Source organism: Nocardia sp. NBC_00565 (genome assembly GCF_036345915.1).
Taxonomy (GTDB): Bacteria; Actinomycetota; Actinomycetes; order Mycobacteriales; family Mycobacteriaceae; genus Nocardia.
The window spans coordinates 4412800-4469341 of the sequence record NZ_CP107785.1; the positions used below are offsets into that span (position 1 = coordinate 4412800).

Consider the following 56542-nt stretch of genomic DNA (forward strand, 5'->3'; position numbering starts at 1 on the left):
GGGTAGACCGAGGCCGACGCCGATGGGTTCGGTCTTCGGCGTGATGCCGCGTTCGTGGGCGTCGCCCGCGCGGGTACGGCGGTGGGTCTTGATCGCACCGTCGGCGATCAGATGGTGCGGCGCGGCATCGGTGATGTCGACGGTGATGACGTCGCCGGGGCGGATCTTCTCGGCCGCGCCTTCAGGACGGAAATGCACGAGCCGGCCGTCGCGGGCGCGACCGCTCATGCGGGCGGTCGCGGCGTTCTTCTTACCCGCGCCCTCGGCCACGAGCAGTTCGACCTCGGTGCCCACCAGCGCCTTGTTCGCATCGAGGGAGACCTCCTCCTGCAGCGCGATCAGCCGCTCATAGCGTTCCTGAACAACGGCTTTCGGCAGCTGATCGGGCATATCCGCGGCCGGTGTACCGGGGCGCTTGGAGTACTGGAAGGTGTAGGCACTGGTGAACCGGGCCTGGCGCACCACATCCAGGGTCTCCTGGAAATCCTCCTCGGTCTCGCCGGGGAACCCGACGATGATGTCGGTGGTGATCGCGGCATGCGGCATCGCGGCACGCACCTTCTCGATGATGCCGAGGTAGCGCGCCTTGCGGTAAGAGCGGCGCATGGCCTTGAGCACCCGGTCCGAACCGGACTGCAGCGGCATATGCAACTGCGGGCAGATATTCGGCGTCTCGGCCATCGCCTCGATCACGTCATCGGTGAACTCGGCCGGATGCGGCGAGGTGAAGCGCACCCGCTCCAGCCCGTCGATCCGGCCGGCCGCGCGCAGTAGTTTGGCGAACGCGCCACGGTCGCGCGCCTCGTCGGGATCGGCGAAGGACGCGCCGTAGGAGTTGACGTTCTGACCGAGCAACGTGACTTCCAGCACGCCCTGATCGACCAGCGCCTGCACCTCCGCGAGCACGTCACCCGGGCGGCGGTCGACCTCCTTGCCGCGCAGCGACGGCACGATGCAGAACGTGCAGGTGTTGTTGCAGCCCACCGAGATCGATACCCAACCGGCATAGGCGGATTCGCGCTTGGCGGGCAGACTCGACGGAAACGCCTCCAGCGATTCCAGAATCTCCACCTGTGCCTCGGCGTTGTGCCGCGCGCGTTCCAGCAGCACCGGCAGCGAACCGATGTTGTGCGTGCCGAATACCACATCCACCCAGGGCGCCTTGCGCACGACGGTGTCGCGGTCCTTCTGCGCCAGGCAGCCGCCGACGGCGATCTGCATACCGGGCCGGTCCGCCTTGATCGGCGCGAGGTGGCCGAGGGTGCCGTAGAGCTTGTTGTCGGCGTTCTCACGCACCGCGCAGGTATTGAATACGACGAGATCGGCCGTCGCACCCGGCGCGGCCTTCACATAACCCGCATCCTCGAGCAGCCCCGACAAGCGTTCGGAATCGTGCACGTTCATCTGGCAACCGAAGGTGCGGACCTCGTAACTGCGGGTGCCGTCCTCGGCCGAAGGTACGCGAGACAACACCTGTCCGATCGAATCCACCCATCCAGGGTACGGGGCTGGGCAACGCGCGTTTTCAGCGCATCGGCGCAGGCTCCAGGCCTCGCGGTGACTCGCGGCGGACGGTTACATCCCCGTGTCGATTCGGCGTGGCGTGGCGGTGTGTCGCCGAAACCCGGGCAAATCGCCGTTTTCCGCTTAAGGTTTTGGACCATGACCGACGATGCCGCCGCGCCCGACACAATCGGGTTGGCCAAAACCGGGGCAGACAGTTCCGACACGGGCACCACCGAGACCACCGGCACCGCCACGAGCGCGCCGATGATTTCGATGCGCAATGTGGACAAGCACTTCGGTGAACTCCATGTGCTGCGCGATATCAACCTCGAAGTCCCCAAGGGGCAGGTCGTCATCGTTCTGGGCCCCTCGGGGTCCGGAAAGTCGACGCTGTGCCGCACCATCAACCGACTGGAACCGATCGACTCCGGCGATATCGCCATCGACGGCGTACCGCTGCCCGCCGAGGGCCGCGCGCTCGCCGCGCTGCGCGCAGATGTCGGCATGGTGTTCCAATCGTTCAACCTCTTCGCGCACAAGACGATCGTCGAGAACGTGATGCTCGCGCCGCTGAAGGTCCGCAAGGTGAAGAAGGACGACGCCCGCAAGCGCGCCATGGAACTGCTCGAGCGGGTCGGCATCGCCAACCAGGCCGACAAGTATCCAGCGCAGCTCTCCGGCGGCCAGCAGCAGCGCGTGGCGATCGCCCGCGCGCTGGCGATGAGCCCGAAGGTGATGCTGTTCGACGAGCCGACCTCCGCACTGGATCCGGAGATGGTCAACGAGGTGCTCGACGTCATGGTGTCGCTGGCCAAGGAAGGGATGACGATGCTGGTCGTCACCCACGAGATGGGCTTCGCGCGCAAGGCGGGCAACCGAGTGCTGTTCATGGCAGACGGACTGATCGTCGAGGACGACACACCCGAAGTGTTCTTCACCGCGCCGAAGTCCGACCGCGCCAAGGATTTCCTCGGCAAGATTCTGAGCCACTGAACCCAGTGGTCACCGCAACCGTAAAGACTTCGGCCATCGAAACCACCAGAGGGAGAAGGAACTCGATGAGGATCAACCGTGCGCTTCGACTCGGCATCGGGGCGATAGCCCTGACGCTGGCCGCTACGACCGCCGCCTGTGGCGGTGGCGGCGACAAGTCCGCGCTCGACAACGCCAAGGACGGAAAGCTCACCGTCGGTATCAAATTCGACCAGCCGGGCCTGGGCATCCGCAACAAGGACGGCTCCTACAGCGGCTTCGACGTCGAGGTCGCCAAGTACGTCGCGGGCAAGCTCGGGGTGAAGCCGGAGAACATCACGTTCAAGGAGGCGCCGTCGGCCCAGCGCGAGACGCTGATCGAGAACGGTCAGGTCGACTACATCGTCGCCACCTACTCGATCAACGACAAGCGCAAGGAGAAGGTCGACTTCGCCGGGCCGTATTACGTTGCGGGCCAGTCGCTGTTGGTGAAGGCCGACAACACCAGCATCAAGGGCAAGGACGATCTCAAGGGCAAGAAGGTCTGCTCGGTGAAGGGCTCCACCCCGGCGCAGAACATCGAGAAGAACTTCCCCGACACCCAGCTGCAGACCAACGACACCTACTCGCTGTGCCTCGAGGGCCTGCAGGCCGGTTCGTATGACGCGGTGACCACCGACGACATCATTCTCGCCGGTTACGCCGCGCAGAGCGCCGGCGCCTTCAAGGTCGTCGGCACGCCGTTCACCACGGAGAACTACGGGATCGGCCTGAAGAAGGGCGATAAGGAACTCCGCGACAAGGTCAACGACGCGATCGAGGAAATGATCAAGGACGGGTCCTGGAAGAAGGCGTTCGACAGCACGGTCGGTGGCTCCGGCTACCAGGCACCGACGCCGCCGACGGTGAACCGGTACTGAGATTCCTGATCGGGTGGCCCGGACCGGGCCACCCGATCAATTTTCGCTACGAGCACTCCCTGTACATCGCGCGCGGAAGGACGATCTCCGGCCGCCGCATATCGACCCCGATCGGAGGGACGCGTCCGCCGTGTTCGACCTGATATCGAGGTATGACGTCCTCGGCGCCTTCTGGGTGACCATCAAACTGACCGCGTCGTCGGCGGTCCTGGCCCTGATCCTGGGCACCGTCGTGGCCGCGATGCGCGTCTCCCCCGTGCCGGTCGCCCGCTTCCTGGGCACCGCCTACGTCACCATCTTCCGCAACACCCCGCTGACACTGATCATCGTGTTCTGCTCGCTGGGCCTGTACTCCACCATGGGCTGGAAGCTGGCGCCGGAGGGCCCGAACTCGCTGGCGCAGAACAACTTCCGCTACGCCGTACTCGGACTCAGCATCTACACCGCGGCATTCGTCTGCGAATCGCTGCGCTCGGGCATCAACACCGTGCCGATGGGCCAGTCCGAGGCGGGCCGCTCGCTGGGCTTCACCTTCACGCAAAATCTGCGCATCGTGGTGCTGCCGCAGGCATTCCGCTCGGTCATCGCCCCGCTGGGCAGCGTGCTGATCGCACTCACCAAGAACTCCACGATCGCCTCGGCGATCGGCGTGGCCGAGGCCGCGACCCTGATGGCCAAGATGAACGAGAACGAGGCCGCGCTGATCACCATCGGCTTCATCTTCGCGCTCGGCTTCGTGATCCTGACCCTGCCGACCGGCCTGTTCTTCGGCTGGCTGGCCAAGCGATTCGAGGTGGCCCGATGAGCGCTGGTGCTTCGGTTCTTTTCGATGCGCCCGGCCCCAAGGCGCGCCTTCGGAACCAAATCTATTCCGTCATCGCGATTCTCGCGGTGCTGGGGCTGGGCTGGGTGTTCTACCGCGGCTTCGCCGATAAGGGGCAGTTCACCGCGGAGAAGTGGAAGCCGTTCATCGAGGCGGACGTCTGGACGACCTACCTGCTGCCCGGTCTGCGTGGCACCCTGGTCGCGGCAGTGTTGTCGATCGTGTTCGCGCTGGTGATCGGCATGGTCTTCGGCATCCTGCGGCTCTCGGACCACTGGGCGATGCGCTGGGTGGCGGGCGCGATCGTCGAGGTGTCCCGGGCGATTCCCGTGCTGATCCTGATGATCTTCCTGTTCTCGATCTTCTCCGATTACAAGGTGTTCAAGGTCGATCAGCTCGCGCTGTGGGCCGTGGTGATCGCGCTGACGGTCTACAACGGCTCGGTCATCGCCGAGATCGTGCGCGCCGGCATCAAATCGCTGCCGAAGGGGCAGACCGAGGCCGCAGTGGCACTCGGGCTGCGCAAGGGTCAGCTGATGCGGTTGATCCTGCTGCCGCAGGCGATTACCGCGATGCTGCCCGCGCTGATCTCGCAAATGGTTGTCGCGCTGAAGGACTCGGCGCTCGGCTACCAGATCACCTACCTCGAGATCGTGCGCCAGGGCTCGCAACTCGGTGCGGCCGAACGAAATACGGTGCCCGCGCTGATGGTGGTCGCGGTCGTGATGATTCTGCTCAACAGCACACTCACGTTCGTGGCCAATAAGCTCGAGCAGCGGTTGCGTTCACGTAAGCGGAAGAAGGGGGCCGCGGTCGTCGCGGCCGATTCGATTCTGACCGACGCCACTCCCGGTATGGATATCACCCAGAAGCCGTGAGTTCGGCTGCGGCATTCGAGGACCACCTGGCCACCAGGTAGACGGAGCTGCGGGCGCTCGATGCGGTGATCCGCTCGAGCGCACCGTCGTTCGCGCCAGCGCCCGGGTACGGGCTGATGCCGCACCGGACCAAGGCTATGCAGTCGTCGACCGGGTGGCCGGTGGTGGCGCTGGCCGCTCGCGGTGACGAGCATGGCTTCCGCGTCACGGACAGCCGACACAGGTTGCTGCAGCGCGTCGACCGGTGCTTGCGGGCCACGCGATTTGGGTGCGGAGGTCGTGCCGACCGGGCCACCAGCAGCGACAACCGCTGGCGCGGCCGGAGGGTTTGCAAGTATGCCGCGTCGAGCGGTAAACGGCTCACTGTTGGCAACAGCAGATCAGGACAGGTTCACGGCTTCGCTGTTGAACGTGGGCGTGGACATTGCGTCGGACGGGTAATTGGCGGCCGCGACGGATGTGGCGGCGCGGACGAACGCGGCGACGGCGGGTGAGTGGCAGTTCTGGGGCGTTGGGGATTGATGGGAGGCCGTCTCGATCAGCGGAACTTCCGTCGGGGAGCGTCCTGCCGCCGAGGTCGGGCAGGCTCAAGGTCGAGCGGGCGGCCAGCGGATCGGACGCCGCCAGCGCGACCAGGCGGGGTTCGGTCAGCAGCGACCGCAACGCCAGGCCACCCGGCACCGCGGAAGCTCAGTCGAGATCGGACGTGTCGAGCCGCGCCTGCGCGAGTTCGGCCTTCACTACGGTGAATGCCGTCGATTGGTTGTAGCCGCGGCGGGCGAGCATGCCGACCAAGCGGCGGATTGTTTTGTCGCGGTCCAGGTTCGGGGGGATGGTGCGGAGTTTGCGGCGGACCAGTTCGGCGGCGCGTTGTTGTTCGTCGTCGACGGTGATGGCTTCCAGGGCGGGGGCGGCGTCGGTTTGGGAGACGCCCTTGCGCCGGAGTTCTTGGGCGAGAGCTTGTTTGCCCTTGCCGGAGAAGGTGTGGCGGGAGTGAACCCACTGTTCGGCGAAGGCGGCGTCGTCGATCAGGCCGACCTCGGTGAAGCGGTCGAGGGCGCGTTCGGTGATGTCGGGGGTGAAGCCCTTGGCCGCGAGACGTTGGGCCAATTCGGCGCGGCTGCGGGCGCGGACGGCGAGCAGGCGAAGACACGCCTCCTTCGCCTGCTCGACCGTCCCGCCTTGGGAGGTGTGCTCCGGGCGGGACCGGCTCGCACCGGCGCCCGCCGAGAACTCATCCTCCTCGGATCCGGCCGCCACCGGGTCCGCCCATCGGCCATCGGAACTTTGGCAGTCAGCCGACTGGGAGTCGTTGCGCCGGAAATCCTTCCGCCGCCCGCGACCGCGCCGGGACCCAGTCGAACGCGCCCGCTGCGGATCGGGCGCGCTCGACCGAGTTCCCATGATGTCCGAATCGGCCGAACCACCTTCAGCCAACCGGACTCGTCTATTCCCCTGCTCTCCCGACCGGAACCCGGAAGCCACCGAATCGTTCTCGGACCACCGACCGCGCTCCCCCGACCGGAAATCGGCGGTCTCCAAATCCTTCTCGGACCACCGCCCTGGCTCGGACTGGCTCGATCGAGATCCGGTGTCCACCGAGTCGATCCCAGACCGCCGACCTCGTCCCGACTCGGAATTGCTCGACCGAGATCCGGTGTGCGCCGGGACAACTGGGCGACCCGAGGCGGAGAGCAGTTCGTTCAGTCGGCGCCGGACCTCGTTCACCGGGTCGGGCCGCGCCTCATCGGGCACGGGCCGACCGGTCTGTGGTGCTGGGCGCCGAGTGTTCATCGGATCAGAAATCGGCGGGGACCTCGGCGGCCGCTCCGTCCACGGTCACGTCGGCGCCGATTCCGAGCTTTTCCTTGATCTTCTTCTCGATCTCGTCGCGGACGTCGGTGTTCTCCAGCAGGAACTTGCGGGCGTTCTCCTTGCCCTGGCCGAGCTGGTCGCCCTCGTAGGTGTACCAGGAGCCGGACTTGCGGACGAAGCCCTGCTCGACACCCATATCGATGAGCGAGCCTTCCTTGGAAATGCCATGGCCGTACAGGATGTCGAATTCGGCCTGCTTGAACGGCGGCGAGACCTTGTTCTTCACGACCTTCACGCGGGTGCGGTTGCCGACCGCATCGCTGCCGTCCTTGAGCGTCTCGATGCGACGCACGTCCAAGCGGACCGAGGCGTAGAACTTCAGCGCCTTACCACCGGTCGTGGTCTCGGGCGAGCCGAACATCACGCCGATCTTCTCGCGCAGCTGGTTGATGAAGATGGCGGTGGTGCCGGAGTTGTTCAACGCACCGGTCATCTTGCGCAGCGCCTGGCTCATCAGGCGCGCCTGCAAGCCGACGTGGCTGTCGCCCATCTCGCCCTCGATCTCGGCGCGCGGCACCAGCGCCGCCACCGAGTCGATGACGATGATGTCGATCGCGCCCGAACGGACCAGCATGTCGGCGATTTCGAGGGCCTGCTCACCGGTGTCGGGCTGGGAGACGAGCAGCGCGTCGGTGTCGACGCCCAGCTTGCTGGCGTAGTCCGGATCGAGCGCGTGCTCGGCGTCGATGAATGCGGCGACACCGCCCGCGGCCTGAGCGTTGGCCACCGCGTGCAGCGCGACGGTCGTCTTACCCGAGGACTCCGGACCGTAGACCTCCACGATGCGGCCGCGTGGCAGACCGCCGATACCGAGCGCCACATCCAGCGCGATGGATCCGGTCGGGATCACCGAGATGGGCTGGCGGGCCTCCTCGCCGAGACGCATGACCGCGCCCTTGCCGAAGCTCTTCTCGACCTGAGCCAGCGCCAGCTCGAGCGCCTTATCGCGGTCGTACGCCTGTGGTGCCATATCCTGATCCCCTTTTCGACGGGTAAGTCTCGTTCTTGGTTGGCGCCCACATTAGAGGGCGGCACCGACAAGTTCTGGCGCCAAGCCTAGACGAACAAATGTTCGAGTCAAGCGACGCGCCAGACAACACGCGATCCAACTTCTCCGACCACGGCAACCGTCGCGCTACGACGAATTCGGACCGGCCCGACTCACCGCGCGAGCGATATCCGATCACTGTCCAGCAGCGTCTGCGCCTGCTTGAAGACCCGCAGGGCGGGCGTCACCTCGACATCGGCGATGCCGTCGAGCGCGCCGAGCCGCTGCGTGACATAGCGGTAGAGGTGGGCGGTATCGCGGCACATGATCGACACCATCAGATTGGTGGGCCCCGTGGTCGCGGCGACGAATACGGTCTCCGGATGCGTCGCGATCGCGGCGCCCACCGCCGCGAGATCGGCCGGACGGGTGCGCAGCCACAGCGCAGCGCGCACGGCATACCCCATGCGCTCGACCGCGAAATCGAGATCGAAGTAGAGCACCCGGGATTCGACGAGTTCGGCCATGCGGCGCGCCACTCTCGTTGGGGTCCAGTCGATTTCGGCGGCGATCTGCGCATAGGGCGCACGACCGTCACGACCGAGGATCGCCAGCATCGCCTCATCCTCGGCCGAAAGCCGCACCGGCGCTTCCGGTCCCGCATCGGCCGGTGTCGACCGCGACCCGAGTTCGCGCAACTGCGCCGCGGTGAACAGGTGGCTGAAATGCGGCCACTCCTCGTCGAGCGGAAATCGGTGGATCACCTCGTGCGCCGTCAACCCGATCACCTGACTGGCCTGCGGCAATGTCTGCAGCAGCAGCTTGTCGCGGCGTTCGACCGAGCGCGGGCGGCTCACGCAGGTCACCTCGGATCCGGTGGACAACAGAGTCACCCAGCTCAGATCAGGAAACCGGGCCAGCGATTCGGCCAGCCGCACCGCCTTGTCCGGCGTCGTCCGCAGCCGGATCGCCCAGCGCGCGTGCCCGAGCGGCACGGCGTTCACCTGACCCGACACATGCAAGATGCCGCGCTGGCGCAGCGATCGGTAGCGGCGCGCCACCGTCTGTTCCGAAACCCCGAGGATGGCGCCCAGCTTGGCGAACGCGATGCGGGCATCGCTCACGAGCGCGTGCACGATCTGCTTGTCGAGCACATCCAGGACGGAGGATTCCAACGCATCGGCGGAATGCATAGGAGGAATATAGCGCCAACTGGCGCACGACTATGTGGATATCGATGCCTAGCGCACGCTGAGCGTCGAAATCGTTCATTTTTCCCCGGAGGCTCCAGTGAAGAAATGGCTCCCCTTGTTCGCCGCGTGCCTCGGCACGCTGATGCTGCTCATCGACGTCACCATCGTCAATGTCGCGCTCCCCGATATCGCCGCCGATCTCGGTACCGGACTCTCCGGTCTGCAGTGGGTGGTGGACGGATACGCGCTCGCCTTGGCGGCGCTGCTGCTCGTACTCGGCTCGCTGGCCGATCGAGTCGGCGCCAAACGCGCCTATCTCGCCGGGCTCGCCGTATTCGCTATCGCATCGCTGATCTGCGGGATCGCTGATTCCTCGCCAAGTCTCATCGCGGCGCGGGCACTTCAGGGTGTCGGCGGGGCGGCGATGTTCGCGACCACGCTGTCGCTGTTGCACTCCACCTATACCGGTCGCGACCGCGGTGTGGCCTTCGGCGTCTGGGGTGCGGTCTCGGGTGCGGCGGCCGGAATCGGTGTGGTGCTGGGCGGCGTGCTCACCGAGGGGCTGTCGTGGCGGTGGATCTTCTTCGTCAACCTGCCGATCGCGGTGTTGGCAATCGTATTGACCGCCATCGTGTTCCGGCCGTCGCCGCGGCAGGCCGATCGGGCCGTGGATGTGCCGGGGATGCTCGCGTTCGCGACCGCGGCGACAGCGGTCACCTACGGTGTCATCCGCGGCGGTGAGCACGGTTGGACCGATGGCGTCACGGTGCTCGCACTGGCGCTCGGCGCGGCCGCGGTACTGGCCTTCGCATTCGTCGAATCCCGCAGTGCGGCACCGATGTTCCCGCTGTCGCTGCTCGGGAATCGTAACTTCGGAGCCACGCTGGTTTCGGCTTCCGGGCAGACGTTCGCGGCCTTCGCCGCCACTCCACTGATCTCGCTCTGGCTGCAGCAGCAACTGCATATGTCGCCGCTGCACGCGGGCTTGGCGATGTTGCCGATGGCGGCGACCGCCTTCGTGGTGGCGGGGGCGTTCGGCAAACTGCTGCACGATGTTTCGCCGAAGTGGACGATCGGAGCCGGTTTGGTGCTGGTCGGTGTCGGGACCGGGCTGATGACGATCGTCGGCACCGGATCATCGTGGGTCGCACTGGTTCCCGGGTTCGTGGTGATCGGTGCGGGCATCGGGATCAACTCGCCCGCACTGGTGGCGGTGGGGATGGCGGCGGTGCCGCCGCAGCAGGGCGGGATCGCCGCCGGTGCGGTGAATACCGCGCGACAGCTCGGGCTCGCGCTCGGAGTCGCGGTGCTCGGCACCATATTCAGCGGGGTTGCCGATGCCGATCGGCCGATGACGTTGGCGCGGTTCGTGGATGGGTTGGACGCGGCGTTCGCGGTGGCGGCCGGAGTGGGAATTGTGTTCGGGGTGATCTCGTTCGGATTGTTCCACCGGCGGGGTGCCGTGGTAGCGGATGATCGGGCCGAGCGCGAAGCCGTCGCCGCGTAGGCCGTGAGATATCGAGCGGTGCGTGCCGGAATCCCTGTTCCAGAAGGGATTCCGGCACATGCACGGCCACGAATGCCGAGCCCGGGACGCATCCTCCCCCGCCGCAGGTCCTGCCGCCGCAAATACCGGTGCGGGCGACCGCCTACCGCTGCGGTAGTTCGGCATCGTCCCCTTCTGGGCGCGGACCGAAGATACGGCGGTCGGCTGCATCGATGCGGACATCGTTGATGCTGGCCTCGCGCCGGGACATCAGCCCCTCCGGCGTGAACTCCCACTGCTCGTTACCGTAACTGCGCCACCATTGCCCGGATTCGTCGTGCCATTCGTATTGGAAGCGCACCGCGATGCGGTTGCCTTCGAAGGCCCAGAGATCCTTACGCAGGGCATAACTGTTCTCGATGGACCACTTTCGAGTGAGGAACTCGACGATGGCATCGCGGCCGGTGAAGAACTCGTCACGGTTGCGCCACACCGAATCCTCGGTGTACGCGGCCGCGACCCGCTCGGGATCCCGGGTGTTCCAAGCATTTTCGGCGGCAAGCACCTTGGCCTTGGCGGATTCCAGGTCGAACGGTGGCAGTGGTGGTCGCATGCGTGCTCCTTCGCTCGGAGGTTCAGGGGTTTACGGGAGAAAGTTCGGGCGGGCCCCAACGGAGCGGGCTCGCACCGGGGGTCTCGATCACTTCGGTGATCGTGAAATCGATCGAGCATTGGGCACCGACGGTGAAAGTTTCGGGGGTCCAGCTCAATTCGGTGGTTCCGGTGAGCTGGAGCGTTCCGCCGGTGGTCCAGTCCGGGATCAGAATGCCGCAGTGCGGGTTCACCGCGATGTTCCCGAGCGTCATGAACATCGAGTTGCCCTGGTAGTCGGGCCATCTCAGTCTGGTGGGTGAAAGCACCTGCAGGAACCCGGGATTCCCGCCGCGGTGGGATGCGTCGGCGTTACCGTCCGTATCGGAGGTGGCGACGAAGAAAGCGTCGGCCGCGGTGATCAGCTCTCGTTGTCGCGCATCGAGTTCCGTGCCGTGCTGCGGTGCCGGGGTATCGGCACCAGGGTGATAGGACTCGATCTGCCTGCGCGAGATGTATTTCGGGCAATTCGAATACACCTGATCGACGGTGATCCGCAGCCCCGCAACGTCGCCGGATCGGTGCGGAATCGCTGATCCGTTGACTCGCATCCGCCTGCGACGTTCGGGCTGCAGCGCGATCATGCCGATACGAGCGGGACGGGTCAGCGCATCGTGCAGTGGATCCCCAGCGCCAGGGAACGCATCCACCGCGATCGTCTCGGCGTCGACGGCGTGCACGAATCCCAGCGGTCCGACCAATTCGCCGGCCCACAAGCGACCCGCGCCGTCCGCGGCGGCAATCACGACCATCGGCTGCTCGGCCAGGAACGACGCCGCGACCGCCGGAATGTCGCCGCGAATCATCCGCCCCACCCGATCGGCGACATGCGCCTGGCCCATTCGTTGCTGCACGGCGATCTCGCCAGCATGGAAGTGGGACATCATGCCTCCTACGATGTGCTCACGCTTGGTCGACGGCGACCGCTCAGGGCAACAAGCTTCGGGCTCAGAAGAATCCACACGTCGGCGCGGCGCCACTGGGTGCGGGGGCGGACTCCGCGCCATTCGGAGCGTAGACCTCGAGTCGGATGCCATCGGGGTCGGTGAAGAAGATGCCGCCGGAGGCGACGCCCTCGCCGTGCGCGACCACACCGTCGTGGGCGAAGGTCACCGAGAGTTCGCGCAGCAACGCTTCGATCGAGCGCACCTGCTCGATAGTGTCCACCTGGAATGAAAGGTGATGCAGGCCAGGGGTATCGATGGAGAACGTGCCGTCGGACTGCTGCCAGAGGGTCACCATGAGCTTGCCGTTCGCGCCGAGGAAGGCCCAGCGCTTGTCGTCGTCGGCGCTGGCCGCGAGCTGTTCGAAACCGAAGGCGCGTCGATAGAAGTCCACCGATCGGTCCAGGTCGGAGACGTTCAGGCCGATGTGCCCGGTGACCAGCTGGGGTGTGACGGCTGGCGTCATCGCAATCCTCCTTGTAACCGCTTCAAACTACTTTACTAGTTAGAATTTAATAGGCCGCAACGAGAGCGTCAACCTCTAAAATGAAGCTAACTGGTTAGAACGGCGGTGATTGTCCTGACGACGAAAGGAAGATCGTTACCCTCAGGTATGCCCGATCCACGCCCCCACCTCGGTGAACCGCTGGCGCTCGACTTGCTGAACACCCGGTGGATCGAGGACGGGCCGCAGGATCTGCTCACCGATGTGGCGGGTCTCGGCATCTGGCTGGCCTCGGCCGGGCTGGCCGACCGCGCGAACGCCGACGAACGGACCCTGCAGGCGGTGCGCACCGCGCGCACCGCCATCTACGACGCCGTGCAGCACACCGCGCACACCGCGCTCAATGAGGTGCTCGACCACGGCCGAGTTCGGCGCACGCTGACCGACACCGGGCCCGCCGATATCGTCGACGTACCCGAAACTGCCTGGCTTCCAGGGTGGCTCGCAGCCGACAACCTATTGCGACTGTTGGCCGACGTGCCCGATCGGATCCGGCAGTGCGCCCATCCCGAGTGTGTGCTGTTCTTCTACGACACCTCGAAAAACGGCACCCGCCGGTGGCATTCGATGGCGACCTGCGGAAACCGCACCAAAGCCGCGCGCCATTACGCGAAAAAGGCCTGAGCTCAGAAGAGTTCGTCGAGCAGGCGGTAGTAGTCCAGTCGACGCCGGTCCGGCTCGGTGACACCGTAGGCGGTGTAGAACGCGCGCAGTTCTTCGGGGCCGAAGTCCTCGAGCAGATCGCGCTCGGCCAAGGCCAGGTCTCGGTATCGGTCCGCGATACCCAAGGCGCCGACGTCGATCAGCAGGCCGCCGTCGAGCACATTCGACGGAGTGAAATCACCATGTGTGACAACGAGATCCTCGTCCGGTGGACGTTCGGCCAGCAGCCGCCGCAGCAAATCCTCAGGTGCTGATCCTTGATTGGCGGCGTCGAAATCGTCGACATCGACCAAGCCCTCGAGCACATGCCGTCGCGCCTGGGCGAGCACGACATCCAGCCTGCCGTCGAACGGGCACTCCGCCACCGGAATGTCGTGCAGGCGCCGCAGCAGCGCACCCATGACCGCGCCCACCGAAACCTCGAGCGCGGCCAGACTCGGCACACCCGCGTCGGCGAGCAGCAGCACGTCCTGTTCGAACACCGCAATGTCCGGTAGCCGAATCCCGCGGCCCCGCAACCAATTCAGGCGTGCATGCTCCGCGACGGCCTTCGGGCCACGCTTCACCCAGTACGTGCCGTCGACGAGCGCGACGCCGCCGCTCTTTCCTTCGTGCTCGTCCGACCACGTGTGGTCCTCACCCAGTAGCGCGACGACCTTCGGCGGCAGCGTCGTCGGCAGGTCATCGAGGGCGTCCAGCGTGGTGCGCGTGGATTCGATCAGCTCGGCGTCGCCCTCGGCGACTCGCAGTCTCAGCGCCTCGGTCAGCAGAGCCCTGGCCTCGGGCAGCCGCCCCTGTTCGGCCAGCGCCTTGCCCAGGTGCTGCAGCGCGAACGAGAGCGCCTCCGGCGCGGAGTCGCGGGCGTGGTCGACGGTTCGCCGATACAGCGTTTCGGCCGACACCGTATCGCCGCGATACCGGTAGACATCGCCGAGGTTGATCCAGACCGAAATCCGACGGCGATCGCTGTCCGCGAGTTCGAGCGCGCGATCGAGGTGATCGAGGGCCTCGTCATAGCGGCCGAGCAGCATCAGCTCGATGCCGATCTTGCGGAAGTCGGCGAAGTCGACCGGCCGGGCCGCCGCCACCCGGGCGGCCAGCTGTGCATGATCGGTGGGGACCATCCGCAGCCGCTCATCGAAGCGGTACCCGTGCTCGGTCACCAGCGTGATCTGGGTACGTCGAAATCCGCGCAGAGCGCGCGCCACACATCCCGGGGATCAACACCCGCATCGATGGCGGCGGCGCCCGTCCGCCCACCCAATGTCGGGATGGTGTGATCGTTGAGCAGCGCATCGCCACGGTGCACACCGAACTCGGTGTGCAACAGCTCCTGGAACTCGGTCAATCGCACCGTATTCAAGATACTCGCGCCCCCGCCCCTTTCACCCACCCCCACCCTCAGCGCACGTACCACAGGCCCTATGCGCCAGGTTGGCCGCGTCGGTCCGGCTGATCGGACAGCACGATCGGTGCTATGCCCGCCGTCGGCGCCACGTAGTTGCCGACGGCGGTGAACGCGGCGGCAGCCAGGGGCGAGCGTGCGCTCGCGGGCCTCGTCGGCGGTGACGATGATGCGGTCGACGACCCGCCGGTGCTCGACGTCCTCGGCCTGGGTGCTTCGGCGCGCGCCCCTGGTCCCCGGTAGTTTCCGCGCCTACTCCAACTTCATCCGTCCCACGCCCGGCACACACTCGGTGTACGTCCCCAACGTATGCGCGGGCGCCACCCCGTATGCGCCAGCTCTGCGTGGCGGTCCTGCTCGGCGAACGGCGCGATCGCCGGGCCGGTAGGCGTGATCACTGCCATCGGTTCGCTATTGGGTTCGGACGCTGAGGATGTCGTGGCAGATGCGGATGGGATCGGCGACTTCGGTGATGCCGGAGGCCGCCTTTCGGGCGGCGGCTGCGTAGTCGGGGGTGTTGAGCAGGTCGAGGACCGCCGCGCGGACCGCGTCTACGGTGAGCGGGCGGACCAGGATCGAACCGCCTTGGCGGGCAGCGCGATTGGCCAGTTCCCATTGGTCGCCGCCGCCGGGGACGGTGACGATCGGAACACCGGCGAGCAAGGATTTCGCGAGCAGGCCGTGGCCGCCGCCGCCCACCACGACCGAGGCGTGCGTGAGGAGCTCGTCCTGGCGGCCGAGTCCGGCGGTTGCCCAGGGCGGGAGGTCGGTGGGTGGGGTGTCGAGCATCGAAATGGCCACGCGGACGCCTGCCCCGTCCAGGGCGGACAGCACGGTCTCGACCATGCCGGTGACGCCGGTGTGCGCGGTCGACGGGGCGACCATGACCAGCGGGTCGGCACCGGGCGGCGGGTCGAGGATTTCCCGGGTCGGCTCCCACAGCAGCGGGCCGATGATGTGACTGTGCTCGGGCCAATCCGGGCGCGGCACCTCGAGCGCGGGCAGGGTAGCGATGAGGCGGGCCGCTGGGCCGGGATCGGTTGCCGGCAGGCCGACACTTTCCCTGGCCTGCTCGCGCTGGCGCTGACCGTTGCGGATGGCGCGGGCAGTCATGGTGCGCAACATGCCGTCGCGGAGTCGGCCGCGCACACCCTCCCCCGGCGCGAGGCCACTACCGATGGGCGGCAATGCTTTCGACGGCAGATACAGCGGATGCGGCGATAGCTCGACCCACGGCACCCCCAGTCGCTCGGCGGCCATCCCACCGCCCGCGGTGAGCACATCCGACACCACGAGTTCGGGCAGCATCACGCTCAAGTCCGGCAGGATCTCGGTCGAAATATATGCGGCGCGTTCATGAATGCGCTGGCCGGCGTCTCCGTCGTCGTCGACCGCACGCGGCGCGAGCCCCTTGAGTCTGCGCACCGCGATGCCCGCCTCCTTGGCGGCATCGAACCATCGTGGCCCCGTGAACAACACCGGATCGTCACCAACGGCCAGGAATCGCTCACACAGCGCCAACGCCGGAAACGCATGACCGGGATCCGGCCCGGCAACAACGGCAACACGCATGCGGCCAGCCTGCCACATCGACCCTCGAATTCGGGCAGCCGCGGATCGGATTTGCGCGAGCGCCGAGACAACACGGGTAACGGGCTCAGCGTTCATTGAAACGCCACGCACGTGCAACCCATCAGGTGGCGATCAACGGCACGATGGTCTAGACCATTTTATGCCCGCCGGACGGACTCCCCGTACGCGACCAGCGGTTGAGCCACCGATCGAGAGAGTGAGGGTGACAGTGTCCGTCTCCACCGTGGACGAATTGATGGATCTGCTGACCGGATGCGCCGATGTCTGGGACATGCCCGACCGCAGCGGCGACCCGGTGGACATCCTGGACCACGACCTGCAATGCGCACAACTGCTGCGCCGATCCCATCCCGACGATGAGGAACTACAACTGGCCGGACTACTGCACGACATCGGCCACACACTCGTCCCCGGCGACGACGCGGGCCACGGCAAACACGGTGCCGACGCGATCCGCGGCCTACTCGGCAACCGCGTCGCCCGACTGGTCGAACTGCACGTGGTCGCCAAGCGCTACCTGGCCGCCACCGACACCGCCCACACCGCGACCCTCTCCCCCGCCAGCCAACGCACCCTCATCGCCCAGGGCGGCCCCATGACCGACGCCGAAATCGCCGAATTCCGAGCCGATCCCGACTTCACCGCCGCCATCGCCCTGCGCCGAGCCGACGACGCGGGCAAGGTCGTCGGCCTACCAGCCGCCCCCGTCGAAGACTGGCTCCCGATCATCGAACGAGTCGCCGCCACAGCCTGAACCCCACCGATTTCAGCCCAACCCCACTCATCCGATACCCTTGCGCAGCAACACCGGTCCGGGTGGCGGAATGGCAGACGCGCTAGCTTGAGGTGCTAGTGCCCTTATTGGGCGTGGGGGTTCAAGTCCCCCTCCGGACACAGAATTGTGGCATTTATGCCCCAAAAACCGGGTCCGGGCATCACCTGGACACTCTGTCCTTGCCGCACACCGCCACCTGCGGGTTTGCTCCGTTCGGCGGTGGTCGATGTGACCGCTGACACATTATCTCCACTGATTCCTTCCTTCGCCTCCATCGGACTCGTCGGCGGCGATGCCTCCGGAATCGGTGCCGGTCTGCCGATGGCGACCGTGGAGCAACCACCGGCACACACCGCGGTGTACAGCGTGCGGCCGGTCGACACCAACGGGCGCGTGGTCGACAAAGCCGTTCTGCGAGTACTGGATTGGCACCCCGGTGACCTGCTGTCCTGGCGGATCGCTGCGGGGCTGATCGTGATCACCCGGCCCGGCTACGGCCGCCGCGGGATCACCAAACATGGGCATCTATCCCTGCCCGCCCATGCACGGCGCGCCGCGGGCATCCAGCATCACGACAGGGTCCTGTTGGCCGCCGATCCTGATCAACGCCTGCTGGTGGTTTTCCCACCGCATGTCCTCGACGAAATGGCCGCTCGCCGCTTCTGCGAGGGGGTGGGCCGATGAGCGCGCGCAGCGACGCCGACATCGCCGCGGTCCGGATGATGATGGACCGGCTCGATCTCACCGTCGCCGACATCAGCGACGATACCCCGCCGGCCACAAACGTCCCGACCTTCGGGGACTACATCCCAGTCGTCGCCGACAGCATGCCCGCGAGCCGGACTCGCGACCACTACCAGACATACTGGACGAAGATTCTTGCCCAGCCGGGGTGGGCCGAGCGGGCATTGAACGAGCCGACTCCCGTCCAGTTGCAGGGGCTGTGCGAGGTGATCAAAACCCAGCGACTGATCCGCCGCAACGGGCGAGACGGACGTGAAGTCGTCCGCCACGTCATCGACGCGTTACGCCGTATCTACAAGCACGCCGAAGACAACCGGATCATCGACCCACGCGACAACCCCGCCGCGAGGCTGACCAAACCCCGGCGCACTCGATCCAACCGGCGCGCGCTCCCGGAAGACATCCTCACCGAGATCAACCGCGTCGCCGCCACCACCGGCAACGACCCGCAACTCGACACCCTGCTGCTGCGCCTGCACACCGAAACCGCCTGCCGCCGTGGCGGTGCACTGGCCTTGCGTCCTCGAGATCTCGATCCCGTGCAGTCGGTGATTCTCTTACGGGAGAAGGGCGGCACCGAACTGTGGCAGCCGGTCTCCCCCACACTGATGCGCGCGCTGTGCCGCCACGCTGAACAGCGCGGAGCCGCACCGAACGAGCAACTGCTGCGTACACACAACGGCAAGCCCATCACTCGCCGTCGCTACAACTACCTGTTCGAGCGTCTCGGCCGATACCTGCCCTGGGTCATCACCCACGGCATCTCCATCCACTGGCTGCGCCACACCACAACCACCTGGGTCGAGCGCCGCTACGGCGGCGCGACCGCACGCGAGTTCGCCCGCCATGGCCTCGGCAGCGCCGGACCCACCGGTGTCTACACCACGGCAACAATCAACGAAGTCGCATCCGCGCTCGCCCACCTCACCGGGGAACCCCACCCCCTAGCCACAGCGGTCACGCAGGCAGAGAAGAACCATATGACGACATAAAGACGCAGTCAGGCAGATGGTCTGCCCCGAGGCCGGCGATGGCCACTGGGACGAACTCTTCGACATTGGTCCACAGCGAATGCCGGTCCTCGGGGCGACGCCGGATGTGAGCTGCCCGATCCGGGTTTCGAGCATCATCCACCGCGCCCACCGCGGGCAGTTCACCGACGCGACCTCGCCCATGGCAGACCCGTTTCGAGCGGCGCTTCCAGCCGCGCCCAACAATCGGCCCCCAGGGCTTCGTTTCACCGATCGAGCAGGACAAGACGCAGGCCATAAGCGCGACAACATTGCGGTCTGGGCCATGTGCAGCTGGATCGCCCGAATCCGCCTCAGCCCTCAGCCCTCAGCCCTCAGCCCTCAGCCCTCAGCCCTCAGCCAGGAAGGGACACCAATGCATCAGCACGCCAATACCTCTCGACAGCGGGTCGCTGAAGGTGTTGGATACCTGACAGAGCTTTCGTTGCAGGTACCAGCACCACAAACGCGCCGCTGCAGCGCGACGGCTTGGGAGGGGGTCCCCCGCATGGACATCGACCTCACGTGTCCACACTGCCGCCAGCTCGACTCGGTTCAGAGTGTGCCCGCGTTGAATGCGGATGGTGTGTCGACCAGTTCCGGAACGGACGTCTATTCCGGCGTTGGTGTGGCTTCAACCGAGGACCCCGCCCGGCCGTGTAATTTCGCGGCTATCGGCTACAAGCCGTAACGAGGGAGGTGGCGTGGCAACTGACCGAGCCCCACGCCCCTAGCTTTGCACTGCAAGAGAGGAATGACATGCTGCCGATCTTCACCGCCGCCGAGTTCGTCAAGGCGACCCGCAGCTCACCACAACAGAGTTGCGTACGTGTAGCACGTCGCGACGGCTGGACGGCGATCTGGGACGACAAGCTCGGAAACGAACAAACCACCGGCTCCACCGCCATACCAGACAGCCAAATGCTTATCTTCACCGACGAAGAATTCGACGCCTACCAGCACAGCATCCGTGCCGGAACTACCGAACCCTGCCCACTGAGAATCGAACAGCGTCACGGCATCTTCGTATTCACCGCCACCGATCCGACGACCCAGCCGGGTGGCGATGTGAAGCTTCACTTCGACCAGGGTGAGTTCGACGCATTCGTTGACGGGATCCGCAACCACGAGTTCGCCCGCGGACGTTTCGTCGCCACCTAGCCGCGGTGCGCCGGGCCCGCGACCGCAAAGCTCGCCGGCTGCGGTTGGACCTGGCTGCTGCCGACCGCGCCCGCCGCATCCGGTACGGGGCGGTGACCGCCCCGGAACCGGCGAAGCGGCTGGACACGATGACCGCGGCCGAAGCCGATCAGGTGCTGGCCGAGGACAAGCTGAAGATCTCAAGAACGGCGGCGTACGATTCTGCGGCACTCGATTTTTCAATCGTCCGTCACCGAAACCGCATTTTGCCTGGGACACGATCTGCGGCGCTCCCTTGGAGTATCGCGAACTCAACGACGTAGGTCTGCTACGAGTTCGGCCGCGTGTCGTGCTGTTGGTTCGAATGCTGGGGCGGAATCGAATTGGGGATCGTTGAGGTCTTTCGAGCAGCAGAACAGTGCCATGAGCTTGCCCGATCTGGTGTCCAAGTCGGCACACCTTGCCCGGAATACCTTGTCAGCTAGGGCGGGAACCAACAGCGAGGCAACCCAGAGCGTCGCAGCGTCGAGGCCGCGTGGGGCAAGGCCGAGGTCTTCCCAATCAAGTATCCAGCAGTCGGGCGCGGTGAGGTTGGACCAATTCAGGTCCGCGTGGGCGGGCACCCACCGCTGATCGGTGATCGTAGTGTCGACTTGATCGGGGAAGGCCTGCTCGATCGCCTCGGTAACCAACGCCTGGGTGATTGGCTCGGTGTCCGGCGTCGCTACTCGCGTAACGCGCTGACGGGCAAGGCTATCCAGAGACCTGTTGAGTGTGCGCCACCAGTCCGATGACAGTTCGGGTTCGGTGAGCGGGTATCCGATCGGCTTCGCGGTCGGGCCGGTGATCAATGCGCATTCGTCGGCCCGCCAGATCACCCCTGTCAATTCATCGAGCCAGGACACCGCTTGGTGCCACCGTGGCTTGGCGATGCCATCCAGGAGGCCCGAGGCTTCGATGCCGTTGTTGATCTGCCCTTGGCTGGCGGCCTTGTCTAGCGGCCGGGCCTCGATCCGCACCCACGTGCTCCGATCGCTGCGCACGCCGATCGTGCGTCGCTTCCGCACCATGGTGGATTCGTCGAAACCTGTTCCAAGGCGGGCTTGTACGTCGTTGATCAGCTGCTCGATCGGTAGTTTGCGCAGGTCGCCCATACTGGACACTCGCGCCTGACCTGTCAGAGCGTCTGCCACAACTCCAACTCCCCAGCGGTAGATGTATTGGCTGAACCCAAGGACGTTTATATCGTGGCCGGTCTTGTTGGCCGCCGTCGGGTATCGGCTCGAATGAGTCCGCGGTACTGGTTGATAGCGTCGGCCGCGAGTTCGACGTCGGTCGCATCGACCAGTTCCGTGAGATGTTCTGTGTTGCTCGTTCCGGCCGCGATCCGCGTGACGGACGGCAGTTCATACGCGAGCCGAAAAGCAGCTTGCTGTGTCGAACAGGGCCGCTGTGATGTCAGGAATGCAGACAGGTTCGCCGTTCTCCACACGGTTTCGGCTGTGCTACCCCCGAACGGGCTCATGCCCCACCGCTCAGCAGCCGCGATGCCGAAAGTCTCACTTATCGCTTCCGCCGCCGCCAACACCAAGTCGGGCACGGTGAGTCCGGCGCGGACGAGCAGGATGGTTGGAAGCTGATCAGGTTTGCAGGCCGCGAGCACGCTTCCCAACGGGCGGGGGTCCCACGACGAGATGCCCCACGCCCCAGCAAGACCCGACGCCACTGCGTCGGCGAGACAGGCGCAGGCTTCCGCCAAGCGGTCGCCGCCCTCGTCTGTGGACAGGTCGGCGAGGGTGCGCTCCGGGTTGTGCAAGAACACCACGTCCGGTGTCCGGCCGAGGTCCTGAATGGATTCCTCGACAGCGGCGCGTAGCCGGTCAGGCTCCAGGCAGTGAACGGTGTGCCCGTCTCGTCCCGGGAAGAATCCGACCTTGGTAGACACGATGAATTCTTCGAGCAGGTCCCCGGCGGTCTGGGCGAGCATCCGGTGTGAGGTGAAACCGCGGTAGTTGTATGCGGTGTCCACGCCACAGATGCCGAGTTTCAGGGCGTGTTCGAGCAGGTGCCGGTCGGGATCATGCCGGTATAGCCCCAGGACAACGCCTCGGTCAGTTCGGCGCACACGCCCTCCTTTATCAAGGTTTCTGCAAGAACGGCGGCATCAATGCCCGTCGTCGCGGTCACGGTGGCGAGGTCGATCGGATGCCCGGTCAGCAACAGCCGAAGCGCCGGTTCAGCCCGTGCGGCGAAGGTCATCTTCTTGCCGGCGGCCAGCACATCGACCTCCTGGCCCCAGACTTCGATGCCTGGGGAAAAGTCCGTCAGGCACACAACAGTTTGTGGCGGGCCGAATACTGCACCGGTCGCGACGTGGCGGGGTGGCTGTCGTTCGTGCTCACGGGCGGCGAGATACGCCGAGGTCGGGTAGTCCGCGAGCAGCTGCGCCATTCCGGCTACGAGCTCGTCCTCCTGCCTGGCGCGCTCGGCTGCTGTTCCCCATCGGTGCAGATCGCGTCGGAATGGCTCGCGCTGCCTACTTCGATCCGCCACCCACGACACCCAATCGACCCCGGTCCGCTTCACGAATCCGAACGTCACGTGCAGGCTGCAGCCGGCCCCGCTGTTGGTGCGAGTCGCCTGGTGCCAGAACCCGCGAGGAATATGCATCACGTCGCCGGTCCGCATTGTGCCCGACCACACGATCTCCTCTGGCGGAACCGTGTTCGGCTCCGCGTCCCGGTACATCGGCACCGGCCTGGATGCCGCGCGCACTTCCCACGACTTCTCGCCGCCGATCTGGACGATAACGACGTCGTGGTCATCCCAGTGGAGGGCAAACCCGGCGGCATCGTTGGTGGTCAGATACGTATTCACCTGGACTAATTCGCGCGACCACCATTGCAATGCCCGGCAGGCAATCTCCATGGTCGGATCGAATGAGTCCAAGGAATCCAGCACCAAGGAACAGCCGGACTGCATGAGCTGATCCAAACGGTCCATGTTGGGTACCGGAATAACCTGTGACCGGCGAGTCACAAGCTGTGTCAGGTATGCATCGGGGTGCAGCTCATTCCCGTTCTGAAAGCAACGGAATTGAGGAGGCGACACGGCACGTCGCATGATTACATCGAGCAGCTTCTGCGGAGTCAGCATTCTGGCGCACAGGTCCGCGTCGAGCACGGTGCCGCGCGCGAACGCGGCACCGAGCCCGTCGGACCCACTCCAACCCAGCGCCTTCTCGATTGCTTGGGTCAAGTAGTGGTCCATGGATCGCGTCTTACGACTCGGGGATGTTCAGGCCGTCGCCACCCGAGCTACCGTGCCCGTCGCTGTTGGTGTCCGAATGCTCGGCGTCCAGGCGCCCGCGAACGCTCTCCAACTGTTCGACCGCGATCAACAGGTCATTTTTCGGTTCCATGTGCCGCTCCCACTCTCAATAACGTGCGCAAAAATGCGCCCATTTGTAGTCGTCGTGTTCGCGTCCGCCCCTCTGGCAGTTGAGGTCGACGACATCCACTGAGAATGCGCCATCGCCCGGCAATTCACCCGGTCGAAAGTGAGGAAACTTCCCCCTGGCTGCCTACCAGCCGTGACCAGCAGAAACTGGCTCCGCGCCAGCGAAAGCCCTCAGGTTTGGGTACAACCATCGACTCGAGCCCGGCATCACGGTCGACCCTGCGGCGACCTCACCAAACACACACCCCCGCAATCGGATTCGCTGCGGCGCCACCGCGCCAAGGCCGTCACCTAACCCTCCACAGCGAGGCGTCCGGTGCGCGCCAAGACCGTCTACCCCGACGCCGTCTTCGGCTGGTTTCGCGTCCGGAATTCACTCAGTGGGACACACTCGGCATCGACTAGCCAACCGAGGTACGTCACGGAGGCATCCTTGGCTTCTCGGAACGACTCGATACCGTCGTAAACCAGCGATACCGCGTAGCCACGGTTGTAGGCGTCGACGGCGCTGAATCGCACGCACACGTCGGCGGAATACCCGATCAGGTAGATGTGATCGCAGTCGAGGCTGCGGAGAATATCATCGAGGTTGGTGTTGTAGAACGCACTGAAGCGCTTCTTCTCCACGACGAAATCGTCTGGCTCGATTGATAATTGGTCGACAACCTGGGCCAACTCGCCACCCCGAACCAGATTCGCGCACCAGCTGTCTCCGGTGCTCCACGCTGTCGGCCAGTCGACCCGGTCCTCCCGGTACAGCGTGACGACGTGGACAACCGGTACATCCGCCTGCCGAGCGATGTCGATGATCTCGTTGCAGCGCTTCCCCAAATCCAGGCGGTCGATGTTCGGGTTCTCCACGAAGAAGAACTCCTGCATGTCGACAACCACCAGTGCGCTCTTCTTCACTATGTGCCGTCCCTCAGTTGATGGTGCATCTGAATCGCTGTGCCTATGAGCCGCAACGCGGGCTCCAGGACATCGAGTATCGCGACCGATCGTTGCGGTTCGAGCGTGTCGCCGTCCCCGATGGGGTTTTCGAATCTGAAGTTGAGATTGAGAACGCCGATGATGTCCGACGCTCCGGGTTCCGGGGATCGGATCGCCGCGGCCAGCAACGCGCCGAAGTAGCACTCATCGCGCCAATAGTCGTATCTGGCTTCGATTTCCGAGGCGACCTCCGGGGCCAGATCGTACTCGGATGCGGTGTACAGCCCGCGAAACGATCCGACGTAGTCGATGCCCCGCGACAGGAACGCATTCCCGCTTCCGCGCCACGGAGTCCCGTTCACCTGAATCGGAATCAGAGTCGGCCGCGTTGTCCGCCGGACACCGCTGGCCCACACCTGCAACCATCCGTGCTCACTCACCAACCCCTCCACGAGCGGGACCGCCGCGGTGGGTACATCCGAGTGCACTGGCACCACAACGTCGAGCCATGCAGCGTCCGGACACACCAACGTGGCGACAACCCGGTTCAATACCGCCAACAGCTCGTCGATCTCTTCGCGGTAATACGTCCCGCATTCGATGATTGCCAAACAGCACTTCACGTAGGCCGCACAGTCGCTCGCGATGTCGGCGGTCGGACTTGCGATGGCCACTGTGGAGACCGCCGGAACCCCGCCCTCCGTGCGGTGGTCATGTACACGAAGCGCGGCCCGCTCGGTGCGGGTCATCGCTTCGTAGTCCGCGAAATCCACAAGCAGATGCGGCTGCGTGCCGTAAAGCTGCGCCAGCACCGACAACGTATGCAGAGTCGGCTTGACCCCACCCACCGGCCACGCCTCGAAGTCCGAGATCCGCTTGCCGCTCATCGGCGCTTGAGGATCTCCGATCAACGCGTTGTACTCAGCAGCGACCTCGTCCTGCGTCATCCCACGCCCGTGCCGCCACGCCTGGCGCGGACGAAATCCCCACCGCACAGCGAACTCACCGACGATCTGCTCCACCGAGAAATCTTCCCGCTGCATCGCACGCCTGAGACGCTCGCGCGCCGACCTGCCACCGGCCTCAAACCCCACCAGGTCACCCCTATTTCACGACCAACCCAGGACACCATACCCAGCTGACGTCTACAACACGCCAGATCCGCTGTGTACCAACACGAATCATTCAGCGAAGGGACTGTGGATTCATCGGTGTTTCCGGCCTGATTCGCTGAGTGATGCTCAGCGGGAAGGGTCGATGATGACGACACTTGATGCCGTGACGAGGAGGAAGAAGCCAGCCGAGGCTTCGGCCGAGGAGTTGGCTGCCCAGGAGCTGGTCCGGATGGCCAAGGAGCAGGGCTTGTCGCTGACCGGGCCGAACGGACTGTTGAAACAGTTCACCAAGACCGTCCTGGAAACCGCGTTGAACGAGGAGATGACCGAGCACCTGGGCTTCGACAAAGGTGAAGCTCCCGTGGATCGGGAATCGGCCAACGTGCGCTCCGACGACTGACACGTCGATGCCCCTCGAAACGTTGTAGGAATCTCGGGCAATCCACCCGACTCGCGACGTCGAATCACTAGACGGTTGCGCAAACCGCTGTTCCTGTCGGGGCTCACGAGCCCCGACCGCACGAGATCCCGATCAAGGAGCAAGAAGTCCTGTCCTGGTTCGTCTCGTGGCGGCCCCCGGCTTCTGCTAACGACGCGCGGATGCTTGTCCCCCGGACAGAGGAGGCAGGACTTGGACGAGGCGCTCGACACGGTGACCGATCCCCTGGTCGCCGCGAGCATGCGGCAGTTGGTCAGCGAGATCCTGTTGCGCTACGGGTCGATCGACGCGTTCTGCGCGCGGCTGCACCGACTGCTCGACGAACCCACCGACCAGATCCCCGCCGTGACCGGCATCCCCTGCACGTACCCGCATGGCCGACACCGGCTGCGAGAACGTGAATCCATGGAATGCCAAGCGGGGTAAGCGGCCTGCGGAAGCTGAATCCGGGCCGCATCCGACAGCGGTGGCAGACGCGCGCCGCGCGGCCCGTCTCCCACCTTCTGAACCAATCCCGTATCAGCTCAAGATGATTCACGCCGTCCCGGATTGCGGAATGGCCACCATATTTTGCGAGCGCGAAGCGTGAGACCGTTCAGGGTGATCACGCGGCAGGGTCGTCACCGATCTGGAGTTCGTTCACCCGACTCCAGGGCGGGATGTGGGGTCAGTTGCTGATGGCGGGCATGGCCCGCCGGTAGCGGGTGTCGGTGAGCTGTGCGACGAGGAACGCGGCGATGTCGGCGCGGCTCATGGCGGAGCCGACACCGTCGTGGCCGAGGAAGCCGGAGCGGATGCGGCCGGTGGCGGGCTTGTTGGTGGGGTTGGTGATGCGGGCGATGGTGTAGTCGAGCCTCGAGTCGGTGACGGCCGCGGTCATGCCCTTCAGTTCGGCCAGCGCGTTGGGGATCGTCAGCCCGGCCATGAGGGGCAGCACCTTGTGCTTCCAGTGCGGCTTGTCCCGTGGATCGGCCAGCGACGGCGTGGCCAGGCCGATGAACCGGGCCACCTTCTGGGTCTGCATGGCCTGCACGATGGTGCGGGTTCCCTCGGTCACCGGGGTGCCGGTCGCGGACCGTCTCAGAGACGGGCCGAGCGCGCTGATCACCGCGTCCGCGCCACTGACGGCCTGCTCGACGGCATCGCGGTCGGATAGCTGCCCGGTGACGACCGTGAGGTGGGAGTGGGTGAGGCTGAGCTTGGCAGGGGTGCGGACCAGGGCGACGACCTGGTGGCCGTCGTCGAGGAGTTGCTGGACGACGAGGTGGCCGATGCCGCCGGTCGCGCCGAAGACGGTGATACGCATCAGGGAGTGCTCCTTGAGGTTGGGGTCAGAAGCTGTAGGGCCCGAAGCGGCCCCAGGCCACCAGGGCGGCCAGGATCAGCAGGACGGCGTTGAAGCCGATCGCGCCGGGTTCCTTCCGGCGGGCGTGGGTGATCGCGGCCAGCACCATCACCGCGACCAGGCCGGTCGCGGCCAGCGGGGTCAGCACAGGGGCTATGCCGGTGGCCGCGGGCAGGATCAGCCCGAGCGCGGCGGCGAACTCCACGAGGCCGATGAAGCGGACGGTGGCCTGCGAGAAGTCGGCCGTCCAGGGCAGCTGGCCGACCAGCTTGTCCTTGGGCTGGGTGGACTTCATCACCCCTGCCATGGCGAACAGGGCGGCCAGCACGGCCTGCACGATCCACAAGAAGACGTTCACGTCGGATTCCTTGGCGGAGTAGGACGGGGTAGGGAGTGAGCCGAAGCCCCCTCCCGGGAGCGGGGTGGGCCGGCCGGTCAGGCGTTGAAGACGGCCTCGGAGCGGTCTCGGCGTTCGTGCAGGTCCCAGTACAGGGGGGCGATCTGCTCGGGCGTGGCCGTCGGGATGCCCTCCGGGCCGCTGTCGCCGATCCACACGCTGATCGCCACGTGCGCGGCGTGCACACCGCTGCCGGCCAGCTCCTTGTCCAGATTGAGCACCTAGTTGCGCAGAGCTGCTGAGGCCGCGTTGACATTGCCGAGCATGGGAATGGGATCCACCGACCCGCCGCCGGTGGTGAACAGCAGGGTCCCGGCGTCGGCCTCCCGCATGGCGGGCAGTACCGCCCGGGCCGCCGTGATGGCGCCGTAGAAGAGGTACTCGATCTGCGGCTGCAGATTGTCCACCGTGACCTCCGAGGGAGCGGCCAGGGCGTGACCGGGCACCGGCGAGTGCGGGGCCGGCGAGTACTCCAGTACGTCGATGCCGCCGAAGCGGACCTTGGCCGCGTCCAGGGCATCCGTGAGTGAAGCGCGGTCGAGGACGTCGGCGGGAAATGCGGTGGCCGTGATGCCTTCCTGGCCGAGCTGGTCGACCAGCGTTTCCAGTTTCTGCTTGGTGCGGGCGATCAGGGCGATGTCGAAGCCGCGCCTGCCGAAGGTGCGGGCGATGGCCAGGCCTATGCCGGGGCCGGCGCCGACGGTGGCGATGGCGATGGCGATGGCGATGGCGATGGCGATGGCGATGGCGAGAGTAGGCACAGTCAGAACTCTTTCGTGTAGTAACCGCCGGGACATGCGGGGACCGGATGCCCGGCAGGCGTGTGGATCAGGCGTGGGCGGCGCCAGCGACCGGAACCGCGCAGCCGTCCGGGCCGCAGATCGCCGCGTCGCTCTCGGCAACGACAACGATTGGATGGGTCTCGTCCCAGACCTGGCGCAGGATGCCGAGCAAAGTGTCGGTGTCCTGCGCTCCGGCAACGGCGTACCGGCCGTCGACCACGATGAACGGCGCGCCGGTGGCCCCCAGACGCTGCCCCAGTTCCAGCTCGTCCTGCACCTGCTGCCGGAAACGGCCCTCGGTGAGCACGCGCCGGGTCTCCTCGCGCTCCAAGCCGATCTCGTCGGCCAAGTCGAGCAGCTCGTCGAGGCCGAAGATGGGCCGAGCCGCACCGAAGTAGGCCCGGAAGATCGTGTCCCACGCGAGGCGGTTCTTGCCCTCCACCGAGGCGTGGGCAAGCAACTCATGGGCGAGCCGGGTATTGCCGACCTCGTTCTCCAGCACCCGGTAGGGGCTCAGGCCCTCCCGCTCGGCCATCGCCTCGATCTTGCCGGTCGTCGCCTCCAGGCGGGCGCCGGCCAGGCCGTAGTTGCGCAGCGTGGCCTCGCGCACGGTGATGATGCTGCCGACCGGGTAACGGTCGCTCAGCGGGAACGAGCGGTGGACCACTTCCACCTCGTCGCCGTGCTCGAACCGCTGCACGGCGCGGTCCAGACGGTGGCTGCCCAGACCACACCAGGGGCAGGTGATCTCGGACCAGATCTCGACCTTCATGACGCACCTCCAATTCCTACGATTTGTGCGTAGCGCCATGATGGACCAATATGGAAGGCCGTACAAAAGGCACATTGATGTCTGTGCCGGAGGGAAATGTGCGCCATGGACACCGCAGACCGACCCGATGCCCCAGTAGGCCGGGGGCCGTGCGCCGCCATCCCCGCTGAGCAGATGGACTTCGTCCGGCAGATCTTGGACCGGGTCGGCGACAAGTGGAGCATGCTGGTGATCGCCACACTGGAGGCTGGCCCCCTGCGCTACACCGACCTGCAGCGCGAAGTCCCTGGCATCTCCCAGCGGATGCTCACCCTCACCGTGCGCCAACTCCAGCAGGACGGCTTGGTGACCCGAACCGCCTACGCCGAGGTGCCGCCGCGTGTGGAATACGCCCTCACTCCCCTGGGCCACAGCCTCCACCAGATCGTCACGTCCTTGATCACCTGGGTTGCAGACCACCATGGCCAGATCCGCGAACACCGGGCCCACATCGCCACCGCACCCTGATATCCGATCGGTCGGTTGTTTGGGGACGCGACGGCGGCTCGAGTGGTTGGTGTCGTTGCGGATCGCGCTGTCCACCAGCCCTGAACATCGGCAGAGGCAGCTTGGTCCATGGCATCAAGATCAGAAGCTGTTCCGTTAGCCGACCGGTGAACGGAACACCCCGCGTCCCAGCTTCCGGCCCGGCCTGACACTGCTCGACCCGTTCGATGAGATCCTCCGGATCCGCCGTCGACCACTCCTCATCGCGTGTACTCGGAATCAAAAGGGTCCGTCGCCCTGGCGGAGCGCCGGCATAACGTCCACAGTGAACGCGTCGTCCTGTTCTGGCGGATCGATGAAGCACTTAACCGCTCGGTTACGAATGTTTGCTTGTCGCACCAACTTTGCGTCGCTGCCTGCGGTGATACCGAGCATCGCGGTGACGTCATCTTGAACGCGCCCCAAGGCCTTCTCGGAGGATTCTCCGGGAACGCCCCAGCCCGGAACCGTCCCCGGGTCGAAAGACGGTGGAGCCCGCGCCCTGTGGCTCTACCAAGCGGTCGCGCCGCCGTCGACCGGGTAGTTGGCGCCTGTGATGTAAGACGCCCGGTCAGAAGCGATGAAGGCCGCGAGCTCCGCGACTTCCGCGGGTTGACCGAAGCGCTCGAGAAGCGTCTTTTTGGTTATCGCGTCCCGGGCGGCCTGGTTGTCGCCGAGGTCGCGGTCGCTGGCCGGGGTCAGGAAAGGCCCGGGACTGATCGCCACCGCACGGATCCCATAGCGTGCGCCTTCAAGCGCTAATTGTCGCGTCATGGCGATGACGCCAGCTTTGGCTGCGGCGTGCCCGACTATCGGGGGGATCTCTGCGGCGATCATGCCTGCCACGGACGCGACGTTGATGATGACACCGCCACCGCGCCGGACCAGGTGCGGCCATGCGAACTTCGACACGAAGAAGGGAATGTCGAGTTCGCCAGTTATGGTCGCCCGCCAGTCATCGATAGAGAAATCGGGCATCGGGCCGAAGTATTGTATGGCCGCGTTGTTGCAGACGACGTCGAGCGCGCCGTAGGCGGCGACGGCATCCTCAACCATCTTCCGCGCCTGTTCGGGGTCGGTGAGATCGATCGGCGCGATGCCAGTCATCTCACCACCGGCGCGACGTATGAGTTCGACCGTCTCGTTGTTGGCATCAACCTTGATGTCGCACCCGACAACCTTTGCGCCTTCTCGCGCAAAGGTCTGCGCCGCGACGCGGCCGAGACCTCCTCCGGCGCCGGTGATCAGCACAACCTTGTTGTCAAGTATTCCCATAGCTACCTCCTGGTCTCAACTGTGTCACCCCAGACGGGTGCTCCTGCAGGGCCTTGCCGATCGGCGTTGCGCAGGGTCGCTCGGACGAAATCTCCTCGTGATATTTCGTCACGGTGTCGCCCCTGCTACGGCAGCACAACGATCTTGCCGTTGAGGAGCCCTGTGTTGCTGGCGTCAAGCGCAGTTGCAGTTTGGGCGAGCGGGAACGTGCGCCAGATGGGGACGCGCAGCCGACGCTGCTCTATGGTCGGTTCGGGGAACTCGGACGGGAAGTCAGTCGAGCGGGATCTCGTTCTTGTGCTGGGTCAGCCAGGTGTCGAGCGGTTGGAGTTCGGGGTTGAGCTCGCGGACCAGGTCGAGGTTGCGGACGCCGGTGAAGTATTCCGACGCATCGGAATAGAACTGGAACATGTTAGCGAGTTCGACGGCGATGGGCTGCCCGGACGCCCGCATCGCGTCGGTGGTCAACGGTCGGTAGATGACGTTCTCGCCGAGGGCCGCGGTGAACGTCGCGGCGAGTTCCTCTCCGGTGGCGTGGGTGCCCGCGATGCTGACCGTCTTGCCGATGAATTCATCACCGCGACGAAAGACACCGAGCGCGGTCTTCCCGATGTCCTCGGACGCGATGAGCGCCAGCTTCTTGTCGGCCATCGGGAGGGTCAGGACCAGCTCGCCGTTGTCGTTGCGGTGCGGGCCTTGCCCTTGGAGGAAAGCCTCGTAGTAGAAGGTGGTCTGCAGGAAGGTGGTCGGCACTCCGAGCGCCGTGAAGAACGCGTTCGCTTCACCCTTGGCGTCGAAATGCGGGACCTTGTAGTTGCCCAGTGCGTCCGGGACGTCAATGCCCAGGCGCTCGAAGTGCGGCCGGGTGTCCTCGAGGGTGGACCACACTACGTGCTGTAGTTCGGCGTGCTTGGCGGCCCTGGCTGCTGCGGCGGCCTGGTCGAGTTCCATCTGGGCGCGGGTGCGGGCGTTCTCCTGTTCCGGTGTCCGCTGCGCCCAGAAGTTGGTGACCACATAGGCGCCGTATGCGCCGTCGAAAGCCTTGCGCAGGCTGGTCTCGTCGTCGAGGTCTGCCTCGATGACCTCAGCCCCTTGGGAGGCGAGTTCACACGCCCGGCCCGAGTCGGCGTTCGTGGTTAGAGCGCGCGCGGTGAAAGGACCCTCTGGGTCGGCGAGGATTGCCCTGACCAGGCCGCCGCCCTGCGCGCCGGTCGCGCCGACTACGGCAATGATTTTCTTGTCGGTCATCATCTACTCCTTTGGTGATTCTTGGGAATTGCTTCGACGAATCGAAGTCCTGGTCTCGCCTAGGCGAGCAGGTCTGGGATGAGCCGGCCCAGTAGGTCGGCGAGGTGGGCGTCGAATTGTTGCGGTGACCAGCCCCGGATCTGCACGAGGAGGTGGTGGACTTCGGGGCCGGCGAGGGCGAAGACGAGGTCGGCGGCTTCCTCCCGGCTGAGATCGGGACGCAGACCGTCCTGGCCGGCGAGGACGTCCACGACGCGGACGGCGGTGGCCCGGCGCCATTCCAGGAGGTCGCGGGCCAGACCGGCGATCTCCTCGTCGGCGCGGGCGCCTTCGCGCACCACCCGCTCGAACGGCTCCACCCGCGGCAGGGACACCGACAGCAGGGTCACCAGTCGCCGGACCCGCTGCCTTTGATCGGGATGGCCGGCGATGTCGGGCCAGGCTTCCGGGTGCTCGGGGTCGGGCAGGGCACTGGCCATGGCCTCGTCGATGAGCGCGGAGAGCACCGCCCGCTTGGTTCCGAAGACGGCGTAGACCGTGGCCGGCGCAACGGCGGCGGCGGCGGCGATGAGTTTCACGGTGGTCGCCGTCCATCCCCCGTCGATGAACTGCGCCCGCGCCGCGTCCAGGATCCGTCGCCGGGTGGCTCGAGCCTGTTCGACGCGAAGCGGTGACGAGTACGTGCGGTTCATATTCAACAGAGTAGTACTTGAATGAATATGCTGTAACTAGATCGGATAGCGCCGTTTCGGACGGCGACCCAGATGCACTGACCAGGGCACCGACAATCAATCGCGGAGGTTCCGCAATGATCCGCAATGAAGTCGTCGGGTCCGCCCGGCAACGCCTGGGGCCGTCGGGGTGTGGTTGCTCGCGATATCACCGGTACCGATCGACCAGGAGCGGCAGGCGGTCCGCCGGATCGACAAGCTTGGCTACGGCTCGATTTGGCGCGGAGAGGGATTAGGCGGCAAAGATGCCTTCGCCCACCAATCGTTGTTGTTGGCGGCGACCGAGCGGATCGTGACCGGCACCGGGATAGCCAACCTGTGGGCACGCCACCCGGCCACCATGCAAGGAGGAGCGGCCACCCTGGGCGCCGCCTACCCCGGCCGGTTCGTCCACGGCATCGGCATCAGCCACGCCCCGATGGTCGAGGCGAGCGTCGAGCCGAGGAATACCGCACATTCCGAATACGTCCACTCCACCAGTACTGAAACACCTTCGTCGCGGCGCCGTGCGCACCTACCTCGACAGCCGCGGGCACCCCTACCGATGGACGGTGACCAGCCGAGCGTTCAAGGGCGAATCCGACCCCGCTGGAATCGAGGCGACCTGGATCATCGGAGAACCGGGCTCGCGCGCGATCGCAGTACTGGAGAAATTGCAGGGCCCCGGCATCGACATCCTGTTCCGCCACCTCAACCACCGCAATAACAAGATCGTCCCAGCGATGTCGATCCAGAGAACGAACAGCCTCATCAACGAGGTCGTCAACTGGGTCAACACCTATTGCGCCGAGCACGGCAGGACCGACGGAATCCCACAGATTGCGAGCGCAACCTGGAAACTGACCACCCGGCAATTCCGTCGCACGTTCGCTTGTAAGTCGCAGAGTTGAGATCGGGCCGCGAAGGCACAAGTCGTCGGCCTGAGTTGCTGATCGACGTCGAGGCAGGACATGAGGCGGACGCGGAATCCGGATGTCCAGCATCAGCAAGGTTGCATTGTGCAGGTGATCTGTGACATCGAATCCAGACGAAGGCCAACACCACCACGATCGAGCGGCATTTCGTACAGACGAATTCCGACACGCGCGCTCGGCCAGCCGACCACCGGTTCACCGCACGTCTTCTACGTGCGGGGGGGGTGTCCCTATGGTTCCTCTCAAGCAGTGGCGGGCTGTGGAATTCGATAGGGCTGTTTGGTTTTGAGCATGGCGTAGATGACGTCGCAGCGGCGGCGGGCGAGGCAGATGAGGGCGGCGTTGTGCTTCTTGCCCTCGGCGCGTTTGCGGTCGTAGTAGGCGCGGCTGGCTGGGTCGTGCAGTGCGGCGAAGGCCGACAGGAACAAGGCGCGTTTGAGCTTGTGGTTGCCGGATCTGGCGGGGTGTTCGCCGCGGATGGAGCTGCCGGATCGGTGGGTGACCGGGGCGATGCCGGCGTAGGCGGCGAGGTGTCCGGCAGTGGCGAAGGCCGAGCCGTCTCCGACTTCGAGCAGGATGCGGGCGCCGGTCCTGACTCCGACGCCGGGCATCGAGGTCAGGACCTTGGAAAGAGGGTGGTCATCGAGCATCCTCTCGATGTCTTCGGCAAGGGTTTGTCGTTGCAGCAGAGTGGTTTTCAGTGAGTCTGCGAGTTTGGGGAGCACGATCTCCGCGGAGCGCGCGCCGGGAACGGTGACGGTCTGCTGGGGCAGCGCGGCCAGGATTTCCTCGACAAGGCGAGCACCCATGCGTGGGGCGTGCTTGACCGCGATGGCGGTCAGTTTGCGGCGTCCGGCGGCTTGGATACCGACCGGGCCGCCGCAGCGGGACAGGATCTCGAGTACTGCCGGGTGGGAGGTGCGTGGGCCCAGGACGCGTTCGAGGGCGGGATGGATGCTGGTGAGCAGTCCGCGGATGCGGTTGATGGTGCGGGTGGCTTCTCCGGCGAGGTCGTCGTCGAAGCCGACCAGGACACCGAGTTCGGTGAGGGCTTCGTCGCCGGTGTCGACCCGGCGCAGCGCATGCGGCATGGTGCGGGCAGCGTCGGCGATGATGAACGCGTCGCGGGCATCGGTTTTGGCTTGCCCGGGGTAGAGATCGGCGATGCGTCGCATCGCCAGGCCGGGCAGGTAAGCGACGTCGTGGCCGCAGGCGCGGGCGACGGTGACGGGCAGGGCTCCGATGGTGTTGGGCTGATCGACCACGATCAGTAGTGGGCCGCGGGTGGCGAGCCGATCGAAGACCGCGCGCAGCTTGGTCTGGTCGTTCGGTAATGCCTTGTCGTACAACCGTTTTCCGGCCGGATCGAGCCCGACCGCATGATGTTCGCCCTTACCAACGTCAACGCCGCAGTACACGGCATACGCCTGTGCCAATCGTCGTTCCTTCGTCGCGTCGAACCCGCACGGCCGCCCGATCTGGCGTCAACGCCCGGCACCCACGTTACGAAGAGACCTACGCTCGGCCCTGTCCCTATCAGCGGTCCGTCGACGCCACCAGAACCCGGCGACACCACCCCCCGGATCATGCGAAAGACAGGGGCAAGAAGTCATACCGGGCCTGGCGACCGTGGCCCTGGTTGCAGGGCCACGAAGAAGGTAACGGGTGAGGAGCAGTCGCGAGAAGAGTCACGGGGTTGGGTGCGGTGTAGAGCGGTTCACGTCGTAGCGCAACGCATCCCAGTCCCTAGCGTGTGGCCGGCCGGAGGGTGTTACGGCTCAAACGGCATTCTCCCCGCTGAATCTCGTTCCGCGCGTTGGGCCGGAAACCATCCTTGAATCCACAGTGCGGGCGTGAATGCAGGGGTACAGTCGAATTCCCTTGCGTAACAGCCGATCTTAGGTGCGTGTTCATGCGGACGTGGCGACGTTGTCTGGATTCGGCAGGTGTGCGGGGCGACACGGCGCGCGCCGATTTTTCGGCTGCAGCACGGTATACCCTGCGCAAGCATTTCGAGGGCTGGGGGCCGATGCAGGTCTTGGCTCCGCCGGAGAGCCTGCCGCACATAGCCGCCGCGGTGGCGTTGGCGCGCTACACCGATGACCTCTGCGACAGTGGCCCTGTCGAGGGGCGGACACAGCGGTTCGAGGAATGGGCCGACCATGTGGGTACGGCGCTGGATACCGGCAGTTCGGAGCATCGGCTGGTACGTGCGTATCTGCACTCCGCCGATCTGCTGAACCTGTCCCGCACGTGGATCGACGCGTATATAGCGGGCACTCGCGCCGACCTGGAGTTTCCCGGATTCGCTCAGGAAGCGGACTTCCAGCGTTACGTCGATACGGTTTCGCTGCCGTCTTTCATGCTCGGTATCGAGGTTGTCCCGCGCCTGGTCCCGGAGCAATCCTTCATATCCTCGGTCCGCTTGCTCTCGGAAGGGTCGCAGCGGGCGGACCACCTCACCGACGTGTTCGAGGACCTGCGCGGCGGGCGGCTGTACCTTCCGGTTTCCGACCTCGACCGACACAGGGCGACGCGTGCGGACCTGGAACAGGGACTGGACACCGCTGGAGTGCGGACGTTGCTATCGGCCACAGCGCATTCCGCGCGTGCCTCACTCGTGGAGGGCGAACGGGTCCTCGGTGAAGTCGCCCCTGAATACCGCCCGGTGTTTCGTTTTGTGATCGGCGTGTTCCACAAGCGTCTGGACGACGTCGAGTCTCGCGGGGTCGCCATCATCCGCCGCCCCTACCACGACGGGAAGGTGACGGGCCTGCGCCTGCTGGCCCGTTCTCGTCGTATGGGCGCCTCGACAAAAGCCCTGCCTGGTTACGCGGGATCGGACCCTCCGGCGGCGCAGCCGTCGTGAGCTGCCAGCAACCGCGGCTGCTGCACCACTTGGGTTGCAGAGAAGAGGCCGCTGCGGCCGGAGCTCTAATTCGATGGGCGTCAGAAACAGTTCAGTGATGTGCATTTGGGCTGGGGTCAACGTAAAGAATCAACTGTTGCGGTGTCGCTGCAGTTGCACATCGCCTGAGGTTATATCCGGGCCTGCCGGGCCAACGCCTAACGCCGCTGCCGTTCGTTCAGGTGCGGCGGCACCACCTCGAGTACCAGCAACCAAGTGGGTCACCACACTGCCCCGAGCTTCCGCGCTGCGGCAACGCCGGATTCGCAGCCGCTCTCATGGAAGCCGTCACCGTGATAGGAACCAGCGAAGGCAAGTCGATCGTCGCCCAGTTCGGCCAGCAGCGATCGCGCTTGCACGGCGCGACGATCGAATACCGGATGTTGAAAGGATGATCGACCAAGAACGGCATCGGGATCGACGTCGTCGTCGTTGAAGGTACACACGACTGGCGTGGGTGTGTCGATATTCTCCAGCATATTCAAGTCGATACTCAAACCTTTGATTTCGGACTCATGGTCTTTGCAGGACAGCGTCATCCGGATCGCACTGTGATCGTCTCTGCCGGCGGAGCGGAGCACAGAAAGGTCCGTGTGCCAGGCAAGATCCGGCTGTGTATAGCGGAATGCGCCCAGAATCGCGCGCTCTCGTATCGAAGCGTCCGCGAGGATTGTCAATGCGGTAGCCGCCTCGGTGGCGACGACCGCCTTGTCGAAGCGGTGCGTCGCGCCGAATCCGTCGCGTAAGTTGATCATGTCCGGTTGTCTTCGTATTTCGGTGATCGGACAATCCGTGTTAACAGCGTGGCACCGTCTGGCGATCTTGTCGACGTACACACGACTTCCACCGACAACGCAGAACCAATTCGCAAACCCGTCAGGCCCGATCGCCTGGTAGCGACTCAGGGTCTGCACCATGAACTCCAACGGCGTCCGGCGGAGATCGTCACTGTTCATCAGGAAGAACGGAACGGACCGTGGATAGAGGAAATGTTGGAAGAAGTATTCGGTATACCCCATCGTCTCAATAAATTCCCCGACGGTGAGGCGGTCCCGATCGGAGTCCATCGCAGCCAACACGTCGGTAGGAAATCGTGCCAAATCCGCGTCGAACCTGCTCCACAGAAGAGGTTCGATCGCATCCGGCCGCACCAGCGCACTCCGGCCGAACGGGTCGCGAGAGTTCAAGTCGTGGAATCCGCAGTCCGAACAAACAACGTCGATGGAGATCGACGCCGGTCGACGCTCGACCCCAAGTTCATCGAACAGCCGATTCAGGTTGCGGTATTCGTCGTTGAACAGGATGAACCCCACATCGACCGGGACTGTTCCACCGTCTGCCATCAGAGCGAAGTCGCGTGTATCAGCGTTGCCGCCCAGCCGATTCCGAGCCTCGAAGATCGTTACGTCGTGGGTGCCCTGCAGAATATACGCTGCCATCAGACCTGAGACCCCTGCACCAACTACCGCGACCGTCGGACGAGCCATTGCGTATCTCCGTTCTGAATGTGCGGGGTGACAGGCTGTTTTCCGCAATCCGATGTAGGCCCACCGGTCAGGTTTGGCGGTGTTTCTGCCGGATGTAGCGTTCGCATGTAAGACCGTAGGACAGCATGCCCCGCGTCAGATCCACCAGTGCCGGACCGAACAAGTTCGCTGAGCTCCCGTCCGGGTCACCATCGGGAAGGCATTGCGATTCCAGACTGCTGAGTAGTGCTTCACATTCGTCGGCAACCAGCTGAACTGCAATGTCGACAGAGACGTCACGATCCGCCGACATGACCGCGACCAGGTTTATCGGGTCTCCGGCGGCTGCTTCCTTGGGATAGGAATGCAGATCGTGGATGCATGTGTTGATCCAGATGGCCAGGTCCCGCAGAGATTTCGATTGGTCGCGCACACGAACGCCGCACTCGAGCTCGAGCATGTCGAGCACAAGGTCGCCGGCAATGGACCACGGTCGGATGCGTTCGTAGGCCAGCGGCGTCGGTGGTATACCGGCCAGCCGATAAGGTATTTCGAAGACCAGACCGCTTTGATACTTCTGCATGCTGTCGGCCACGGTAACGATAAACTGGGCGCCGCCAAGATCAAGAAACCGACTTCGTATATCGTGCAGCGCCAGCTGGAATTCATTCGGTCGTTCGGACAGCTCACCGGTATCCAGGAGCCTATTGATTGTGGATGCGCTCTCGAACATGGTGGTAGGACCGTGTCGTTCACATTTGTCGTCATAGGTGAACAGCCACCCGATGAAATCCGCCGCTACCTGGGTCATGGATGCCGATGCGTTCGGAAACGCATATGCCGCGCACCATCCGCTTCGAGTCCGTTCATATTCCTCGCTGGGCAGTCCGAAGTGTGCGGCCCATTTCTCGGTCTCATACTGCGCCTGCGTCAGGTATTGACTCGCACGCCCTGGGTGACGTTGTTCGAGATCGGCCAGAACCTTGCGAAGCACAGTCGTGCCCGGCACCAACTCGCTCAACCAGACCACCTCCGTAGCGACTTCACCATCTCCAACGCCATCTGCCATTTCGGGCGGTACCGCTCATGTCGGGGATCGCGCTGCGCTCGCGACGGGCGGCGATCGCCGCGGCCTCACCCGGGTCGTCGACGGCTTCGTCGTCACAGCTCGATTCGGCCCTGTTGTGCTCGTCTCCGTCGACGGTGTGGTCGGGGTACCGGGCGACCGGCCCGCTGGTGACGCCGTTCCATACGTACCCGGTGCCGTTGTAGCCGGGGGTATGGAAATGCCAGCGGGTATTGCCGCCGATGACATGGCCCATACCCTCGAGATAGGAGCCCATGTGCGGGCCTCGGCCGAGCGGGCCATAGAGCAGGTGCTCGCGCGCGGCGAGGAACCGGATCCCGGTCGTCTTGCGGTTGTCGGCCCGGGTCGTGGGACTATGCGTCGGGTTGTTCATCGGCTTCTTTCGGTTGCCAGCCGGGCAAGGGCGCGTAGCGCGGCGTCGGTGCCGTTGTGGGGTGGCAGGGCGTCGATCGCCGCGCGTCGGTGCCGGTCAGCGTGGCAGCGTGCCGCGGTCCGTCCGCCGGCCCGGTCGAGAAGGTCGCGTGTGTGGGCGATGTCGGTGTCGGTCATCTCCCCGCAGCGGGCGTACAGTTCGCGCAGTTCAGCGGCGTCGGCGCCGGTCGATTCCAGCGCAGTCACCACCGGAAAAGTGCGTTTGCGGCGGGCCAGATCGTTGCCGGCGGATTTGCCGGTCACCGACGGATCGCCCCAGATGCCCAGCAGGTCGTCGGTGATCTGGAAGGCCAGCCCGAGTTCGCGACCGAAGGTGTCGAACGCGGCCACGGTGTCGGTGTCCGCGCCCGCCGACAACGCCCCCAAGGCGCAGGCGCACCCCATCAGGGCGCCGGTCTTGCCCGCGGCCATGTCCAGATAGTCGGCCACCGTCACCTGCGGGCGCGTATCGAACGCGATGTCGTCATATTGCCCGCCACACAGTTGCACCGCTGCAGACTCGAGCCGGTCGACCGCCTCCCCGACCACGCCGCCCGGCAGACGGGTGAGGGTTCGGATCGCCAAGGCGTGCAGCGCGTCTCCGAGCAGGACAGCGTCATCGACACCCCAGCGACGCCACACCGTCACCCGGCCGCGGCGGATGGTGTCGCCGTCCATGAGATCATCGTGAACGAGGGTGAAATTGTGGAGCAACTCGACCGCCGCCGCAGCCGGCACCGCCGTAGTCGACACGCCGCACCCTGCCGCGACGGCCAGTGTCAACGCGCCCCGCACCATCTTGCCCGACGACGCGCCGTCGAGGTCCGACCACCCGAAATGGTGAAACGCCATGCGCTGCAACGGTTCCGGCAGCTCCACCACCGCCGCCCGGACCGCGGGCTCGACCCACAGACGCGCATCGGCAAGCACCCGGGCCGCGTCGACGCTCTTAGGCTGCTCGATATCCGATACCGCGTTCACGCGCCGTACCCCCTGTCCGCGAACCTCGGTCCCCCAACCCGTGACCCCGACGACCAGGCAACGGATCACAAAATATCGGTATCCCCGATCGACCTCGGTATCCCAAGTGAGAAGCCCACCCGAACGACTCTCAGACTACGCCACATGCCAGGCGGCAGTTGACGTTTCGGACCCAACCCCACCGTTGCTGCCCAGCTTCGAGTGTCCGCAAACGGCCGTCGGCCGACACCTTTCGGAACAGATTTCGGCTCCGTCTGTCCCATCGCAGCACCAGCGCGCGAACCTGTTCTCCACCCGGTCGTCGGAGCGGATCGCCAGGTAACCACCTGAAGGGATCCGATCGGTCAATGGTCAGTCCTGAAACCCCATCTACAAATTCGCACACATCCCAACGCCAACCCATTGAGCTCCCCGAGTTCGTCGAAACACACGGCTACCCTGTGAATGAGGCGGGCACCCAAGCTCGTGCCGCTGCGCCGGTTGCGACGCGAGTCGGCCACCTACGGTCTGGAATACGCTTCCCGCACAGCAGATGAAGTCGTCGGATACGTCCTTAGCGCGGGAATGAACCCGCCGCTGCGTTACGGGGTCCGTGCGGTGTGCGACCTGATCGCCGACGACGAAGCCAAGCACGAACCCGTGTTCTTCGACAAGCTGCTGCGGTTGGAGAACGCTGTGGCCGACCGCCGGCCGTACCTGGACTGCGCCCGGTTCTTCCATCTGATTGCCACCAAACCCGAGGCGTCAACCGACACTGCCGCCCAGATGCGACAGCGACGCGTCCCGATGGACATCACGGGCTATGAGACACGGGTGCGCACCGGAGGGTGCTTCATCTGCGAGTTCCTTACCGGGACACCTGGTTTCGAGCATGAGACCGTCTATGACGACGGCCAACACGTGGGTTTCCTCAACAAGTACCCGACGCTGCCCGGCTATGTGCTGGTGGTGCCCCGCCGACACGTCGAGGACGTCGCCCGGGACCTGACGCCGCAGGAATATCTTCGACTGCAATCCGCTGTCCACACAGTGGCCAGGGGTGTCGCCGAAGCGATGAATCCTGAACGCCTGGACCTGTTCTCGATGGGATCCAGCGACGGTAACGCGCACATTCACTGGCTTCTCTGAACTTGCATTAGTTCGTGTACCACCTAGAGACGGGCCACTCGGGCCCGTCACCGTCCGGCCAACGCTCGGGCTGACGGGTCGCATCAAAGACCTGACTTGGCTCACGTCTTGATCTTGATCGGTGTTGCGGTGCGCTGACCCTGCGGGTGCTTGTTCGGGGTCGGCTGATTTTGCGCCCTAATTGGGGCTCGTAGGCTGTCCTCTGCGACTTGGACGCCCATACTGACGCCGGTCTGCACCCTCGCAGGCGGCGAGACCATTCGCTTGTCCCGGTGCGAGGAGTTCTGGCCGGTTAGCGATCCAGTGCAGCAGTCGGAAGACCCGTTCACAAGTCTGGCTGTTGCCCAGGACAATTGCCGTCATCAGAAGCGTGCCGCCCACACTGGCCAAGGCCCTTGTGACTGCAGGACGACTTCGTCGCCTGCGTCATTGCGATAGTGGTAGGCGGTGAAACTCAGGTCATCGACAAGGTTGCAGGCATCGAAGCCGGCGTGCCTGCTGCCGCGTAGATTCATGAATTCAGTCAGTAGGTCGAACACGGGCAGATCGGGGCACCGGAGGAAGTCGTCGAGCACCGTGAGTAGATCCGTGAGGTGCGGGTCAGCCTGCGATCTGGGCTCGTGCGGTTCGGGCATGTCAGATCCTGTCCCGCGTTCCCGGCTCGGGGAGAGCGACTGTGCTGCTGGCGATTTCGGGGAACTTTGGGACATTCAGAAACACAGTGGCAGCTTGCTGCGTGCGTTGGTCGAGCTGGGCGAGTTTGTCGTTCGCGGCAGCGAGGCTGACGCGCAGGCCTTCGGCTTCACCGAGCCAGCCCTCGCGCTCAGCCTCGGTGATGCGTGTGGTGAGGTTGTCTCGAATCTGTTCCAGTCGACCCATTTGGGCCGGCCCCACCCGCAGGACCGGGCAGCGGAGCCTGCATACGATGCCCGATGCTCAACATCAATCCGAAGATGTTGCCGCGGTTGGCTGAGATCGAAGCTGACCTGGTTGGGCGGCGAGCCCGCGCCACCCACGAATCCTGGCTCGGCGAGATCGAAGGGATCGATCTGACGTTGTCGTTCTTGCGGCAAAAGCGTTCGGAGACAGAACGATTGGCACGGCTAGCACCAGCCGGACCGGTGTTGATCACCCTGGCTCCACCGCCTAAAGCTGGCGAGGGGACGGTCGCGCGGGACGGGCATAGCGTGTCCGTCCCGCGCGGCGCGCCAGGTTATCCCAGCGGGGGCAGCCACGAAACTGCATTGTGAGCGAAGCTCTGCTTGACCGGCACCAGGTCGGCATGATCATCCAACGCCGTGATCGTGACCCCCACCATGCCGGCTTCATCACCCTTCGACCCGACCGACGACCCGCACTTCGGACAGAACCCCCGGCAGATCTGCGGGAAGGTCTCGAACCAGGTCGGGGCCCCACCGGGACCGGTCCACTCGAAACCTTCCTCCGGGAAAGACACCCATGACATCACTGGCGCACCCGAAAGCCGCTGGCAGTGCGCACAAGAACATAAATGCGGGAAATCTGGGTCACCGGTCGCGGAAAACCGGATATAGCCGCAAAGACATCCGCCGGTCACATCGCTCCTTGTTGTTAGGCACCATGCGTGTATGAATAGGGTCGCTCGTGCTTGTACGCGTGAGCCACGACGCTGGCCTCAACCTCGAACAGCCTCCGCGCGGAGCAGGCGCCAGCCCACTCTGCCACGCGGTCGTTCGCCACCGTGGAGGACCGCGAGGTTGCCAGTCGTGGAATCTCCGATGGCCGTACAAATCTCCGATGGCCGTACAGAAGTGGAACAGGCTGTCGCGCTGCTGATTGGCGGATGCCGTGTTACCGAACGACCGATATGCGGCATTATCGTGCGCTGGCCGACGCTGGGGAGACGCCCGTTGTCAGCGCGGTGATTACCTCACGAGTGGGCAGGATCCGTTCGGCGAATAGTGGTCCCGTGAGATGATGTGCGGCGCGCATCAACTCGTCGCTGTATGCCGCGGTGGCATCGGTCACCAACGTGACCCGGTATCCCAGCTCCATGGCGTGGCGCGCTGTGCCCTCGACGCAGCCGGGCGCGGTCATGCCTGCAATGACAACCTGTTCGATTCCGCGCAGACGCAACTGCAGATCCAGGTCGGTATTCACAAAACCGCTCATCCCCCAATGCTCGTGGGCCACCACATCACCCTCACCCGGTGCCAGTGCCGGATACCACTGGCCTCCGAAACTGCCCTCCGCGAACAGCTGCGCCTCTACCAGCGCGGCCTGTGGGCGGGACGCCCGTTGCCAGCCGTCACCGTCACCGGGACGCCATCGGCGATGCGGGGCATACACCACCGGAACACCCACAGAGCGAGCCGTATCAAGCAGTTCCTGCAGATTTTCCCGGGTACCCACCCGTTCGACCACTTCACGCAGTCGCGGCCATACCTTGCCGCCCTCTGCGAGAACCTCGTTGTAGGGATCGACCACCACCAGTGCGGTTCGTGTCACGTCGTACTCCATCACTCGCCCGTCTTCCGAATTCGACCGTCCCGGTGACCGAACCCAACCATCCCAGCCCTGTGGTCTATTCCACGGGACTGCTGCACCGGCGCCACGTTGCGCGCCGGAACTTGATCTTTCGGCCTACCCGGTCCTGGCAGCAGCTACCTTCGGCCCCCCGGGTACCGCAAGCGCGACCTCGTACTCACTGACTGGGTGGACCCCGACCGAAGCCCGCCAGGTGTGGGAACAGCAGCGCCACGACGATCATGTGCCGTTCACCGCCCCGCCGGAGTCGGTGCAATCGCTCGCGAGAATCCCCCTGTACATGCAAATGCTGTGTAGCGCAGGAGATTCCGCCGAGGCACGCCCCGAAGTCAACGGGGCGTTTCATCTGATCGATCATTGCCTACGAACACTTCTCGCCCGCAGCGGACAACCTTTCGAGATTGTCATCAACCATCTGACGCAGATCGCGTGTGTACTCATGCCCGACGTGATCCCCGAGTCGCTGACCGATGCGGTACTGGTCCCGAGCGATCCCTCTCGCATAGATCTCGGGCGAGCTGCAGTGCCAGTTGTCGAGCAGGCGCCCGGAGGAGGAATTCGGTTCAGCCATGACGTATTCCGCGAGTATTTCCTGGCGACCCGGATCGTCGAGGAGATGACCGCGCGCGGCCGATCCGCGTCGACAGTCACCGCCTTCAACGAACTCGCCGTGCACGCCACCCGGTCCGCGGTGGTGCAAAGCGTATTCGATTTCGTCGTCTGCGCCCTGAGCGCATCTGCGCCGAACCTCGTTGAGATGATTGCTCTGGCACCATCGACCACTCTGGATGTCGCGTTGCCTATGTTGATCGAATCAGCAGCGGCACAGGGCATATCCGTCTCCGATGATGTTCTGCGCGCCTGTGCGCACCGCTGCAACCAGGCCCCGGCACGCCAGCTCGCCCGTGCGCTCCTTGCCACACCGAATCTTCCGGCAGGGCTTGCCGATCAGCACGCGCCATGGGTGATCAAGCAACTGCAGACCCATGGCTCGCAGATGTGGGAAGACATCGCCCGCCATATCGAGCGCGTCCTCGATATTCGGATCAGCACCCGCATACTCGAGCGCATCGACCTCGACCATGTGGGGGAAGCCGCCTTCCTCGCCCGCCACTTCGACCTGTTCACCACAGTCGGCCACGACGGCGGAGACTTGCTCGAACAGCTTCTGACGCATCTGGATTGGCGAGTTCGCGCCGCGCTCGCCGAAGCGCTACTCGGACACCACACCATCACCCGAGTGAACGTCGGCCGGATCGTCGACCGGCTCGTTCGCGACGACGACTACAAGGTCCGAGCAGCCGTCGCCCGTGTAGTCGGAACGTCGAAACCACCTCAGCGTTGACTTGTCTCCGAACTCTGCTCACCGACCGCAACTGGCACGTCCGAGAACGCGCACTGCAGGGAGTCCTGTCCGGAACACGAACGCCGCTACCAGATCCCACGCTCGCCAGCACCGTTATCGCCACTGCTGCCAGCGAGACCGACTGGGCTTCGCCGCCAGCGTTGGCAATGAAACTCCTGGCACGAATTCGTCTGCTGGGCACCGACAGCTGCCTCGAGGCGTCGGCAGTGGTGAACGATGCGCTTTTCGGGTTGCTCAGAGAATTGCGGACCGGCTGGATCGCGCTTCCGCCTGACCTCGAACAATCCCTCGTCGCTCGAGGCGAATCATCCGCGCACTGGCTCACCACTCGTGAGGCCCGCGCAACTCGTCGACGGTATGCCCTTCACGCGGACATAGGAAGCGTCCGCGAGCAGTACCGGCGGCGGCGCGGCTGCAGGTCCCTCCAGGTCGCTCTCGATGTGCATTCGCTCGACCGTGCTATCACGATCGCCCGAGCCGCCGTCGATGCCGGAACCGATTTCATCGAGGTCGGCGACCCTTTGATCAAACGATCTGGTGTCGCAGCGATCGCCGCGATCAAACGCGCCGCACCCGATACGACGGTCGTGGCTGAAATGATGTCCGCCGACTGGGGCCGCGACCAAGTCGAACTCGCCGCCGAAGTCGGCGCAGACGTAGTGTTGCTCATCGGCCCAGCATCCACCGCCAGCGTCTCCGCCGCAGTGACGGCCGCACGCCGCCTCGGCGTCGCACTCGTCCTCGATACACCGCGCGCTCACGTCAACGCCGCGTGGCTGCGCGACATGGAACGCACCGGAATCGACGGCTTCGTCGTCACCACCAACATCGACCTCGGCGTCGGCAGTGACCACCCGCTCGCGACGGCCAGAACGATCCGCAGCTGCAGCCAACTCCCCGTCGCAGTGTCCGGCGGATTCAGCACAGCCGACGACGAACTCACTGGCAGCACCCACTGGGACATCGCCATCATCGGCCGCAGCATCGCCGATGCCGTCGCCCCCGCCGACCTCGTATACCAGTTGACCAGCATCGTCCGAAAAATCCATGCAAAGGAGCGCCCATGATCATCACCCCTCTGCAGGTCCAGCACATCAACGACATTCACCACCTCATGGAGCTCGGCGAGCCCTATATCCACGCCCGCGGCCTGTCTGACTACTGGCTCTACGCCGAGCTGTTCTCCTCGACTTGCCCCGTCATGACCGACGAGGACAACAACATCACCGGCGCCGTGATCGCGTTCCGCAGCCAGGACAACCCGGCAGACGTCTATATCCAGGACGTCATGATCCATCCCGATCACCGGCAACGCGGAATCGCCCGAGCGCTCCTGACAAGCATCCGCACCCAAGCCGAAAAATGGGACTGTCAGCGGATGTATCTGACCTCCGAGCCGGAAAACCATGCAGCACACGCCACATGGACCACCCTCGGATTCGTCAACGTACCCGGCGACCACCAGATCGACGGTGTCTCGGTGATCACCGATTACAAAGGGCCCGGACGCAGCCGGGCCGTCTACGAATTGCTGTTGAGCCAATGAAACCGGGCTGCGCGGGATTCGCAGCCGACACACAGCCACGTGATGCGGGTAAGGGACCCATCAATCCGAACCTCGCCCCGTTGGCACCGACTTCGTCGAAGCACTCCACCGGCTCGTGGTGATGTGTTCGCCCACACGGAAAGGTTCGCCAGCTGGTGTCGTGGCTGTGCTGTTCGAGACCGGTGGCGAAATGCGATGGCTTCCACAGCGTGTAGCGAAAATGGAAGGGCTCCTTCACTGGAAGCAGCAGTGTGTCGACATGGGTCAGGGTGGTGGGTTCAAGCACAGGGGTCTTCTATGGACGCGCGCCCGAGGGTAGATCGGCGCCGGAATCGTCGACGCGGGAGGTGGTCACAGGGTCGATCCAATAGGCGGTATCGCGGCCGTAGTTCGGGGTGGTGAACGCGGTCTCCCATTTTGCGTCGGGATCGATGAGGTCTCGCCACGGCGCGACTTCGACGTAGAGGACACGCATCGAATTCAGCGCGGCGTAATGCAGTGCGGGCCCGTCGGTGCTGACAGCATCCTCGGGGACGGCGACCTCGAAGTTGTGTTCCAGGCCCGCCCGTACGGTGGCCTCGACGCACACATTGGTCTGCAGCCCAGCGACGATGAGCCGCTGGGCCCCGAGGCTGCGCAAAATCGGATTCAGCTCGGTATAGGCGAAGAAGCTGTGCCTGGTCTTCTCCAACACCAGATCGCCGGGTTCGGGAGCGATCGCATCCATCAACTGAGATCGCCACGCCTTGTCCTGCGGCGTCAGCTTCGGCACCCGCTCTGCCCGGTATCGGCGATGTCGTCCGGCTCGAGGGTTGAAGGCCAATTGCCCTGCCGGGCTGGGTATTTGACGCGAGTAGATCACCGGTATCGCTGCCGCTCTGGCCGCGGTCAGAAGTGATCGACATTCAGTGACGACCTCATCGAGGCGCCAGATCGGCGGCCACCCGAGGGCGTCCCGCACATCCTGAACCAGGTAGCTGTTCTGCAGATCGATCATCAGCAGCACAGTCGTCGGCATCAACACACGCTCCTCCCCTAGTACGACGGACATCAATTGTGCCGGTGAGAAAAGGCGCATGGCAGCCAAATCAGCTCGATATCGGAAGGCCGTCCCTGTGTGGCCGATCCGGAGGAATGCCACCGCCGAGATCACGACGTTCTCCCCGATCGCTGCGTCGTCGCCGATTTCGATGCGAGCAGGGTGGCTCCGTGACCGATCCTCACTCGGCCACCGATGACTACGGATGGCAGCTACTGGCCGGCGCTGGTGTTGTGGGACTGCCAGGTGTGGTGTTCAACGGATCACCGTCGGCGGTCCGCGGCGAATGTTGCTGCGCCCAGCGACGCATCCGAGGCTCGATCTCGTCGAAGAAGACTGACTTGGCGCGGGTTATCTTGGGTGCTCCCAACGATCTTCGGTACGTGAGTTAGGTAGCCTGCATCCTCACGTGCCTCACACCTATCTGGGGGTTTCGAGTGACGTCTGGTCTGGCTGGCCAACCGCTGGTGTTTCGTGCCGAGCGCGCCGTCTCGCCGGTGGATCGTGGGGTGCGCTGGGTCGTCGTTGACTGTCTTCTATGACTTTCACGTGGAAGCGACCGCCTACGTGGCGTCGCAGCGAGCCCGGGACTGCTCGCCGAACACTGAGCGGGCCTACGCCGGATGCATCGCGCTGTACTTGTCGATGGGGCGGGTTCGGATGCTTCCGACACCGGCGAGCGGTGTGCGTTTGGCCGACGCGGTGCGGATCTACCTCGCCACAATCACGGTGCCCAACACCCGCGCGACCTACGCCCGTGAATACGACCCGAACCGGCCGTAACCCTCATCCGTCACCGCGACATGAAATCACCTACCAGCCAGCCCCGTTCACCGAATCAGCTCACTAGCGCCGGATCTCGCGAAACTGTTCCTTCTGATCGCAATTTCATCGGATGCAGAATCCGGATTGGTTTGCATGCCATAGGATTTCGGGACGTGGCGGGGCCGCTCAGAGGGCCTGTCCCGCGCCGGGGTGAAGCTGGGCGAAGTCTATCGGCCCACGAAAGGTGATGTCTTGAAACTCGCCGCTGACCTGCCGATTTGCCTAGATGATTAGGTTTGATGAAAGATCCTTTCATCTGATGTAATCACTCTGGAGGGTGGTTGGCGTGGGCAAACAGGGCGTGGCGCCAGGTTCGGCGGCGCTTCATCTGGTCGATGGGCTGTCGCTGTTGCGGCCCGAGGAACAGGTCTTCGCCGCGATGCTCGACGGTTGGCGGAATCAGCAGTTGGCGAGGAATCTGGCGTTCTCGACGATCGGCAGCCGCGAGAAGGTGGTGCAGGCGTTCATGCGATATGCCGATGCCTACCCGTGGCATTGGACGTCGGCGCAGGTCGATGAGTGGCTGGGTGATCTGCGGGCGGTGCGGAACCTGAAACGGTCGACGCTGCGCAACTATCAGGAGGCGGTGCAACTGTTCTGCGCCTACCTGATCAACCCGGCCTATCAGTGGTCGACCGAGTGTGAGCAGCGGTTCGGCACCCACCCGATTCAGGTTGTCCACGACTGGAACACCGCCGAGCACATCGACGAGGCCGAATCCGATGCAGGCAAGCGGGCTTTCACCCGCAAAGAGTTGATCGCACTGTTCGACCATGCCGATGAACAAGTGGTGCGCATCCGCGAGGCCGGCCGCAAGGGCTGGGTTCCGGCGTTCCGAGACGCTGCGCTGATGAAAACGGCGTATGCGTTCGGGTTGCGGCGCAACGAGATTCGGATGCTCGACACCGCCGACTTCGGCCGCAACCCCGATGGTCCAGAGTTCGGCGAGTACGGGGTTACATACGTCCGTTACGGCAAGGCCAAGAAAGGTTCGACGCCGAAGCGGCGAAGCGTGCTGGCGATCTGGGATTGGTCGGCGGAGGTGCTGCAAGAGTGGATCGAGGAGTATCGGCCGATGTTCCCCACCGCTGGCTCGCCAGCGTGCTGGCCGTCCGAGCGAGGCCCGCGGATCGGACTCAGTTCGATCAACACCCGGCTCGCCGCCTACCGTGACGAGCTCGGCTTGGATCCCGCCCTCGATTTCCACTCGTTGCGCCGAAGCCACATCACTCACCAGGTCGAGGATGGTTTCGACGCTCGATTTGTCCAGGAGCAGGCTGGCCACGAACACTCGTCCACGACGTCGATTTACACCTGTGTCTCGTCGGACTATCGCACCCGAACCCTGCGGCGAGTACTCGACACTACCGTGGCGGCGGCGCTGAAGAAGACCGGGAGGACCCGATGAAACGGCAGGTCAGCTACCAGTGGCGGCTGCGTGAGATGATGGCCGCGGCCGGCATGTTCGCCGCGAACGATCTCGAACCGCATCTACACGACCGCGGAATCAAGCTGTCGTCGGTGCAGGTTTGGCGGTTGGTCACCCAAACCCCGGAACGGCTGTCGCTGCCGGTGCTGGCCGCGCTCTGCGACATCTTCAACTGCACCCCGGCCGAACTGATCGCCACCAAAGCGGAGAACCAGGCCCGCAAGGTCGCCACCGGCGAGGCCAACGTGGTCGACATGGCCACCCAGATCCGGCCCAAACGCGCCCGGATCCGCGCCGAGGAATGAGCCCCGCCTACACGCCAGAGCAGTACGAACGCTGGTTTGTTCGCGACTGCGTCCGCTGCGGGCGCCGCGCGGCCAAGGCTGCGAACTGGGAAGGCCCGATCTGCCGGACCTGCTACGCCAGGGCGGTGCGCACACACGGCCGCTGCCCCGGCTGCGGCGTCGAGCGCCTGCTGCCCGGACGGCGCGACGACCACGCACCGATCTGCCGGGACTGCGCCGCCATCACACGCGACTTCTTCTGCGCCCGTTGCGGTTTCGAAGGCGAACTACACGGTCGCAGGCTCTGCACCCGGTGCACCCTGTCCGCGCGGCTGCACCCACTACTCGACGACGGCACCGGCAGGGTTCACCCGCCACTTCTGCCGCTGGTCGATGCGCTCGTCGGGATGCCATCGCCGCTGACCGGACTGAAGTGGCTGCGCACCCCAACGGTTCGCCGCCTGCTCACCGATCTCGCCACCGGTCGCGCGCCGATCAGCCACGACACACTGCGCGACCTACCGAACCCTCAAGCGGTTGCCTATCTGCGGGATCTGCTGATGACCTGCGAAATCCTCCCCGTCGTCGACAAGCAATTGCTGCATGCGGAAGCCTTGCTGCACGGCAAGCTCGCCGCGCTCACCGACAACCCGCACTACCGGCTGCTGCGGCAATTTGCACAATGGTTTCAGCTCCCGCGACTACGGCGGCGGGCACGTCGAGGACCGGTCTCCGATGCCGGGCGGCACTACATCAGCACCCCGCTGGACCAGGCCGAACGGTTCCTGTCCTGGCTCGACCAGCATGGTCGCGGACTCGGTGGATGCACCCAAGCCGACCTCGATCTCTGGCACGCTGACGTCCTGGACCACTGCAAAAAGGCGTTGCGCCCCTTCCTGATCTGGGCGATGAACGCTGGCCACATGCCGAAGCTGACCCTGCCAGCCCTCGGCACCAGCGCCGGTCAACCCATCACCCAGTCGCGGAGGCTCGCGCTGCTGCGTCGGGTGCTCACCGACGAGCGGCCACCGATCCGTTCACGAGTCGCTGCCGCGCTCATGCTGCTCTACGGCCAACCCGCCACCCGGCTCGTCCGCCTCACCGTCGAGGACGTCATCCCCGACGGCGATCAGGTTCTCATCCGGCTCGGCACACCACCCTCGCCCGTTCCTGACCCCCTCGGCGGGCTGCTGCTCAAACTTGTTGGCAGCCGCCAGAACATGAACACCGTCAACGCGGGCAGCTACTGGCTGTTCCCCGGACGGCTGGCAGGACAACCCCTGCACCACAGCACCCTGCTCAGCCACCTCCGTGACGATCTCGGCCTGCCGACCGGAGCAACCCGGGCTGCGACCCTGCGCCAGCTTGTCCTGCAAGCACCCGCCCCCGTGATCGCCGACGCCCTCGGCTTCTCCGCACACCACATGAACCGGATCTGGACAGCCGCCGGGGGAAACTGGAAGAGCTACGCACCCGGCGATCACAGCCGCTGATCACGGTCATCGAGGCAGGAATACAAAACACTCGAATACTGGCCCCTGCCAGTCACCCCCGGCACGCCGCCGTCACCGGTTCCCGAACCGCTCGCCGGGATGCTGGTCGAAAACCGGCAGAACCTGAGCACCGTCAACGCCGACAGTCAGTGGCTGTTCCCCGGCCGCCTGGCCGGGCAGCCCCTGCACTTCAGCACCCTGCTGGGACATCTGCGCGCCGATCTGGACCTTCCCTCTCAAGCCACCAGGGCAGCGACGCTGCGCCAGCTCGTTCTCCAAGCCCCCGCACCAGTGATCGCCGATGCCCTCGGCTTTTCCGCCCACCACATGAACCGGATCTGGACGGTCGCCGGAGGCGAGTTGGAACACCTACGCACCCGGCGATCACACCCGCTGATCACTTCCTCGGAGGATTCCGACCACGTGAATACGGGTGCCTACCAGTATGCCTGCGACTTGCCCCGCTAGAGTGGGCGCTGGCCGCGACTGGCGAGGGTGGACAACCACCGGGAAGCGGCCTTGACCGGATGCGAACGTCGACCGCCTGGGCGTTTCCGTCAGCGATATCCGCTGAGGAGACCAGCACGTGGAACTGCGCTATGGAACCAACCCGCACCAGGATATGGCACACACCTCGCCGGTGACGCCCGGCGAATGGCCGGTACGGGTGCTGCACGGAGAGCCGTCCTTCATCAACATGCTGGACGCGCTCAACGCATGGCAGCTCGTGCGCGAGGCCAGCCAGACACTCGACAGCCCGGCGGCCGCCTCTTTCAAACACGTCTCACCCGCAGGGGCGGCCGTGGCCGGATCTGTCGACGAGGTCACCGCCGAGCTCTACGGCATAGCCGGTGACCAGGTCGGACCTGTGACCAGCGCCTATCTGCGTGCTCGGGACGCCGACCCGAAGTCCTCCTATGGCGACTTCGCGGCCGTTTCACACCCGGTCGACCGAGAGCTGGCCGACTTGCTGACCGGTGTGGTGTGCGACGGCATCATCGCCCCCGGCTACGAGCCGGGCACCGTGGAGCGACTCAGCAGGAAGAAGAACGGGCGTTTTCTGGTCATGGAGGCCGACGCGACCTTCACACCGCCTGCACTGGAAGAGAGGCAGGTCTTCGGCCTGCGACTGATCGAAGCACGCGACAATGCACGGCTCTCCGCCGCCCTGTTCGACCAAACGGTGAGTGGTACTTTGCCCGCCGCCGCGGTGTCGGACCTGCTGCTGGGGCTGGCGATTCTGCGCTATACCCAATCGAATTCGGTGTGCTACGTCCGTGACGGAATGGCACTGGGGATCGGCGCGGGTCAGCAATCCCGGGTGGACTGCACACGGCTGGCCGGCGCCAAGGTCGATACCTGGTGGTTGCGCCGCCACCCGGTCGTTCGCGCGCTCGCCTTCGGTCCCGGCATCCGCCGCCAGGACAGGATCAACTGGCAGATCCGCTTCATCGAGGGCGACCTCACCCCGGACGAGACCAGCCGCGTCGCCGAGGTACTGGAGGGACCCGCCGAGGAACTGACAGCCGACCAGCGCGCCGACTGGAGCACACACCTCACCGGTGTCGCCTTCGCCTCCGACGGCGCGCTGCCGTTCCGCGACAATGTCGACCACGCCCACCGCCACGGCGTCGAGTACATCGCCGAGCCGGGCGGATCCATCAGGTCCGACGAAGTCGCGGCTGCCTGCCGCGAGCATCGAATCACGCTGGCCCGAACCGGACTCCGACTGTTCCACCACTGATGACACCAGTCCTCCGGAACCGGACGAGCCGACAGATCCATGCCGAAGGTGTGCCGAATACAGAACACTTGTATACGGGCCCTTACCAGTATTCTTGCCTTGAAGTAGCGGCGCAGATTCTCGGGTTTGCGGCGGTAGTGGTGTCTTCCACGGTTGGGCCACTGACGGGCGGCGGCGACCACGGGGCGCGAGGAACATGTGTCAGCAACGTCCCTGGTCAGGGCGCCTTCTTCGCATAGGGTTTCTCTGTTGATCAGTACACGCCACATTCCACTCGAGAAGGGGTACCCATGATTCACCGAACCGCGGCCGCTGCGCTGGCCGGACTGTTCACCCTTGCCGCGCTCGGCGCCGCTGCCGGTGTCGCCGCGGCGACACCACCAGGGGCCAGCCACGTTCCGGGTGGCGGCATAGTGCTGGTCCAGGACGAGAAGGACGGCGCCAGCACGGACGGCGGCAAGGGCGGCAACGGCAAGAAGGGCGGCAACGGCAAGAAGAAGTGGGACGGCAAGAAGGGCGGCGGGAAGGGCAAAGGCAAGAACGGCCCTGCATGAGGACAGCAACGCCGAACCCGACGACAACGACAAGCCCGATCGCGACGCCGGTCGGCGATCGGCTTGCGGCCCTCGTCATCCGGGTGGAAGAACCTCTCCGGCTCACCCTCGACAACGCCGGGAACCGGCCGTACTCGACAGCGCCCTCACCACGCACAACCGCACATGAAACCACCAGCGGCGCAACGGTGCTCGGCATTCCACCGAATCAACAGAACAAAACGATCGGTCCGTCGAAACGGTTGCTAAGCGTGACCTTTCTCCTCACGCGCCACATCGCGGCGTGAGCCGATCCCGCAGCGTCTGTGAATGAGCCACTGCCCTCGTTGGAATCGGAATCGCGTCTGGTTGGGGTCCACCGTGGACCACGCCGTAGTCGGACTACTACTCGATCACCTGGACCGCCACGACCGCACCGCGACGGCGCTAGCTATGGCGTCTGTCTAAACGTGTTCAGGCGCGACGTAATCGACCTGCACCCGCAGACAGTCGAGGATGTCGTCGGTGTTCTCAACAGCAACTGCGGTGACCGGCGTAGTCGCGGTCGCGCCGAGACCGTACGCGTTCTTGACGAACTGCTCAAGGGCACCCAGCGGGAGAGACTCACCGAGTGAAGGCATTTCGAGATCGAGGCGGGAAGACGCCACGCCCTCAGCGTAGAGGCACTTGACTGCGAGTGTCCGGGCGATGCCCCGACAGGACTTGTTGCACACCAACCGTTTTCAACCACGTTGTTGGACACCGCTTCGGCGGTGTCGTCCTGGCGCTTCCCGCCGTGACAGGCCGGTGTCGATATAACGAACGTTTCCTTGACACACAATCCGGCCTCGCCGGGGCCGCAGAGGAACGACGATCAATGCTTCGGGTTCGGGCCTACAATCGAATTACGTCCACGACAGGGAGGGCAGGGGATGGGTACCAGCGCCGAATACGACAAGAACGGTCGACTGCGTTCGTTCAGCATGTACGGGTGGAGCGGCGGAACGGCTGACGATCACGCCCGCCACTATGCGAGCGCGCTACGCGCGGCGCAGCGATACGGCGCACGCCGGTCACCGTGGGTGGCGGGTTCGTTCTACCTGGTCGTCGCAGTCGTTGTCTTGTGTGTGTTGATGGTGCTCGCGCGGGTCACGCCGGTATGGTCGATCCCTGTCGTGGTGGTCGGGGGTGTTCTTCTATTGACCGTGATCGGTGCCTTTCAGCTGCGACAGGATGACCGATTGAGCGAACGCGGTTTCCTGAAACTGATGGCTATCGCGCTCGGAAAGCTCCCCACCCTCGTACGGGGGCCACGTGCTGCTCAAACCTCGGCGCACGGGGAAAGCTCAGGCGCCAGCACAGACACACCAGCAGGCCCGGGACAACCATTCCTCGGGCAACCGCTTGCACAAGGAGCGCAACTACCGCCACCACCGTGGCCGAACGTGTAGGAACGGCGAAACCCGACCCCCAGCACCCCGACCAACCTCATCGGCAGCCAAGCCGAGCACCAATCACGATGCCCCGCAGCCCGAACCGGCAACCCGCAATCACTGCTGGTCCAGGCAACTTCGTTGCTTTTCGCGCGATTACTGCAAGTGCCGCCAATCGCATAGGACGCGAACTGGCGATAGCATGCTTGCACACCGCGCTGAAAACGCCCTCCACCAGTGGGATTCAGAGGCGCTGTCGCTGGAAAGATCGTAGACCGCCCGGATCCACCGGGCGGACGGGTTCGGTCCGCTGCCGACGGTTCTTCCCCGCAGTCGCATC

At 64.9% G+C, this 56542-nt stretch carries 62 protein-coding genes, 1 tRNA gene, 2 pseudogenes and 1 riboswitch (1 of these 66 cut by a window edge); of the genes and pseudogenes, 30 read left to right on the forward strand and 35 right to left on the reverse strand.

Annotated elements, in window-relative coordinates:
• A protein-coding gene (miaB, locus tag OG874_RS21150; protein ID WP_330256846.1) for a tRNA (N6-isopentenyl adenosine(37)-C2)-methylthiotransferase MiaB crosses the window boundary here: on the reverse strand, positions 1-1491 show its 5' portion. 63 nt of this gene lie to the left of the window's left edge; only the first 1491 of its 1554 coding nucleotides appear in the window; its start codon is at positions 1489-1491; its stop codon lies beyond the left edge, outside the window.
• 279 nt (positions 1492-1770) lie between these two features.
• Here miaB and OG874_RS21155 point away from each other — a divergent pair, with 279 nt between their 5' ends.
• The 4 genes from OG874_RS21155 to OG874_RS21170 all read left to right on the forward strand — a co-directional run bounded on the left by OG874_RS21155 (position 1771) and on the right by OG874_RS21170 (position 5099).
• Positions 1771-2499, forward strand: coding sequence for an amino acid ABC transporter ATP-binding protein (locus OG874_RS21155; RefSeq protein ID WP_330257363.1), 729 nt, complete (start codon positions 1771-1773; stop codon positions 2497-2499).
• A gap of 65 nt (positions 2500-2564) precedes the next feature.
• Positions 2565-3398, forward strand: a complete 834-nt coding sequence (locus tag OG874_RS21160; RefSeq protein WP_330256847.1) for a glutamate ABC transporter substrate-binding protein — start codon at positions 2565-2567, stop codon at positions 3396-3398.
• A 130-nt stretch (positions 3399-3528) separates the two neighbouring features.
• On the forward strand, positions 3529-4203 hold the full coding sequence (locus OG874_RS21165; protein WP_330256848.1) for an amino acid ABC transporter permease: 675 nt from the start codon (positions 3529-3531) through the stop codon (positions 4201-4203).
• Positions 4200-5099 (forward strand): amino acid ABC transporter permease, encoded by a 900-nt coding sequence (locus OG874_RS21170; RefSeq protein ID WP_330256849.1) that lies wholly within the window; start codon positions 4200-4202, stop codon positions 5097-5099. Before OG874_RS21165 ends, OG874_RS21170 begins: the two co-directional genes overlap by 4 nt.
• 690 nt (positions 5100-5789) lie before the next feature.
• Here OG874_RS21170 and recX read toward each other — a convergent pair.
• From recX to OG874_RS21185, 3 genes are all read right to left on the reverse strand, one after another.
• Positions 5790-6359: a recombination regulator RecX gene (gene recX, locus OG874_RS21175; RefSeq protein ID WP_330256850.1), complete on the reverse strand. Its 570-nt coding sequence runs from the start codon at positions 6357-6359 to the stop codon at positions 5790-5792.
• Positions 6360-6897: 538 nt separating this feature from the next.
• Positions 6898-7944 carry a recombinase RecA gene (gene recA / locus OG874_RS21180; protein WP_330256851.1) on the reverse strand — a complete coding sequence of 349 codons (1047 nt, stop codon included), beginning with the start codon at positions 7942-7944 and terminating at the stop codon, positions 6898-6900.
• A 191-nt stretch (positions 7945-8135) separates the two neighbouring features.
• Positions 8136-9155 carry an Lrp/AsnC family transcriptional regulator gene (locus tag OG874_RS21185; RefSeq protein ID WP_330256852.1) on the reverse strand — a complete coding sequence of 340 codons (1020 nt, stop codon included), beginning with the start codon at positions 9153-9155 and terminating at the stop codon, positions 8136-8138.
• A gap of 97 nt (positions 9156-9252) precedes the next feature.
• Between OG874_RS21185 and OG874_RS21190 the strand changes: the two genes are divergently transcribed.
• A complete protein-coding gene (locus OG874_RS21190; protein WP_330256853.1) occupies positions 9253-10662 on the forward strand; it encodes an MFS transporter in 1410 nt (469 codons plus the stop codon).
• Between the two features lie 142 nt (positions 10663-10804).
• On the opposite strand, the gene OG874_RS21195 is transcribed toward OG874_RS21190, so the two are convergent.
• The 3 genes from OG874_RS21195 to OG874_RS21205 form a co-directional block, all read right to left on the reverse strand.
• Complete coding sequence (locus OG874_RS21195; RefSeq protein ID WP_330256854.1) at positions 10805-11254, reverse strand: nuclear transport factor 2 family protein; 450 nt, start codon at positions 11252-11254, stop codon at positions 10805-10807.
• A gap of 22 nt (positions 11255-11276) precedes the next feature.
• Positions 11277-12176, reverse strand: coding sequence for a pyridoxamine 5'-phosphate oxidase family protein (locus OG874_RS21200; RefSeq protein ID WP_330257364.1), 900 nt, complete (start codon positions 12174-12176; stop codon positions 11277-11279).
• A gap of 64 nt (positions 12177-12240) precedes the next feature.
• Positions 12241-12702 (reverse strand): VOC family protein, encoded by a 462-nt coding sequence (locus OG874_RS21205; RefSeq protein ID WP_330256855.1) that lies wholly within the window; start codon positions 12700-12702, stop codon positions 12241-12243.
• 147 nt (positions 12703-12849) lie between these two features.
• On the opposite strand from OG874_RS21205, the gene OG874_RS21210 reads away from it, so the two are divergent.
• Positions 12850-13365: a CGNR zinc finger domain-containing protein gene (locus tag OG874_RS21210; RefSeq protein WP_330256856.1), complete on the forward strand. Its 516-nt coding sequence runs from the start codon at positions 12850-12852 to the stop codon at positions 13363-13365.
• 2 nt (positions 13366-13367) lie between these two features.
• On the opposite strand, the gene OG874_RS21215 is transcribed toward OG874_RS21210, so the two are convergent.
• Positions 13368-14567: a tetratricopeptide repeat protein gene (locus OG874_RS21215; RefSeq protein WP_330256857.1), complete on the reverse strand. Its 1200-nt coding sequence runs from the start codon at positions 14565-14567 to the stop codon at positions 13368-13370.
• Positions 14564-14758, reverse strand: coding sequence for a DUF3046 domain-containing protein (locus tag OG874_RS21220; RefSeq protein ID WP_330256858.1), 195 nt, complete (start codon positions 14756-14758; stop codon positions 14564-14566). The genes OG874_RS21215 and OG874_RS21220 overlap by 4 nt, the downstream gene beginning before the upstream one ends.
• Before the next feature lie 159 nt (positions 14759-14917).
• Here OG874_RS21220 and OG874_RS21225 point away from each other — a divergent pair, with 159 nt between their 5' ends.
• The gene (locus tag OG874_RS21225) at positions 14918-15052 is read left to right on the forward strand and encodes a hypothetical protein (RefSeq protein ID WP_330256859.1); all 135 of its coding nucleotides are present in this window, start codon (positions 14918-14920) and stop codon (positions 15050-15052) included.
• Positions 15053-15220: 168 nt separating this feature from the next.
• On the opposite strand, the gene OG874_RS21230 is transcribed toward OG874_RS21225, so the two are convergent.
• Complete coding sequence (locus tag OG874_RS21230; RefSeq protein WP_330256860.1) at positions 15221-16381, reverse strand: glycosyltransferase; 1161 nt, start codon at positions 16379-16381, stop codon at positions 15221-15223.
• 223 nt (positions 16382-16604) lie between these two features.
• On the opposite strand from OG874_RS21230, the gene OG874_RS21235 reads away from it, so the two are divergent.
• From OG874_RS21235 to OG874_RS21255, 5 genes are all read left to right on the forward strand, one after another.
• A complete protein-coding gene (locus tag OG874_RS21235; protein ID WP_330256861.1) occupies positions 16605-17156 on the forward strand; it encodes an HD domain-containing protein in 552 nt (183 codons plus the stop codon).
• Positions 17157-17212: 56 nt separating this feature from the next.
• Positions 17213-17296 (forward strand) — tRNA-Leu (locus OG874_RS21240).
• 109 nt (positions 17297-17405) lie between these two features.
• A complete protein-coding gene (locus OG874_RS21245; RefSeq protein ID WP_330256862.1) occupies positions 17406-17861 on the forward strand; it encodes a hypothetical protein in 456 nt (151 codons plus the stop codon).
• Positions 17858-18913 (forward strand): tyrosine-type recombinase/integrase, encoded by a 1056-nt coding sequence (locus OG874_RS21250; RefSeq protein WP_330256863.1) that lies wholly within the window; start codon positions 17858-17860, stop codon positions 18911-18913. Before OG874_RS21245 ends, OG874_RS21250 begins: the two co-directional genes overlap by 4 nt.
• Positions 18914-19690: 777 nt before the next feature.
• On the forward strand, positions 19691-20092 hold the full coding sequence (locus tag OG874_RS21255) for a hypothetical protein (RefSeq protein WP_330256864.1): 402 nt from the start codon (positions 19691-19693) through the stop codon (positions 20090-20092).
• Between the two features lie 290 nt (positions 20093-20382).
• On the opposite strand, the gene OG874_RS21260 is transcribed toward OG874_RS21255, so the two are convergent.
• The 6 genes from OG874_RS21260 to OG874_RS21285 all read right to left on the reverse strand — a co-directional run bounded on the left by OG874_RS21260 (position 20383) and on the right by OG874_RS21285 (position 25503).
• On the reverse strand, positions 20383-21264 hold the full coding sequence (locus OG874_RS21260) for a phosphotransferase (protein WP_330256865.1): 882 nt from the start codon (positions 21262-21264) through the stop codon (positions 20383-20385).
• Between the two features lie 47 nt (positions 21265-21311).
• Positions 21312-22196 (reverse strand): aldo/keto reductase, encoded by an 885-nt coding sequence (locus OG874_RS21265; RefSeq protein WP_330256866.1) that lies wholly within the window; start codon positions 22194-22196, stop codon positions 21312-21314.
• Positions 22118-23341, reverse strand: coding sequence for a JmjC domain-containing protein (locus OG874_RS21270; protein WP_330256867.1), 1224 nt, complete (start codon positions 23339-23341; stop codon positions 22118-22120). Before OG874_RS21270 ends, OG874_RS21265 begins: the two co-directional genes overlap by 79 nt.
• Positions 23342-23351: 10 nt before the next feature.
• On the reverse strand, positions 23352-23492 hold the full coding sequence (locus OG874_RS21275) for a hypothetical protein (RefSeq protein WP_330256868.1): 141 nt from the start codon (positions 23490-23492) through the stop codon (positions 23352-23354).
• Between the two features lie 371 nt (positions 23493-23863).
• Positions 23864-24439: a cysteine hydrolase family protein gene (locus OG874_RS21280; RefSeq protein ID WP_330256869.1), complete on the reverse strand. Its 576-nt coding sequence runs from the start codon at positions 24437-24439 to the stop codon at positions 23864-23866.
• A complete protein-coding gene (locus OG874_RS21285; RefSeq protein WP_330256870.1) occupies positions 24439-25503 on the reverse strand; it encodes a helix-turn-helix domain-containing protein in 1065 nt (354 codons plus the stop codon). The genes OG874_RS21280 and OG874_RS21285 overlap by 1 nt, the downstream gene beginning before the upstream one ends.
• 214 nt (positions 25504-25717) lie before the next feature.
• Between OG874_RS21285 and OG874_RS21290 the strand changes: the two are divergent.
• A pseudogene (locus OG874_RS21290) lies at positions 25718-25966 on the forward strand (transposase); the annotation flags it as partial.
• A gap of 240 nt (positions 25967-26206) precedes the next feature.
• The gene (locus OG874_RS21295) at positions 26207-26440 is read left to right on the forward strand and encodes a hypothetical protein (RefSeq protein WP_330256871.1); all 234 of its coding nucleotides are present in this window, start codon (positions 26207-26209) and stop codon (positions 26438-26440) included.
• 241 nt (positions 26441-26681) lie between these two features.
• Here OG874_RS21295 and OG874_RS21300 read toward each other — a convergent pair whose 3' ends face one another.
• The 5 genes from OG874_RS21300 to OG874_RS21320 form a co-directional block, all read right to left on the reverse strand.
• Positions 26682-27320 (reverse strand): NAD(P)-dependent oxidoreductase, encoded by a 639-nt coding sequence (locus tag OG874_RS21300; protein ID WP_330256872.1) that lies wholly within the window; start codon positions 27318-27320, stop codon positions 26682-26684.
• A gap of 25 nt (positions 27321-27345) precedes the next feature.
• Entirely contained in the window at positions 27346-27717 is a 372-nt protein-coding gene (locus OG874_RS21305) for a DoxX family protein (RefSeq protein WP_330256873.1), read from the reverse strand.
• A gap of 77 nt (positions 27718-27794) precedes the next feature.
• Entirely contained in the window at positions 27795-27977 is a 183-nt protein-coding gene (locus OG874_RS21310; protein WP_330256874.1) for a hypothetical protein, read from the reverse strand.
• Complete coding sequence (locus OG874_RS21315) at positions 27978-28517, reverse strand: SDR family NAD(P)-dependent oxidoreductase (RefSeq protein WP_330256875.1); 540 nt, start codon at positions 28515-28517, stop codon at positions 27978-27980.
• A 67-nt stretch (positions 28518-28584) separates the two neighbouring features.
• Positions 28585-29310 carry a DsbA family oxidoreductase gene (locus tag OG874_RS21320; RefSeq protein ID WP_330256876.1) on the reverse strand — a complete coding sequence of 242 codons (726 nt, stop codon included), beginning with the start codon at positions 29308-29310 and terminating at the stop codon, positions 28585-28587.
• 174 nt (positions 29311-29484) lie between these two features.
• On the opposite strand from OG874_RS21320, the gene OG874_RS21325 reads away from it, so the two are divergent.
• Positions 29485-29817: a winged helix-turn-helix transcriptional regulator gene (locus tag OG874_RS21325; protein ID WP_330257365.1), complete on the forward strand. Its 333-nt coding sequence runs from the start codon at positions 29485-29487 to the stop codon at positions 29815-29817.
• A gap of 528 nt (positions 29818-30345) precedes the next feature.
• On the opposite strand, the gene OG874_RS21330 is transcribed toward OG874_RS21325, so the two are convergent.
• The 3 genes from OG874_RS21330 to OG874_RS21340 form a co-directional block, all read right to left on the reverse strand.
• The gene (locus OG874_RS21330) at positions 30346-31110 is read right to left on the reverse strand and encodes an SDR family NAD(P)-dependent oxidoreductase (RefSeq protein ID WP_330256877.1); all 765 of its coding nucleotides are present in this window, start codon (positions 31108-31110) and stop codon (positions 30346-30348) included.
• 273 nt (positions 31111-31383) lie between these two features.
• On the reverse strand, positions 31384-32358 hold the full coding sequence (locus tag OG874_RS21335; RefSeq protein ID WP_330256878.1) for an NmrA/HSCARG family protein: 975 nt from the start codon (positions 32356-32358) through the stop codon (positions 31384-31386).
• A 59-nt stretch (positions 32359-32417) separates the two neighbouring features.
• The gene (locus OG874_RS21340) at positions 32418-33050 is read right to left on the reverse strand and encodes a TetR/AcrR family transcriptional regulator (protein ID WP_330256879.1); all 633 of its coding nucleotides are present in this window, start codon (positions 33048-33050) and stop codon (positions 32418-32420) included.
• Positions 33051-33219: 169 nt separating this feature from the next.
• Between OG874_RS21340 and OG874_RS44795 the strand changes: the two are divergent.
• Positions 33220-33462 (forward strand): annotated as a pseudogene (locus tag OG874_RS44795) (LLM class flavin-dependent oxidoreductase); the annotation flags it as partial.
• A gap of 178 nt (positions 33463-33640) precedes the next feature.
• The gene (locus tag OG874_RS21345; RefSeq protein WP_330256880.1) at positions 33641-33979 is read left to right on the forward strand and encodes a hypothetical protein; all 339 of its coding nucleotides are present in this window, start codon (positions 33641-33643) and stop codon (positions 33977-33979) included.
• Positions 33980-34245: 266 nt separating this feature from the next.
• On the opposite strand, the gene OG874_RS21350 is transcribed toward OG874_RS21345, so the two are convergent.
• Positions 34246-35439: an IS110 family transposase gene (locus OG874_RS21350; protein ID WP_330256881.1), complete on the reverse strand. Its 1194-nt coding sequence runs from the start codon at positions 35437-35439 to the stop codon at positions 34246-34248.
• 476 nt (positions 35440-35915) lie between these two features.
• On the opposite strand from OG874_RS21350, the gene OG874_RS21355 reads away from it, so the two are divergent.
• Positions 35916-36872 carry a squalene/phytoene synthase family protein gene (locus OG874_RS21355; RefSeq protein ID WP_330256882.1) on the forward strand — a complete coding sequence of 319 codons (957 nt, stop codon included), beginning with the start codon at positions 35916-35918 and terminating at the stop codon, positions 36870-36872.
• A 260-nt stretch (positions 36873-37132) separates the two neighbouring features.
• Here the strand turns inward: OG874_RS21355 and OG874_RS21360 are convergent, their stop codons facing one another.
• The 4 genes from OG874_RS21360 to OG874_RS21375 all read right to left on the reverse strand — a co-directional run bounded on the left by OG874_RS21360 (position 37133) and on the right by OG874_RS21375 (position 40856).
• Complete coding sequence (locus OG874_RS21360) at positions 37133-38398, reverse strand: FAD-dependent oxidoreductase (protein ID WP_330256883.1); 1266 nt, start codon at positions 38396-38398, stop codon at positions 37133-37135.
• A 67-nt stretch (positions 38399-38465) separates the two neighbouring features.
• Positions 38466-39398, reverse strand: a complete 933-nt coding sequence (locus OG874_RS21365) for a terpene synthase family protein (RefSeq protein WP_330256884.1) — start codon at positions 39396-39398, stop codon at positions 38466-38468.
• 22 nt (positions 39399-39420) lie between these two features.
• Positions 39421-39837, reverse strand: coding sequence for a hypothetical protein (locus OG874_RS21370; RefSeq protein WP_330256885.1), 417 nt, complete (start codon positions 39835-39837; stop codon positions 39421-39423).
• On the reverse strand, positions 39834-40856 hold the full coding sequence (locus OG874_RS21375; RefSeq protein WP_330256886.1) for a polyprenyl synthetase family protein: 1023 nt from the start codon (positions 40854-40856) through the stop codon (positions 39834-39836). Before OG874_RS21375 ends, OG874_RS21370 begins: the two co-directional genes overlap by 4 nt.
• A gap of 465 nt (positions 40857-41321) precedes the next feature.
• Here OG874_RS21375 and OG874_RS21380 point away from each other — a divergent pair, with 465 nt between their 5' ends.
• A complete protein-coding gene (locus OG874_RS21380) occupies positions 41322-41984 on the forward strand; it encodes an HIT family protein (protein ID WP_330256887.1) in 663 nt (220 codons plus the stop codon).
• A 362-nt stretch (positions 41985-42346) separates the two neighbouring features.
• On the opposite strand, the gene OG874_RS21385 is transcribed toward OG874_RS21380, so the two are convergent.
• Positions 42347-42619, reverse strand: coding sequence for a hypothetical protein (locus OG874_RS21385; RefSeq protein ID WP_330256888.1), 273 nt, complete (start codon positions 42617-42619; stop codon positions 42347-42349).
• Between the two features lies 1 nt (position 42620).
• Entirely contained in the window at positions 42621-42863 is a 243-nt protein-coding gene (locus OG874_RS21390; protein WP_330256889.1) for a hypothetical protein, read from the reverse strand.
• Between the two features lie 53 nt (positions 42864-42916).
• Here OG874_RS21390 and OG874_RS21395 point away from each other — a divergent pair, with 53 nt between their 5' ends.
• Positions 42917-43234, forward strand: coding sequence for a hypothetical protein (locus tag OG874_RS21395; RefSeq protein ID WP_330257717.1), 318 nt, complete (start codon positions 42917-42919; stop codon positions 43232-43234).
• On the opposite strand, the gene OG874_RS21400 is transcribed toward OG874_RS21395, so the two are convergent.
• Positions 43198-43560, reverse strand: a complete 363-nt coding sequence (locus tag OG874_RS21400) for a GFA family protein (protein ID WP_330256890.1) — start codon at positions 43558-43560, stop codon at positions 43198-43200. The two genes, OG874_RS21395 and OG874_RS21400, sit on opposite strands and share 37 nt — an antisense overlap.
• A gap of 278 nt (positions 43561-43838) precedes the next feature.
• Entirely contained in the window at positions 43839-44471 is a 633-nt protein-coding gene (locus tag OG874_RS21405) for a cysteine hydrolase family protein (RefSeq protein ID WP_330256891.1), read from the reverse strand.
• A gap of 478 nt (positions 44472-44949) precedes the next feature.
• Here OG874_RS21405 and OG874_RS21410 point away from each other — a divergent pair, with 478 nt between their 5' ends.
• From OG874_RS21410 to OG874_RS21420, 3 genes are all read left to right on the forward strand, one after another.
• On the forward strand, positions 44950-45855 hold the full coding sequence (locus tag OG874_RS21410; RefSeq protein WP_330256892.1) for a hypothetical protein: 906 nt from the start codon (positions 44950-44952) through the stop codon (positions 45853-45855).
• Positions 45856-46022: 167 nt separating this feature from the next.
• Entirely contained in the window at positions 46023-46943 is a 921-nt protein-coding gene (locus tag OG874_RS21415; RefSeq protein ID WP_330256893.1) for an orotidine 5'-phosphate decarboxylase / HUMPS family protein, read from the forward strand.
• Positions 46940-47422 carry a GNAT family N-acetyltransferase gene (locus tag OG874_RS21420; protein ID WP_330256894.1) on the forward strand — a complete coding sequence of 161 codons (483 nt, stop codon included), beginning with the start codon at positions 46940-46942 and terminating at the stop codon, positions 47420-47422. Before OG874_RS21415 ends, OG874_RS21420 begins: the two co-directional genes overlap by 4 nt.
• A 295-nt stretch (positions 47423-47717) precedes the next feature.
• Here OG874_RS21420 and OG874_RS21425 read toward each other — a convergent pair whose 3' ends face one another.
• A complete protein-coding gene (locus OG874_RS21425) occupies positions 47718-48440 on the reverse strand; it encodes a cysteine hydrolase family protein (protein WP_330256895.1) in 723 nt (240 codons plus the stop codon).
• A 570-nt stretch (positions 48441-49010) separates the two neighbouring features.
• Here OG874_RS21425 and OG874_RS21430 point away from each other — a divergent pair.
• From OG874_RS21430 to OG874_RS21460, 7 genes are all read left to right on the forward strand, one after another.
• The gene (locus tag OG874_RS21430; RefSeq protein WP_330256896.1) at positions 49011-49244 is read left to right on the forward strand and encodes a hypothetical protein; all 234 of its coding nucleotides are present in this window, start codon (positions 49011-49013) and stop codon (positions 49242-49244) included.
• A gap of 328 nt (positions 49245-49572) precedes the next feature.
• Positions 49573-50694 carry a tyrosine-type recombinase/integrase gene (locus OG874_RS21435; RefSeq protein ID WP_330256897.1) on the forward strand — a complete coding sequence of 374 codons (1122 nt, stop codon included), beginning with the start codon at positions 49573-49575 and terminating at the stop codon, positions 50692-50694.
• A complete protein-coding gene (locus tag OG874_RS21440) occupies positions 50691-51020 on the forward strand; it encodes a helix-turn-helix domain-containing protein (protein ID WP_330256898.1) in 330 nt (109 codons plus the stop codon). The genes OG874_RS21435 and OG874_RS21440 overlap by 4 nt, the downstream gene beginning before the upstream one ends.
• A complete protein-coding gene (locus OG874_RS21445; RefSeq protein ID WP_330256899.1) occupies positions 51017-52492 on the forward strand; it encodes a hypothetical protein in 1476 nt (491 codons plus the stop codon). The genes OG874_RS21440 and OG874_RS21445 overlap by 4 nt, the downstream gene beginning before the upstream one ends.
• Positions 52493-52591: 99 nt before the next feature.
• Positions 52592-52960: a hypothetical protein gene (locus tag OG874_RS21450; RefSeq protein WP_330256900.1), complete on the forward strand. Its 369-nt coding sequence runs from the start codon at positions 52592-52594 to the stop codon at positions 52958-52960.
• Between the two features lie 4 nt (positions 52961-52964).
• Positions 52965-53049: riboswitch (ZMP/ZTP riboswitch) on the forward strand.
• Positions 53050-53078: 29 nt separating this feature from the next.
• Positions 53079-54236: a phosphoribosylaminoimidazolecarboxamide formyltransferase gene (locus OG874_RS21455; RefSeq protein ID WP_330256901.1), complete on the forward strand. Its 1158-nt coding sequence runs from the start codon at positions 53079-53081 to the stop codon at positions 54234-54236.
• Between the two features lie 290 nt (positions 54237-54526).
• The gene (locus tag OG874_RS21460; protein WP_330256902.1) at positions 54527-54790 is read left to right on the forward strand and encodes a hypothetical protein; all 264 of its coding nucleotides are present in this window, start codon (positions 54527-54529) and stop codon (positions 54788-54790) included.
• Between the two features lie 443 nt (positions 54791-55233).
• Here OG874_RS21460 and OG874_RS21465 read toward each other — a convergent pair whose 3' ends face one another.
• Positions 55234-55437 (reverse strand): hypothetical protein, encoded by a 204-nt coding sequence (locus OG874_RS21465; RefSeq protein WP_330256903.1) that lies wholly within the window; start codon positions 55435-55437, stop codon positions 55234-55236.
• Between the last annotated feature and the right edge of the window lie 1105 nt (positions 55438-56542).

Coding starts and splice junctions, on each gene's coding strand:
- OG874_RS21320 (WP_330256876.1), bottom strand. CDS start 29,310: ATGAAGGTCGAGATCTGGTCCGAGATCACCTGCCCCTGGTGTGGTCTG.
- OG874_RS21410 (WP_330256892.1), top strand. CDS start 44,950: ATGCCCGACGTGATCCCCGAGTCGCTGACCGATGCGGTACTGGTCCCG.
- OG874_RS21170 (WP_330256849.1), top strand. CDS start 4,200: ATGAGCGCTGGTGCTTCGGTTCTTTTCGATGCGCCCGGCCCCAAGGCG.
- OG874_RS21230 (WP_330256860.1), bottom strand. CDS start 16,381: ATGCGTGTTGCCGTTGTTGCCGGGCCGGATCCCGGTCATGCGTTTCCG.
- OG874_RS21360 (WP_330256883.1), bottom strand. CDS start 38,398: ATGGCTCGTCCGACGGTCGCGGTAGTTGGTGCAGGGGTCTCAGGTCTG.
- OG874_RS21340 (WP_330256879.1), bottom strand. CDS start 33,050: ATGAACCGCACGTACTCGTCACCGCTTCGCGTCGAACAGGCTCGAGCC.
- OG874_RS21355 (WP_330256882.1), top strand. CDS start 35,916: ATGCGGACGTGGCGACGTTGTCTGGATTCGGCAGGTGTGCGGGGCGAC.
- OG874_RS21200 (WP_330257364.1), bottom strand. CDS start 12,176: ATGTCCCACTTCCATGCTGGCGAGATCGCCGTGCAGCAACGAATGGGC.
- OG874_RS21285 (WP_330256870.1), bottom strand. CDS start 25,503: ATGCAGCGGGAAGATTTCTCGGTGGAGCAGATCGTCGGTGAGTTCGCT.
- OG874_RS21210 (WP_330256856.1), top strand. CDS start 12,850: ATGCCCGATCCACGCCCCCACCTCGGTGAACCGCTGGCGCTCGACTTG.
- OG874_RS21395 (WP_330257717.1), top strand. CDS start 42,917: ATGCTCAACATCAATCCGAAGATGTTGCCGCGGTTGGCTGAGATCGAA.
- OG874_RS21440 (WP_330256898.1), top strand. CDS start 50,691: ATGAAACGGCAGGTCAGCTACCAGTGGCGGCTGCGTGAGATGATGGCC.
- OG874_RS21420 (WP_330256894.1), top strand. CDS start 46,940: ATGATCATCACCCCTCTGCAGGTCCAGCACATCAACGACATTCACCAC.
- OG874_RS21415 (WP_330256893.1), top strand. CDS start 46,023: ATGAAACTCCTGGCACGAATTCGTCTGCTGGGCACCGACAGCTGCCTC.
- OG874_RS21325 (WP_330257365.1), top strand. CDS start 29,485: ATGGACTTCGTCCGGCAGATCTTGGACCGGGTCGGCGACAAGTGGAGC.
- OG874_RS21250 (WP_330256863.1), top strand. CDS start 17,858: ATGAGCGCGCGCAGCGACGCCGACATCGCCGCGGTCCGGATGATGATG.
- OG874_RS21425 (WP_330256895.1), bottom strand. CDS start 48,440: ATGCCGACGACTGTGCTGCTGATGATCGATCTGCAGAACAGCTACCTG.
- OG874_RS21195 (WP_330256854.1), bottom strand. CDS start 11,254: ATGCGACCACCACTGCCACCGTTCGACCTGGAATCCGCCAAGGCCAAG.
- OG874_RS21330 (WP_330256877.1), bottom strand. CDS start 31,110: ATGGGAATACTTGACAACAAGGTTGTGCTGATCACCGGCGCCGGAGGA.
- OG874_RS21335 (WP_330256878.1), bottom strand. CDS start 32,358: ATGACCGACAAGAAAATCATTGCCGTAGTCGGCGCGACCGGCGCGCAG.
- OG874_RS21155 (WP_330257363.1), top strand. CDS start 1,771: ATGATTTCGATGCGCAATGTGGACAAGCACTTCGGTGAACTCCATGTG.
- OG874_RS21160 (WP_330256847.1), top strand. CDS start 2,565: ATGAGGATCAACCGTGCGCTTCGACTCGGCATCGGGGCGATAGCCCTG.
- OG874_RS21205 (WP_330256855.1), bottom strand. CDS start 12,702: ATGACGCCAGCCGTCACACCCCAGCTGGTCACCGGGCACATCGGCCTG.
- recA (WP_330256851.1), bottom strand. CDS start 7,944: ATGGCACCACAGGCGTACGACCGCGATAAGGCGCTCGAGCTGGCGCTG.
- OG874_RS21275 (WP_330256868.1), bottom strand. CDS start 23,492: ATGGAACCGAAAAATGACCTGTTGATCGCGGTCGAACAGTTGGAGAGC.
- OG874_RS21460 (WP_330256902.1), top strand. CDS start 54,527: ATGATTCACCGAACCGCGGCCGCTGCGCTGGCCGGACTGTTCACCCTT.
- OG874_RS21300 (WP_330256872.1), bottom strand. CDS start 27,320: ATGCGTATCACCGTCTTCGGCGCGACCGGCGGCATCGGCCACCTCGTC.
- OG874_RS21450 (WP_330256900.1), top strand. CDS start 52,592: ATGCTGGTCGAAAACCGGCAGAACCTGAGCACCGTCAACGCCGACAGT.
- OG874_RS21370 (WP_330256885.1), bottom strand. CDS start 39,837: ATGAACAACCCGACGCATAGTCCCACGACCCGGGCCGACAACCGCAAG.
- OG874_RS21445 (WP_330256899.1), top strand. CDS start 51,017: ATGAGCCCCGCCTACACGCCAGAGCAGTACGAACGCTGGTTTGTTCGC.
- OG874_RS21185 (WP_330256852.1), bottom strand. CDS start 9,155: ATGCATTCCGCCGATGCGTTGGAATCCTCCGTCCTGGATGTGCTCGAC.
- OG874_RS21390 (WP_330256889.1), bottom strand. CDS start 42,863: ATGGGTCGACTGGAACAGATTCGAGACAACCTCACCACACGCATCACC.
- OG874_RS21255 (WP_330256864.1), top strand. CDS start 19,691: ATGCTGCCGATCTTCACCGCCGCCGAGTTCGTCAAGGCGACCCGCAGC.
- OG874_RS21385 (WP_330256888.1), bottom strand. CDS start 42,619: ATGCCCGAACCGCACGAGCCCAGATCGCAGGCTGACCCGCACCTCACG.
- OG874_RS21270 (WP_330256867.1), bottom strand. CDS start 23,341: ATGGACCACTACTTGACCCAAGCAATCGAGAAGGCGCTGGGTTGGAGT.